General features: G+C 51.0%; 34 protein-coding genes (2 of these 34 running past the window's edge). 7 read left to right on the top strand and 27 right to left on the bottom strand.

Features of this window, described 5'->3' with window-relative positions; translation table 11 throughout:
- The 22 genes from VIS48_15785 to VIS48_15680 all read right to left on the bottom strand — a co-directional run.
- Window positions 1-1,086, bottom strand: partial view of a DHA2 family efflux MFS transporter permease subunit gene (locus VIS48_15785; protein ID HEY9167615.1) — the 5' portion only. Its footprint begins 546 nt before the window's first position; the window shows 1,086 of its 1,632 coding nt (coding positions 1-1,086); it begins with the start codon at window positions 1,084-1,086; the stop codon falls past the left edge of the window.
- Window positions 1,087-1,123: 37 nt separating this feature from the next.
- Complete coding sequence (locus VIS48_15780; protein ID HEY9167614.1) at window positions 1,124-2,740, bottom strand: DHA2 family efflux MFS transporter permease subunit; 1,617 nt, start codon at window positions 2,738-2,740, stop codon at window positions 1,124-1,126.
- A 4-nt stretch (window positions 2,741-2,744) separates the two neighbouring features.
- Window positions 2,745-3,752, bottom strand: coding sequence for an HlyD family secretion protein (locus VIS48_15775; GenBank protein ID HEY9167613.1), 1,008 nt, complete (start codon window positions 3,750-3,752; stop codon window positions 2,745-2,747).
- A gap of 14 nt (window positions 3,753-3,766) precedes the next feature.
- Window positions 3,767-4,378 (bottom strand): helix-turn-helix domain-containing protein, encoded by a 612-nt coding sequence (locus tag VIS48_15770; protein ID HEY9167612.1) that lies wholly within the window; start codon window positions 4,376-4,378, stop codon window positions 3,767-3,769.
- Window positions 4,379-4,705: 327 nt separating this feature from the next.
- Window positions 4,706-5,995 carry a T9SS type A sorting domain-containing protein gene (locus VIS48_15765; protein ID HEY9167611.1) on the bottom strand — a complete coding sequence of 430 codons (1,290 nt, stop codon included), beginning with the start codon at window positions 5,993-5,995 and terminating at the stop codon, window positions 4,706-4,708.
- 62 nt (window positions 5,996-6,057) lie between these two features.
- Window positions 6,058-7,089: a PorV/PorQ family protein gene (locus VIS48_15760; GenBank protein HEY9167610.1), complete on the bottom strand. Its 1,032-nt coding sequence runs from the start codon at window positions 7,087-7,089 to the stop codon at window positions 6,058-6,060.
- A gap of 12 nt (window positions 7,090-7,101) precedes the next feature.
- A complete protein-coding gene (locus VIS48_15755) occupies window positions 7,102-10,245 on the bottom strand; it encodes a hypothetical protein (protein HEY9167609.1) in 3,144 nt (1,047 codons plus the stop codon).
- A gap of 24 nt (window positions 10,246-10,269) precedes the next feature.
- Complete coding sequence (locus tag VIS48_15750) at window positions 10,270-13,041, bottom strand: TonB-dependent receptor (GenBank protein ID HEY9167608.1); 2,772 nt, start codon at window positions 13,039-13,041, stop codon at window positions 10,270-10,272.
- Between the two features lie 103 nt (window positions 13,042-13,144).
- Window positions 13,145-15,709: a T9SS type A sorting domain-containing protein gene (locus tag VIS48_15745; protein ID HEY9167607.1), complete on the bottom strand. Its 2,565-nt coding sequence runs from the start codon at window positions 15,707-15,709 to the stop codon at window positions 13,145-13,147.
- Between the two features lie 72 nt (window positions 15,710-15,781).
- A complete protein-coding gene (locus VIS48_15740; GenBank protein ID HEY9167606.1) occupies window positions 15,782-17,413 on the bottom strand; it encodes a sodium/solute symporter in 1,632 nt (543 codons plus the stop codon).
- Between the two features lie 254 nt (window positions 17,414-17,667).
- The gene (locus VIS48_15735) at window positions 17,668-20,763 is read right to left on the bottom strand and encodes a glycoside hydrolase family 3 C-terminal domain-containing protein (protein HEY9167605.1); all 3,096 of its coding nucleotides are present in this window, start codon (window positions 20,761-20,763) and stop codon (window positions 17,668-17,670) included.
- Between the two features lie 224 nt (window positions 20,764-20,987).
- Window positions 20,988-22,988, bottom strand: a complete 2,001-nt coding sequence (locus tag VIS48_15730; protein HEY9167604.1) for a cellulase family glycosylhydrolase — start codon at window positions 22,986-22,988, stop codon at window positions 20,988-20,990.
- A 109-nt stretch (window positions 22,989-23,097) separates the two neighbouring features.
- On the bottom strand, window positions 23,098-24,360 hold the full coding sequence (locus tag VIS48_15725; protein HEY9167603.1) for a WG repeat-containing protein: 1,263 nt from the start codon (window positions 24,358-24,360) through the stop codon (window positions 23,098-23,100).
- Complete coding sequence (locus VIS48_15720) at window positions 24,357-26,501, bottom strand: family 16 glycosylhydrolase (protein HEY9167602.1); 2,145 nt, start codon at window positions 26,499-26,501, stop codon at window positions 24,357-24,359. Before VIS48_15720 ends, VIS48_15725 begins: the two co-directional genes overlap by 4 nt.
- Window positions 26,502-26,581: 80 nt before the next feature.
- Window positions 26,582-28,738 (bottom strand): peptidylprolyl isomerase, encoded by a 2,157-nt coding sequence (locus VIS48_15715; protein HEY9167601.1) that lies wholly within the window; start codon window positions 28,736-28,738, stop codon window positions 26,582-26,584.
- Between the two features lie 27 nt (window positions 28,739-28,765).
- Entirely contained in the window at window positions 28,766-30,220 is a 1,455-nt protein-coding gene (locus tag VIS48_15710; protein HEY9167600.1) for a sigma-54 dependent transcriptional regulator, read from the bottom strand.
- Between the two features lie 13 nt (window positions 30,221-30,233).
- Entirely contained in the window at window positions 30,234-31,712 is a 1,479-nt protein-coding gene (locus VIS48_15705) for an ATP-binding protein (GenBank protein ID HEY9167599.1), read from the bottom strand.
- A 17-nt stretch (window positions 31,713-31,729) separates the two neighbouring features.
- Complete coding sequence (locus tag VIS48_15700; protein ID HEY9167598.1) at window positions 31,730-33,088, bottom strand: extracellular solute-binding protein; 1,359 nt, start codon at window positions 33,086-33,088, stop codon at window positions 31,730-31,732.
- 232 nt (window positions 33,089-33,320) lie between these two features.
- Window positions 33,321-34,580, bottom strand: a complete 1,260-nt coding sequence (locus tag VIS48_15695; GenBank protein ID HEY9167597.1) for a cellulase family glycosylhydrolase — start codon at window positions 34,578-34,580, stop codon at window positions 33,321-33,323.
- Entirely contained in the window at window positions 34,577-35,419 is an 843-nt protein-coding gene (locus VIS48_15690; GenBank protein ID HEY9167596.1) for a glycoside hydrolase family 16 protein, read from the bottom strand. Before VIS48_15690 ends, VIS48_15695 begins: the two co-directional genes overlap by 4 nt.
- On the bottom strand, window positions 35,416-37,272 hold the full coding sequence (locus VIS48_15685; protein ID HEY9167595.1) for a glycoside hydrolase family 3 N-terminal domain-containing protein: 1,857 nt from the start codon (window positions 37,270-37,272) through the stop codon (window positions 35,416-35,418). The genes VIS48_15690 and VIS48_15685 overlap by 4 nt, the downstream gene beginning before the upstream one ends.
- Complete coding sequence (locus VIS48_15680; protein HEY9167594.1) at window positions 37,269-38,573, bottom strand: sugar MFS transporter; 1,305 nt, start codon at window positions 38,571-38,573, stop codon at window positions 37,269-37,271. Before VIS48_15680 ends, VIS48_15685 begins: the two co-directional genes overlap by 4 nt.
- Window positions 38,574-39,351: 778 nt before the next feature.
- On the opposite strand from VIS48_15680, the gene VIS48_15675 reads away from it, so the two are divergent.
- The 5 genes from VIS48_15675 (at window position 39,352) to VIS48_15655 (ending at window position 43,229) form a co-directional block, all read left to right on the top strand.
- A complete protein-coding gene (locus VIS48_15675; protein ID HEY9167593.1) occupies window positions 39,352-40,323 on the top strand; it encodes a cysteine synthase family protein in 972 nt (323 codons plus the stop codon).
- Between the two features lie 12 nt (window positions 40,324-40,335).
- On the top strand, window positions 40,336-40,797 hold the full coding sequence (locus tag VIS48_15670; protein HEY9167592.1) for a M67 family metallopeptidase: 462 nt from the start codon (window positions 40,336-40,338) through the stop codon (window positions 40,795-40,797).
- 75 nt (window positions 40,798-40,872) lie between these two features.
- On the top strand, window positions 40,873-42,324 hold the full coding sequence (gene moeB, locus VIS48_15665) for a molybdopterin-synthase adenylyltransferase MoeB (protein ID HEY9167591.1): 1,452 nt from the start codon (window positions 40,873-40,875) through the stop codon (window positions 42,322-42,324).
- A gap of 81 nt (window positions 42,325-42,405) precedes the next feature.
- Window positions 42,406-42,642, top strand: coding sequence for a sulfurtransferase TusA family protein (locus VIS48_15660; protein HEY9167590.1), 237 nt, complete (start codon window positions 42,406-42,408; stop codon window positions 42,640-42,642).
- 101 nt (window positions 42,643-42,743) lie between these two features.
- Window positions 42,744-43,229, top strand: coding sequence for a DsrE/DsrF/DrsH-like family protein (locus VIS48_15655; protein ID HEY9167589.1), 486 nt, complete (start codon window positions 42,744-42,746; stop codon window positions 43,227-43,229).
- 188 nt (window positions 43,230-43,417) lie between these two features.
- Here the strand turns inward: VIS48_15655 and VIS48_15650 are convergent, their stop codons facing one another.
- Window positions 43,418-44,536 (bottom strand): SGNH/GDSL hydrolase family protein, encoded by a 1,119-nt coding sequence (locus tag VIS48_15650; GenBank protein HEY9167588.1) that lies wholly within the window; start codon window positions 44,534-44,536, stop codon window positions 43,418-43,420.
- A gap of 253 nt (window positions 44,537-44,789) precedes the next feature.
- Between VIS48_15650 and VIS48_15645 the strand changes: the two genes are divergently transcribed.
- Window positions 44,790-46,814 carry a hypothetical protein gene (locus VIS48_15645; protein HEY9167587.1) on the top strand — a complete coding sequence of 675 codons (2,025 nt, stop codon included), beginning with the start codon at window positions 44,790-44,792 and terminating at the stop codon, window positions 46,812-46,814.
- Between the two features lie 64 nt (window positions 46,815-46,878).
- Here the strand turns inward: VIS48_15645 and VIS48_15640 are convergent, their stop codons facing one another.
- Entirely contained in the window at window positions 46,879-47,991 is a 1,113-nt protein-coding gene (locus tag VIS48_15640) for a carbohydrate-binding family 9-like protein (GenBank protein ID HEY9167586.1), read from the bottom strand.
- Window positions 47,992-48,102: 111 nt separating this feature from the next.
- The gene (locus VIS48_15635; GenBank protein ID HEY9167585.1) at window positions 48,103-51,063 is read right to left on the bottom strand and encodes a GH92 family glycosyl hydrolase; all 2,961 of its coding nucleotides are present in this window, start codon (window positions 51,061-51,063) and stop codon (window positions 48,103-48,105) included.
- A gap of 241 nt (window positions 51,064-51,304) precedes the next feature.
- On the opposite strand from VIS48_15635, the gene VIS48_15630 reads away from it, so the two are divergent.
- Entirely contained in the window at window positions 51,305-54,679 is a 3,375-nt protein-coding gene (locus tag VIS48_15630) for a glycoside hydrolase family 38 C-terminal domain-containing protein (protein ID HEY9167584.1), read from the top strand.
- 31 nt (window positions 54,680-54,710) lie between these two features.
- On the opposite strand, the gene VIS48_15625 is transcribed toward VIS48_15630, so the two are convergent.
- Both VIS48_15625 and VIS48_15620 read right to left on the bottom strand, forming a co-directional pair.
- Window positions 54,711-56,528, bottom strand: a complete 1,818-nt coding sequence (locus VIS48_15625; GenBank protein ID HEY9167583.1) for a glycoside hydrolase family 35 protein — start codon at window positions 56,526-56,528, stop codon at window positions 54,711-54,713.
- Window positions 56,525-57,671, bottom strand: partial view of an alpha-L-fucosidase gene (locus VIS48_15620; protein HEY9167582.1) — the 3' portion only. 299 nt of this gene lie beyond the right edge of the window; the window shows 1,147 of its 1,446 coding nt (coding positions 300-1,446); the start codon falls outside the window, past its right edge; it ends in the stop codon at window positions 56,525-56,527. Before VIS48_15620 ends, VIS48_15625 begins: the two co-directional genes overlap by 4 nt.

The raw sequence follows: 57,671 nt of genomic DNA, 5'->3' as shown, positions 1-57,671 counted from the left end.
TATTCCAAATAATGCGAGTATCTTGGGATTAGTCTTGTCGGAAAGTCTGCCGGCAACCGGTCCTGCGACCGCCATAATTATGCCTACCGGGAGAAATAATGAACCCGCTTGAAAAGCCGTGTAGCCGAGACCGTTCTGCAGGTAAAGCGGCAGCAAAAAGGTGCTGCCGAACATTCCCATTCCGAAAATAAATAGAACGAGATTTGCCATTCCGAAATTAAAATTTTTCAGGAGTGAAAGATCGATGAGCGGATGACGAACGTTCAGCTCGACGGCCAGGAAGACGACAAGTGCTATGAGCGAGATCGCAAAGCATGTAAGAATAAACGGAGATGTCCAGCCGCCGGTATTCCACTCTGCATTTCCGTCAGACAAAGCTATCAAAAGAGAAGTAAGAAAAGTCGAGACGGATAAAAAACCTATGATGTCGAATGACCGAGTTGTCGATGTCTTGTACTCGCGTTGAATGACAAGAGTAGCAAAGATGCCAATGAGGCCGACGGGGACGTTGATATCGAAAATGGAATGCCAGGCAAAATTATCTATCAGGTAGCCGCCGAGCGTAGGACCGAGTGACACCGAGGCAGCGGCCGCAATTCCCCAAAACCCTAAAGCGAGTCCGCGCTTTTCAGGTGGAAATTCTCTCGTGACAATTGCCATCCCGACCGGCATAAGGAATCCTCCGCCTGCCCCCTGAACTACTCGAAAAAGGATCAAGGCCGTTTCATTCCACGAGATGGAGCAGAGAAGTGAACCTAGAGTAAAAAGGGCAAGTCCCATTGTGTAAGTTCGTTTGTATCCGAAATGGTCTGCAATCCATCCGGAAGTCGGAAGGATAACCGCAAACACGAGAAGATATGCGGTTGCAACCCATTTCACCGTATCGATTCCAATGCCGAATGTTGCCATAATTTTGGCAAGTGAGACGTCGACGATCGTGGAATCGAGGACGACCATGAATGTCCCCATCATCACGTTTACGAGAACCCACCATTTATATGATGGATGCTCGTGATGAGGAATACCAAGTCCGGCTGAAAGGGACGAGGGGTTCTTATCTGGAATAATACTTTTATTTTTGATCATAGAGGCATCTCATGTTGGTTCTTAGGTTCATCAATGTTCAATCCACCGCTATTGTTTTCTCTCCGCTGTGGTTCGAGTACTTTTTCCGGCGAAGAAAAAATATCGGCACGAGGCAAGCTATCGTAATTCCGCCGGCAACGAGAAAATCGTCGTTTACGGCAGATACAAACGCCTGCTGCATTACATGGTTGATAATTAAAGCCTTACCGCGAACATCGCATTGATACATCGAACCCCCAACGACATGCTGCGAGAAATGTTCAAGATTATACATGGCATTCTTGAAAGCCGGAGAATATTCGTCCACAGCATTGCCGTACGTTGTGCTATGGAAACTGACCCTGCGCGTAAGCAAAGTTCCGAAGAGCGCGACACCGAAACTTCCGCCAACCTGCCGAATAACATTAAACAATCCCGACGCTTGTGCCATCTTGTGTCTCGGAACATTTGTAAGAGCGAGGGTACTCAACGGAGTGAACATCATCCCCATCGCGAATCCTCTCAGGTAAAGAGGGAGCATAATTTGTGCATGCATGGAAAAGAGCGAGAGGAAATAATTCAAATACAGGCTTATGCCGAGAAGAACGATCCCGACTGCCGCGGGAATTCTCGCGTCCACTTTGTCGGAAGCATAACCTGCGATGGGAGCCATTATACCTTGAAGTATCCCCACTGGCAAAAAAACCAACCCTGCCTGAAATGGAGTATAGTTCAGTGAGTTCTGAAGATACAACGGCATAAGGAATGTGCTTCCGAACATCCCGAGTCCGAAGATAAAAAGAATTATGTTTGTAATTCCGAAATTGAAATCCCTCAGGAGCTTCAGCTCTATCAACGGATGCTTCACACTGAATTCCACAAGCAAAAACGTTATCAGTCCAATTCCTGAAAGGATAAAGCATGTCGTGATGAATGTAGAAGTCCAGCCTCCCGTGTTCCACGCAGCATTCCCATCAGCCAATGCGAGAAGCAGAAAAGTCAGGAAAACCGAAACGGATACAAACCCTATAAAGTCAAATTTGCGCGAATGCTCTGTTCTGTATTCACGCTGGATGACCATTGTCGCGAAGATTCCGACCAACCCCACCGGGACATTAACATAAAACATTTCATGCCACGAAAAATTGTCGATGAGATATCCGCCGATCAAAGGGCCGAAGGAAACCGATGCTGCCGCGGCAACCGACCAGAAGCCGAGTGCGATCCCGCGCCTCTCAGGAGGAAACTCGCGGGTCACGATTGCCATGCCGACCGGCATCAGACAGCCTGCGCCCGCACCCTGGATGACACGGAATGCGATAAGGACATTCTCGTTCCATGCTATTCCACACAGTAATGACCCGGTCGTAAAAAGTGATAGCGCAAGAAGATATGTACGCTTGTACCCGAAATGATCTGCTATCCAACCGGAGGTCGGAAGCATGACGGCGAGCGCAAGCATGTAGGCAGTCGCAACCCATTCGATTTTGTCGATGGTGACTCCGAAAGCAGCCATAAGCGTCGGCAGGCCGACATTGACTATAGATGCGTCGAGAACAGCCATGAAAGTCCCGATCATCACGTTCCCCAACACGAGCCACTTGTAAAATTCGTGCGTGTGGTGGAGAACCGATGTTTGACCGCTTGGCGATGCCGCGTTTAATGCGAGTGTCATTTTCTCACTTGATCTTTACCGATACCTCAACCGACATTCCCGGTCTTAATACCGGCTTCGATCCGTCGCTCGCCGGAGGATCTACCATGGAGATCTTAACCGGAACCCGCTGAGTAACTTTCGTGAAATTACCGGATGCGTTGTTCGGGGGAATGAGAGAAAATTCCGACGCAGTATAGTTCCCGATTTCGAAAACCTTACCGTTGAACTTAACACCCGGATAAGTATCGACGTCGATCTCAACCGGATCGTTCAAATGGATATGACTCAATTTTGTTTCCTCAAGATTCGCCGTGACCCAGATATTTTTCAAATCATAAATTGTGAAAACTGGCTGGCCGGGTTGAATGACATCTCCGGTAAGGACCCATCTTTTCGCAACCACGCCGCTCATGGGCGCAGCTATGATCGCGTTCTGGAGCTGCGATTCAATGACCCCGATTTGAGCTTTTGCAGAAGAAATTTTTGATAAGTCGATGTTGTACTGTGCCTGGGCCGCTTCGAGAGCTTTCTGCGCGTGATCATATTGTTCCTTGGTTACTATTCCACCCTTGTACTGGACCTCGGAGCGGTTAAAGTCGTCTTGTGCGCGGTTGATGTTGACCTGGTCCAGCGGGAGACTTTGTTGTGCGAGTTCAAGGCCTGCTTTTGCAGAAGCCTCCTGAGCACGTAGATCGTTGTCGTCCAACCTCACGAGAACTTGACCGGCGTTCACCGTATCGCCCTCGTCCGTGCCCAAGAACACGATTCGACCGAGCATCTTCGTGCTTATGGAGACGCTGTTCGCATCCACGTAAGCATCATCGGTAGAAACGTAATCCTGCATGTTCATGTATAAATACAGTCCGCCGACCGCGACTATCGTCAGGACAGCAAGGATTGGAATTATAACCCGCTTCCGTTTGAACAGCGGCACTTCATCTATGTCTTCGTCTCCGCCATTCTCAGCAGCCTTATAATTCCTTAAAGCTTCCTGATTGATGTCCTTGTTATCTTTTCCTTTTGCGTCCATTTACGTGGTTCCTTTTATTTGCTCTTTCTGATTCCGTTAAGAATAATCTCAACGATTTCTTTCGTCGCCTGTTCAAGCAGACTAAAGGTCTCGTCGTCGAGGTTACGTTGAAGTTTGTGAAGATACCAGCTTCTTGGTCCGTAGAGCATCTGCATAATTGCTCCAGCGGATTGCTGAAGATTTGAGATTGCGAATTCTCCGTTTTTCTTCCCGAGTTGGAGTATCCGCTGAAGTGATTTCACTTCCTGTTGCTGAAATTCCTTGTACATTTCAAGAGTCGATGCTCTCATCTCGCCCTGTTGTTGGAAACCTAGTGCCCGCAGGTTGGCGAGGCTCCTGAAATGCTCAATGCGTCTCGCCGCATATCTCCTCAGCATGTCGGCCGCGGATGTTTCTTCTCCCGTCATAGTTTCGACGTCGGCGAAGAACTGGGTCTTCTCCTGTTTCACCACTTCCTCAAAAAGAATTTCTTTCGTGGGAAAGTAGTAATACAAAGACGCTTTCCCCATGCCTACGTCGGCGGCAATTTCGTCCATCGTGACTTTGGAAAACCCGTAGTAAGCGAACCTTTTCCGGGCCGCGTCAAGAATAACCGCCTGCTTCTCTGTTGAAAGTTGTTCTGCCATTTTCGTCGTCTTTCAATCCTTTCGACCGTTTCAGTAAACCAGTCGAAATATACAACACGAATGTTAGTCTTACAAGTTCCCGGCGGAGACTTGTCGTGTCACGGTGCTCAACGTGTTTGATTTCGCGTTGAAAACAGCGATTCGGAGCATTTGGGAATCGGGTTCGGGATTGAGGCAAAACAAAGAACCCGTCCCGGCTTCAGGCTACCGGGACGGGCCAAGTCATTAGGGAGCTGTTTCCCTAATGGATGGTTCTGCATCTATTTCATCGAAGGAGCAAAGATGTCGGAGCTGTGTTATTGAATGTTCCGGAAAAAGAGGAGGTCGTCATTTCATTAAGACCATCTTCTTCGATGAAGTATAATCTCCAATTCTGATTTGGTAAACGTAAACGCCGCTTGAAAGATGTGAGGCGTCGAACATCACCTCGTGCGTCCCGGGAGGCTTTATTCCATCGACCAGGGTGGCGACAACCTTCCCTAGCATGTCGAACACTCTCAGCGTCACACGAGCTGGCGCGGCGAGTTGATAAACGATCTTCGTCGCCGGATTGAAAGGGTTCGGGTAATTCTGATAGAGCTTGAAAGAGTTCGCTACATCGCCTTTCCACCTGTCGTTGACGGCGGTGATGATCTCAGCAAGCGGCCTGGACCATACCTCGCCGTTCAGCGACCCGGCGAATATTTTCGAGCCGTTCACGGCAAAACAATAAATGTAGCCGTCAGTCAGGCCTGTATCGACCTTCATCCAGGATTCGCCGTTATTGGCAGAAACGAAAACGCCATCCCCCGAGGTGCCTAGAATCAGATTGGGATGAATCACCACGAATGTATTGATGTACGAAGTAGTCAGGCCGGAATCCTTCAGTGTCCAGCTGAATCCTCCATCGCCGCTTTTATACACTCCTTCCGTATTTCCCATATAGACTGAAGGGCCGTCCGTGACAATTGAATTAACAAAGAGATTATTTATTCCGAGATTGCTCTGCGTCCAGGATTGCCCATGATCGTCGGAGAAGAAGACTCCGTCTCCCCATGTGCCCGCGAAGAGCCGAATTCCGCCGACTGCCAGTGTACGGACAAATGGATTGTCAAGTCCTCTCACTATCTGCGACCATGTAGCACCCTGGTCGGAGGAGATATACGCGCCCCCTCCCCACGTGCCCGCGACGATTTCGGAATCGATGAGGGTCATCGCGAAGATGTTCGTGTCCGCGAGCGTCGCCCCCGCTCTTCTCCAGTGTGTGCCGTTGTCTGATGTGAAATATATACCGCTTCCGTGTCCATAGCCGCCGTAAGAAATGTTGGCCAGATTGCCGTAAGCACCGACATAAACTGAACCGCTCACGGTGACTATCGCTGTGATGTCCGAGTTCGTCATTCCCGAATCGACAAGGACCCATGTCCCTCCGTTGTCAACGGAATAATAGAGGTTCCCCCCGAGAGTACCGGCATAGATGCTCGAACCATCCGCGGCAAGCGCGTTCACTCTGCCGGGCAGTGCGCCATGACCGTAAGGGGGCGCCGGGAGTACGGTCTTCGTCCATTGGGCTACAGCTGCAGACGAGAGAAGGACGATTACGCCCGATAAGATTCCAAGATGTAAATTCTTTTTCATATTCGTGATCCGTGTTTCTTTAATAAACGTTACACTTTTAGGACAAGTCCGGATCATCCTTCTTAGAATTTGATCCCGACTGTAAATTTCTGGATGTATGTCAATCGGCCGAAATCCTCATACGCGTAATCGAGTGCGATCGCGACATTTCCGAACATCACCTGTTTTAATCCGAATCCAAGTGTGTACGACTCTTCCGAGTTGCTCAAGAACATCGACTTGTAGCCTCCCCTGATGGAGACAATGTCGTCGAAGACATATTCTCCTCCGACGTCAACGCTCTCATAGTTGTCGCTGGGATGAAGTGCATCGATGTCGATAGTAAACTTATGCAGGTTGGTAGAGATCGGGCTGTAAGCCACGCCGACCCGAAATGTCAGCGGCAACGACCACGAGTCGGTCCCTAGATATGCAGGTATCTTCCCGTTGTTGCCGATGGTCGACAGGTCCGGATCGTATGTCACGAGGAGCGACCCTCCCTGCATTTGCATCTTCGTGCCGAAATTCGATATCGACATTCCCAGTATGATCCCTTCGAAAGGAGTCCTGTACAAGACTCCGAGATCCATCGCTAATCCTGTCGCGCTCGCTTCCCAGATCGACTGGTAGACGACTTTCGGATTGAATCCTATCGCAAAATCGTTCGTGAGATTGATTCCGTATCCCAGACTGAACGCGATGTCGGTGGCTGTAAAAATCTGTCCGGTTCCTTCGGGGTTATCGACCGTCGTGACTTTCATGTCTCCGTACGAAGAGGAAGTGAAGCTGACTCCCACCGTTCCGATACTCCCGAGGTTATAAGAGGCGGCGAGAAAATTATATCCGACTTGCGCGAGCCAGTTCGTATGATCGAACATGATGCCGACCCCGTCGATTCTCGCCAACCCGGCAGGGTTCCAATAGAAGGCGCTCTCGTCGTTTGCGATCGCGACGAACGCGCTTCCCATGGACGTCGCCCTTGCTCCCTGGCTGATTTCAAGAAACGGGGCGGCGGTAGTACCTCTCTTCGAGACGTTCGAGATGAAGCCCTGGCAAAACGCCGCGGAAGAGATCAAGACCAAAGCCGACAGACAATATATGATTCTTAATTTCATCTCTTATCTCCACTATTTGATTACGGCGAACTTGCCAATGAAATTGCCTATACCGGGTGCATCCACGTGAAAAATGTATACGCCATACGCTATGTCCATGCCGTCGTCCGAAACCAGGTCCCACGTTATCGCGCCTCCGCTGTTAAGATTCGACTCGTTCTTGTACAGAGTCTTCACCAGCGCGCCAGACATCGTATAAATCCTGATAGTACATTTTGCCGGAAGATTAATGAAGTCTATCTCACGTGCGCCCCGGCCGGTGGGATAAAGCGACCTCGGCTCCCACGAAGCCGTTGAGATATACGGGTTCGGGACAACTGAAATCTTCGACAGATCGTGACTTGCCACGGTATTGCTCACCGACATCGCTTTAGTTGAGAAAGCGAAATAGTCTCCGTTCGCGAAGGGACGATCGGTATGAATTATGAACTTGTCGCCCGACTTCGGATATACAGGGGGGATCGCTGGATTCGGCGGACCCTGGTAATGAATCTCCCACAACTTTGAGTCCGGCTTGCCGGCCACGAGACTTTTAGTCATGATGATATCATCGCCGAGCGTGAGCGAACTTGAAAGGTCGTTGTCGACAACTACAGATTTCATCTTCTCGCCGCTGTTAAGATCGGTGATGATGTAGTTGACGGGCATCGTACCGGTCGAGGAAAGTACGGTATCGACAGGCTGATCGAAGAATGCCATCTCAAAATCAGACGGCCATGCGATGCCGCTCGGATATCGGATGACTGAAAGATTCAGGTTGCTCCTGCTGCCGTACCAGCCTGTCAGCGAATCGTCCACTGAAACAGTTGTGTCGTTACGGAAAGAAAAGACCATCCCGTCGAAAGGCGCACTAAAGATGCTGCCCCCGAAAACGGTAGCGTCGACGTTGCTCTCGAGCGTGTCGACTGAACCGTTATTGATCCTGCAGACAGAGTATGATGTCGTACGGTAAGTTGGGAGCGTGCCCTGCGCGGAGAAAATTATCTTATATTGGGCGCCCTGTATTATCGCAGACGGATCCAGGACCTGTGAACTGATCGACCCTGTTCCGATTCCGCTGGCGACTTTATTGGTGTTTCCCACGATTTGAGGAGGTATATATCCCGCGACGCTGGCATTTGGGACGACTACGGCGCAATTCTGGTCGACGAACGTGATCGTGCCGGAATAATCCTGAGTGATGATCTTCGAGCATTCTGTCGGCTGCAGCCCGGTCACGACACCCGCTACGGTGGTGTACGCCGAATCGCCTTCGGAATAAGAGCAGACAGCGTAATAATATGTTTTGCCGTTCTCGACTGTGGTGTCGACGTACGAATGTTGGAGCCCGGTATTGCTCCCTCGCCAGAAGCGTGCGCCGTTGATGCCTATCGGGTCGGGTCCCATTATCGTATCGACGATGTCGAATTGCGCAATTGGCTTCCAGTAAACAGGCTCGCCCTGCGAATCCGTGATAAGTTTATCGTCTTCGAATTGCGCGTCTTCGCTCCTGTATACAGTGTAGCCCTCGAAAGTTTTCTTATATCCCTGGCGCGGGTCATCGCTCTGGAATCCCAGGAAGGAATCACGAAACTGTTCCGCCCTGTTGTCCCAGTACAGGAAAACCTTTCTGTCACCTGCGACTGCGTGGACAATAGGTTTGTATGGAGGCTTCGAGAAATTATAATTAGCATTGTAAATCTGCTGCACCGTTCCTTTGTGCTGCAGGACCTGATTGAGATCGTTGCCCATGATCAGAGCCATCGAGAATCTTTCCCTCAATCCTTTTCCCAGAATGAACGGTCCTGACGCAAAGACCATCTGAATGTTTGTATTCGCAACGGATGTGTCGACGAAACCGTTGTTCATCGATTTCCACATCACGTTATCGTTTTTAGGCCACATTCCGGTCGGACCTTTGTCTGCAAGCGTGCCTAGCGTAACCGCGGTCAGACCGATCTGGTCGGACTCATCCTTGTCGGTTGCGTCGAAGTGCGGCTCACCGTGCGTGGGGAGCCCGTCGCCCTCTCCGATGTCAGGGCCGGTGTAATCGAGATCCCACGGTCCCAATCCGTCGGCACCCACATCGTCATTCAACGGCTCGTTCAGATCCCACTTGCCGTTGCCGTTGAGGTCGGTGTACGGCACCCAGTTGTGGTTGTTGTCGATGTTGTCGTCTCTTCTCTCGTCGATCATGCCGTCACGATCATTGTCGACGCCGTCAAAAGGATTGCCGGGGCTTTCCAGGTAAGCGAATCCGAGGTAACCGGTTTTCCAGTTGCCGGGATTTCCCAATCCTGACGGCGCCCAGGTATACGCGACGTTTAGCGAAGTATTGTAGTACGCGCTATTTGCCGGCTCCGTGGAGCTGGCGCCACCGACTCCAGGGTCCGCGTAGAATCCGAACGCGGTGCTGTCATAGGTGTGGTCCGATATATTCACGATGTCGTAATGCCAGAAGATGACATCCTCGGCGAGCACATGCGACCACTGGAACCCGCGCACTTCAACTCGCAACCCGAGTCCGCCTCTGCTTGAATCGCTCGCAAGCGGGTAATAGTTGAATGGTGGTAGCGTAAACTTCTTATCGCCCGCATCGTCCATCACGAAGAAAGTTTCGAAGTCGGCGTTCGACACGCCCTTTCCGAAATAGCCGTACCATTTCCCATTCCAGGAGGGATCGAGACCGAGCGCCGGCGGCCAGACGGGTGGAAGTGAGTTGTTGTAATTTCCGTTCGCATCGACCGCAGGACTGGTACCGCTCGGATTAGCATAGCCAGGCACCGGTTCAAGTCCCCACGGGACTCCTGTCACAGGATCGGAACTATACTGCTCCCTGTAAGCAGATACAAGAGGAGTGATCCGAAGACCGGACGGAGTCGTGACTCGGGCGCCTATAAGTACCGCTGTCCCGTCGAGATAATTGTGGCCTGACCCGGCAGGCCACTCGATTGACGGAAAGAACTGCCAGAATCCAATCTCGCCATAATTATAATAAAGAGTGTTTATCCTGTTGCCGACCATTGTCCCCTGTCTCCTGTACCTGTAATTGCCGAGAGAGTCGGCTCGGTAAAGTGGAACTCGCGGATCCTCCTGGCCTATGTCGATCTGGGCCTGAGCAAAATCGGAGAGGGATCCGATCAGCAGAAGAAATGTGACGAGTAATCTGCCTTTCATTCTATAAGCTCCTGATTCAGTATTCTAGAAATCGAGACTGCAGCCGATACGGACCGAACGCGGCGCAGAGTAACTTGATGGATCGTTTATATATTGCTGCAAAGTATTCAAACCTATTATCGTCCCGGCGCTGGTGATATCCTGCTGCAGATAATCGTTCGCGCGGCCGGTCGCGGCATTCACGTTGTATTCGTTCTTGATGTCGAGGACATTATACACGAGCGCGAACAAGTTAGCGTTGAGGCCACCGGCTATCCTGAATGACTTCTGTGCGCGAAGGTCGACGTTGTATGTCGGTGGCTTCACGCCGTTGTTATCGAAGAGAAGCCCCTGCGAAATCCGAACGTCTTCGGTGTACGGGAATCCCGAGCCGTAATTGAAGATCAAGCCGATCGACCAGTCGTCTGCCTTTCCTAAGTCCGCCTCTATATTCAAAGTATTACGCTGGTCCCAATCGAGCGGAACGAAGATCTTGTTTGTCTCGATCGGTGGAGAGGTTTGATTATTATAAAACACTGACATGGGATCAGACGCATCGCCTTCTGCAATCTGGAATGTGTAATCCACTTTCAGGCTGAAAAGCTCGGAGAATCTTTTATCAAGCGTGACGATAAACCCTTTGACGTTTGCGTAATCTCTGTTGATGTACCGCCCGTAGTTGACACCCTGGTACGTGTTGATGATCTCCATGCCGAGCCAGTTTCGGATATCCCTGTCATATACGGTGAAATCAAGAGACAGGTCGGAAGAAAGCGCCTGCTGCAGTCCGATCTCGTACATCACGGTCTTCTGTGCATTAAGGTCCGGATTCCCCATCACGCTCGCGAGTCCGCCGGTTTCGAGGACAAGCTCTCCAGGGTTGTCATACAGGTTTGAGAAACTTGGTATCTGGAAGAAGTGACCGTAGGAGAAGTGTATGATCCCGTTGTCGGTGATAGGAAAGGAGATGCCGAGCCTCGGACTGAGCTGGGTTTTCGCCGTTGCCTCAACCATCTTGCCGGCATTGGGGAAGTTCGGATCGCGGAGTGGGTTTTTTAGGTCGTAAAGGTATTGTGTGTTCGGCTTAAAATAGTCGAAGCGTAGACCGATATTGACGATCATGATATCGTATTCCGCCTTGTCCTGGACATAAGCGGCGAACTGTGTCGGGTATTTAGTGTAAGCCTGGTTGCCTGCTACATCCTGGTTGCTTATCGCTCCAAGCTGCAGATATATAGGGGTGTAGACACTATCGATTCCTGTTCCAGACGTGGGACTCACCAGATTGTATTCGTGATCGTAAAGTTTGTACCAGTCGAGTTCGAGTCCAGCACCCAGCTGGTGGTGATTTGAGACTTGATCGCTGAATTGCCACTGCAGTATGCTTTCGATCGTTTCACGTTCGTATCTTCCCGATTGTTGTCCGCCGGATTGAAATGTGTAATTCGACAGTGGCCCTCCCTGGTTGGGATCGACATATCGGGGGTCATATGGGTTCTCGTAGACGTAGCCTTTGTAATCGTACCGGTTAACAGCAAACTTGAGCGACTGGAAAACTTCTTGTGAGGGAACGTTTGTGATTTGGATATTGTGAATCCAATTGGTCATGTAATTATTCATCAGACCGTCAGGTGTCCATGCCCATGCGCGACTATAATACTTGTTCCAGGTATCGTTGTAGAATATTCCATAGGACAGTTTCAGTCCGGGGAATGAATATGAGAGCTTTCCGTCAACGGAAAGCAATCGCGACGGGTTCATGGGTACGTAAGCAGAATCCCCCGAATGGGGCATGATGTAAATCGGATTATTGTTCTGATCGAGTATCGCATTCCCGCTCGGGTCGGTAAGCTCGAAGGGTGTGATGTCCGTTGTCCTGTAAATCCTCGTGCCGTAAAGGTAGCCCGGATCGGAAAAGTATCTGCCGGCAGTGAAGAAAGTCAGGTTATCAGAAATTATCGATGGACCACCGAGTGTGAATTCGTAGTCCCTCGTCCTGAATGTCGTGAGTCTTCCGACGTTCGGGAAGAGAGACGTATGTGTAGTGACGTAGTCGCCTGTGTATGCAGATGCCGAGCCGTGGAAACTCTCGCCGCCGTCCTTGGTGACTATGTTGACGATGCCGGACATCGCCTGCCCGTATTCGGCGTTGAATGTTCCGCTTATAACCTCCATTTCCCTGATGGAAGAATTCTCCATCTGGAGGGGAAGCGAACCGTTGAACGGATCCGTTACCGGCAATCCGTCGACGAGGTACGCGACTTCGTCCGATCGTCCGCCCCTGAAATGTCCACCGACGACTCCCGCCTGCAAGCCGATGATTTGCACAACATTCTCTACTGGCATCTTGCTTATATCGCTTGCCGAGACGGTGACTGCGGTCGAAGTCAGATCTTTCTGGACAAGCGGACGCTCAGCGGTAATGACGACTTCCTGCGTGTTGACTGCCTTCTGTTCCAGCTTCCGATCCAGCGTAAATGTCAGATCGATTTTGATGGGAACCTGGTTGACGGTGACTTTCTGGTAACCGACAGCGCTGATGACGACCGTGTATTCACCGGGCGGGATATAGTCGACGTAGTAATAGCCGTTCAGGTCAGTTGCGGCACCGAGCGACGTCCCCTGTATCATTATGCTCGCGCCGACCACCGCATCCCCCGTCTGGGAATCTGTAATCCTGCCGGCAAGCTTGCCTGTCGTTCCGGCAAGCGAGATGCTCGAAAGCCCTGCGCAGATCAGCGGGACAATCAGAAGGCGCCGGACACAAAATGTAAAATTTTTCAGGCGGATCACATTCGCTATGTAACGATCACTCATGGTCATTTTCCCCGAATGGTAAAATGTACGATCATCGAATGTACTCGACTAAAATGAGAAGGGCCCACCCCTCACTCGAGAGGCGGGCCGCTGCTCAAAAGAATTACTTAATCATCATCATTTTCTTTACACTCCGGAAGGAGCCGGCTTTGACCTCATAGAAATAAATGCCGCTGGCATATTTCGATGCGTCAAACGTGACCGTGTAGCTCCCTGCGGTCTGGAAGCGATCGACAAGAGTCGTGACCTTCTCGCCCAATACATTGAACACCGTCAAGGTGACCTGGCCGGACCTCATCAGCGAATACTTGATGGTAGTGGTCGGATTGAACGGGTTCGGATAATTCTGCGAGAGCTCATAGGTGTTCGGAGTTGCGTTTGGTTTCACTCCGACAACCATCTGGTCCCCGACCCAGGTAAACGACCACAAGCTTACATTTGCGTATGAATTACCCTGCGCAATCGGCGAATAGTCAAGCTGTCCATCTCTTTGAGTCGCGCCTGAACTCACGCTGCTCAGCTCGATATCGAACGGAATTCTCTGTCCGACAAGCGGTAGAAACACGCTGTCCGTTCCGGTGTAACCACCATGTCTCTTGTGCGCAATATCGGCCCATGACACCTTCACTTCGAAGTTGTACCCATCGAGCGGATCAGGAACCAGCCTTTGTGCCCAGTAGTAGTTGGTGCCCGGAAGAACGAGCGAATCGGTTCCGTTATTGTCTACGATCACCCGATCCTCTGCAAATCTGAAGTGGTAATCGGGCTGCGGTCCACCCTGAAGACCGCTGTGAGGTGCTCCATGATAGTCATAAAGACCGAGGAACAGATCGGTCGAAGTGTTAAACCAGGAAGATTGACTCGCGGTGAACACAATGTTATTGGTGTTGATGTGGCCGGCCACGTACAGGTAGGTCTTGTCCATTGCCACATAGATATCGCCGGAGCTCACATCATCGCCCGATATCTTACTGTTGGATACCGGCGTGCCGCTGCCGTCGCTGACATAGAGTCTGAACGGTGTAATCCCCGCACTCTTCCATTCGGCGAGATTACCGTCCGCCACGAAGTTGAAGGGCGAACTGAGTTTCCATAAAGGAGCAATTGTGGGTACGCCCTTCGCGGTATTCGAATAGGATGTGCTCGAAGCCGCGACATTGCCGAGAAGTCCATCACTGCTCTTGCACACGACTGCATAGTAATACTGCACCGTCTGATTGGTCTTAGGCGACATGAGAAGGTGGGTGTACGAATCCGTCCCATGTGCAATCCCTGTCGCCGCGACATCAACGATCGACGTGTCGACCGTCGTTATCGGGGTTGTGGAATAGTAGACGTTATATGTCTCGTTAGTCTGATTCGGGACGTCGTTCCAGCTTATGATATTCGTGTAATTCGAATTCGTCACGACTGCGAGACCGGTTACCGCAACCGGTGGTACAGGATGGGGTGGATTGCCGGTCCAGATGTCGGACATCCACACGTTCTTTCCCGCCTTTCCATCCTGCGCGGACATGATCTGCCATACCGCGACGTTTGCCGGATTGAAGTCTCCGGGATTTGTATCCTGGCGCCAAGTAATATCGCGGAGCGCGATTACGTACTGGTGCCAGTTACCATCCTGGATCACATTGAAGTCGGCTCTGACCTTAGCACTCCCGTCCTCAAACTGGACGCTCATCGAGTCGACGCCGGTATCGGCTTTCATATAGAACTTCAGACTGTCGACAGGCCAGCCGCCCGAGAGGTTGAACGCCGGGGCAACATTATACCCCCAACCGTTCCAGCCGTTGCTCCATTGATCTCCCATGACCCAATGGAGTGAATTTGTGTTCGGGAATGGACCGTTCTTCGTTTCAGTAGCGACGCTGGCATTCCCCCAGGTGAATATAGAAAGGTTGGCAGGAGTTGCTATTCCGTTGAAGACCACGAACGGAACGGGCTTGTTGCCTGTCCTGTCGAAGCCGGCGAACTTGACTTCAAGCGAATCCAGGGGAACATTCGAATAGCCCGCAGGCGGATTCGGGTTAAGGACGGTCGTGGTGGTTACCATGACAATGTTCCACCCGATGATGTTTGCAAGATCCAGTTTGTGGTTGTTCCATGTAAATCCGCCCCAGCCGTAAGGAGCTTCAACGAATCCGCTGTCGGCAGGTACGACCGTACCACCTTGCGAATTGATTTCATGCAGCGGGACCTTAAGCTGGACCCAGCTGCCGGTGTTGTCGAGCAGCAGATCATTCTGGTAGATATAAGTTTCGGACGGATCGGAGGCCTGATCCTGGTCGACGATTTGAATTCTAAAAGACATGTACTCGGGGTGGAGCGGAGCCTTCACGACTTTCACCCACAGCCTCAGCGTATCGCTGGAGCTCAAGTCCATGTACTGCCCTGACGGCAGCCTGTAGATAAGCTGCGCAAAGCTCCCCCATGCGTGAAGCGAGTCGATCTTTGTCTTAATATCGAGCGAGGAAATGAAACCGGCTGGTTTGTCCGCCGCATCCTGAGCCCAGACAAATGTGCTCGCGCCTCCTTCAACGTTCGCGACCCACACGAAATTCGGATCGGAAGCGATGCCGCTCAAACTGTCTATCATGGCCTCCTGCGCGTAAACTGCAGTAGACCAGGCGACGACAGCAAAGAGAACGGGTAACACGATCCTTTTCACAACATCATCTCCATTTTTTGTTAGTTGTTTATTCACGGCCCGAGTCTGCAATCACGACAGAGACCGCTTTGCTTAGAACCAGATACTCCATAGACCTGCCACCAGCATCAGGATGAAAAGCGAGAACAGCCAATTGGCCCTGACCGAACCGACGGCACCGTCGTTGTTGGAAACAACATTGAATTCCGAATACGACAAATCCATTTTCAGCCTTGCCTCGGACTCTCTGTCGGCTGTGCGGCTCCTGACGAGAAGACTTATCGACACAAAGACCACGGCACTGAACAAGAACAGGAATATCGAAAAGTGGAGGAAGTTCATTTCCACGAACGGCTGCAGCAACCGGCTCCCGGACATGCCCGACTTAACGAGCATCTCGCTCACCATGCGGAACGCACCGACACTCTCTCCGATTATGAGAGTCCAGATGGCTGCCGCCGCACTCCCTTTCTTTTTCATCACGAACGCGAAAAGGAAAACAGCCGCGATAGGCGGGCTCACATATCCCTGGATGCTTTGGAGAAAAAGATATACCTGTGAGTTGATCAGTTTAATCAGCGGTATGCTTAGAATCGCGACTACCACCGTAATCGTAGTGGCCAGCCGACCGACCAGGACAAGCTCTCGATCACCGGATTCCGGGTGCCGGACGCGATAGAAATCGTTTGTCACAAGGACTGCGGTGGTATTGAACGTGCTCGCCAGCGAAGACATGACAGCAGCGAGAAGACCTGAAACGACTACGCCTTTCACCCCGCTCGGGAGGAGGCTGCTCGCGAGCAGCGTCGGGTAAGTCTGGTCCCCGCTCAATCCGGGGAATATCGCCGCCGCAAGAAGCCCGGGGAGAACGAGCACAAAAAGCGGAAGCACCTTTAACGATGCTGCCAGGAGCGAACCTCTTCTGGCATCGTTGATGCTCCGCGCCGACAATACTTTCTGAATGAAATATTGATCCGTCAACCAGTACCAGAATGCGATTATCGGCGCGCCGAACAGGACGCCGGTCCACGGATAATCCGGATCGCTCGCGGACTTGAACATGTGGAAGAAATCAGGCGGAAGCTTCTGCTGAAGCCCCGAAAAACCACCGACATAACTCAATCCGAATGCCGTGAGAAGTACCGCACCCGCAATCAGTACTATTCCCTGGAAAACATTCGTCCGTATGACGGCATTCGCCCCACCGACGATCGAATACAGCCCGGTGAAAAGCACGACGAGAACGGCAGAAGTGTAAATGTTCATGCCGAACAACTTGTAGAATAGTATCCCTCCCGCAAACAGGGTCACGGTAATCTTTGTGAATATGTATATCACGATGGAAATGCCCGCGAAGAGTTTTCGGAGCGACGTATCGAATTTCTTCCCGAGGAATTCCGGTGTCGTCGAAACGTCGGCCTTCATGTAGATCGGGGCGATTACCCATCCGAGGAGAATGAGCACAAAGATCGCCATCAGCTCGAACTGCCCGACTGCAAGACCTCTCGTGGCACCGGCGCCGGCTAATCCAATGAAATGCTCACTCGAAATGTTCGTTGCGAATATGGACATGCCCACGGCGAACCATCCGACATTCTTGCCCGCGAAAAAATAGTCTTTGAAATTCTGATCCCTCTTTCCCGAGTAGTAAAAGCCCATCGCGATCACTACCAGGAGATACGACAGCATGACGATACTGTCTAACAGAGTAAAATTAACGGACAAGGATCGCTCGCATTTGTGTTCACATATATTCACAAACGATGCCGCACTATGCCGTCCATATTGGTGTTAAAGAACAAGTTTTAAGTCGCTGCGAGTCGAGTCCGAAAAACCTTTTATCGGTATGATAAGAAAAGGTTTATTACAATAATAAAACGACAAATACCGGATCTCTCGCCTGATCGACCGATTCGCACAGGGTGAAAATGCTGTTAGTGGTGACGCCCAAACGGAACACGTTACCGTTTCCGTAAACGCTATTTCAGAAGTAGCATCTTCTTGACCGACATGAATTTTCCCGCCCTCAGCTGGTAGAAATAGATTCCACTTGCCAGTCGGCTCGCGTCAAATCTCAGCGTGTAATATCCGGCGTTCTCCACCCTATCGACGAGTGAAGCGACCTCTCGACCCAAAACGTCAAACACTTTCAGGGTCACATAACTTCTGGCTTTGAGCCAATAGCTAATATCCGTTTCCGGATTAAACGGGTTTGGAAAATTATCATCCAGAAAATAATCATGCGGCACCGCATGTACCGGTTCTATTCCCGTTGTCGTGTCCGCGGTGTAAATCCCAAATTCGTAAATGGAATAGCCCCACTCCGTCGCTCTCTGTATGCCATACATCTCGACGAACCTTGCGCGGGTCGACAGAGTCAAGACATCCAGTCCGCCTGTCCCGTCCGTAACATGTTGTGCAACCTGCCAACTTGTCCCATCTGTAGAAACGAGGATCTCGAACTCTTTCGCATAGGCCGCTTCCCACATTATCGAAACCTGGTCGATGTCGTAGACTACTCCAAGATCGACTTTGAGCCACTGCGGATCAGAGAATTGCGAAGACCAGCGCGTTCCTGAATTTCCATCGACTGCATATGACGGCGGATACGACGATGATTCGACGGATGAGGCTGTTGCGGTTTTGTTTAACGCCACGTTCACCGGCGGTTTTGAAATAACGGTGAACGTGTCCGAGCTCTCGTCGTTATCGCTAATGAGTTCCTGGAGGGAATTATCAGGATTCACAATGGCGCTAACTGAATGAGTGCCGACTTCGGTTGCGATCCACGAATTGCCCGCGACGCCAGTATCCGCGCAGAGCAACGCCATCCCACCCGCAGGTATCGATCTATTAAAATGCATGGACTGGCTCACTTTGTTGCCGTCGACATAGAAATCGACCTTCACCTCCTTATCAACCTGGCTTGCCCCGGTCCCTTGATTTTTGACGGCCGCAAGGAACACAATCTTGTCGCCAGCAATCGGGAATCGCGGGAACCACTTCACGTTTGTCACGACAAAATCAGGTTCTGGAGTCGTACCGCTGATCGTGAAACCGCCGAGAAGCGGCAAATTATCCGACGAGCCTCCGACTCTCACGACGTACGAACCCGGCTCTACTTTGTAGGCCGCCGAAGTCGTGTCATAGTAATAGAGATCGTCGTTCGTAAGTGTAAATGTTATCGTTTTAGTCTCACCGGGATTGAGCGAGATGTGCTTGAACCCGCGCAATTGCTTTGTCGGCATCCACAGTCCCGTCGAAGACGTGTGTGAAAGATAGAGTTCGGCTATCTCATCGCCGGCGCGCGAACCTGAATTGGACACATCAACGCTGACATTGATGCTTTGTCCGGCGGGAACGGATGTCGGAGAGACAACGATATTGTTGTAACTGAAATCGGTGTAGCTCAAGCCGAATCCGAAAGCGAACTCCGGCGTGTACCCCATCTCGTCATACCACCTGTACCCGGCACCGTACTCATCGTCATAGCTCAGAGTGTAAGGTGGGAGCTGCGAATCAGATTTTGGCATTGTGACGGGAAGTTTGCCGCACGGGTTGAAGTCGCCGAAGATTACATCGGCAATCGCGTTCCCACCTTCCTGTCCTGGATAGAATCCGTATATCAATCCTTTCATGCTGGAGACACAGGCGTCTACGCCGCACACGCCTCCACTTTCGATCACGCATATCAGATTTTTGTTGACGGCACCTAGTCGGTTTATCAGGTTCTGCTGCTCGCCTGGGAGATCTATGGATCCTCCCACGCGATCAAATCCTTCACCCTCCTGAGTTCCGTCGAGTCCGCCCACGAAGATCACGTACCCAGCGCCCTGAGCGGCTGCGATTGCCGCGGCAAAGCCGGTTGTGTCGCTGCTGTTGATGTCGCAACCTTTCGAGTACACGACATTCGATGTCCCGACCTTGTTTTGTATTCCCTGCAAAGGAGAGACGGAATAGTACGGGGTCACCCAGCTGCTCCCCGAAGCGTCTGTCTGACATACCGCAGCACTCGGGCCAATTATCGCGATCGTCGCGGCAGAATTCTTGTCGAGCGGAAGGATGTTGTCCTGATTCTTCAGCAGGACGAGGCTCCCTCTTCCCGCCTGAAGGCACAGCTGTTGATGCGCCGTGCTATTCACATCGTTGACATCGCCAGGGAGGTAATAGTCCAGCATCCCTGCGAGAATCTTTGTCCTGAGTTCGTCCCTCACCGCTTCGTCTATCGTCGACGTGCTGACCGCGCCCGATGTCACCGCATTCAGGAGATTATCCTGGTACTGCGTATCGCCCATGTCGATTGTGCACCCGGCATTCATCGCTCCCGCGGTATTCCAGATGGAGCCCCAGTCCGAAACGACGTAATAAGGGAAGCCCCACTGTTCCCTCAGGATATTCGTCAGCAGGTTGTAATTCTCGGCACATTTCTGACCATTGATCAGGTTGTATGCGTTCATCACGCACATTGCCCCGCCTTCCTGGACAGCATTTCTAAAGTTCAGACCGTACTCTTCCATCAACAATCTCTGACTGATGGAAATGTTGTTGTTTGTACGGTTATTCTCTTTGCCGTTTACGTTGTAATGTTTCGCAGTCGCGATACAACCAGTACTCTGCACGCCCTTGATGAGCGACGTGGTTATCATGGCACAGAGGTACGAGTCCTCGCCGCCGCTCTCCGGACTCCTGCCGTATCGCGGGTCACGGCAAATATCCATCGACGGTCCTAGCATTTGATGAAATCCCTTCCCGCGGAATTCCTGGCCGATCGCGGTGCCGACCTGCCGGATGATATCCACGTCCCACGTCGCGGCCATCCCAATGCTGACGGGAAAACTTGTTGCATTACCGTACCTGACGCCGTGCGGCCCATCGTACATCTGAAACCCCGGTATGCCAAGCCTCAAATTGTCGGCGGTGTTGAATCCACCTTGAGCGTGCAACTGGAGAATCTTTTCGTCGAGAGTCATCTTTGACAGCAGCGTGTCGATCCGTTGATCAAGAGTCTGAGCTCCCGCGACGCCGCAAAAGACCGCAATCAGAAAATTCAGCACGGACAGATTCCTGCGAGTCATCTTCTTGTTCCTGTCATTTGGATAAAGATGAAAAAGTCATAAATGATGCCGACAAACCACACGAAGCACCATGGAGTATAATCACTCTTCCCTATGATTTGTCGTACGAGAACATCTCTCTTAATAGTGAAATCAGCATTTTTATTCTGTGAATGCAAAATAGACCGGGTGAAAAGTGATTTCCTTCTCGCACGAGTCGATCCAGGACATTCTGCGGCGATTTCTCATTTCAAGAGAAGCATGCTTTTCGTCATGACGGAACGATCCGCAGCCAGCCGGTAAAAGTATACTCCGCTCGGTAAATTGGCTGAGTTGAAAGTTATTGAGTGATTCCCGGGATTCTCCCGCCCTGCAACGAGAGTTTTGACTTCTCTACCAATCGCGTCAAAGACTTTCAGAGTAACATAGCTGACCGCCGACAGCTGATAGTTGATGGCTGTCGATGGATTGAACGGATTGGGATAGTTCTGTTCCAGTTTGAACGTGAACACGTCGTCATTCCGGGATTTGACCGGAGTTGACACGAAGTTGAATGTAAAATTGTTCAGGTTGAATCCGCCGGCAAAGAACTGAATCTTGAAGATATGTAATCCCGAATAGAGGGTGATCCCGGGGACCGTCAGCGTTTGCCACGTCTGCCAGCCGCCGGTGACGGGAACATTGACCACGGAAGTCGTCACCACGTTACCATCGAGTCTCAGTATGAATTGTCCGCCGGACTGATTAGAAGCATACCTCACGTCGATGTTGTATATACCTTGTCTCTTCACGTCGATTGTGTAAAGCATCCATTCGCCGTTCTGGATCCAACCGACATCGTAACCATTCGAAGCCGGGTCGGCACACGGCTCAATGTCGACTCCATCGTTACGATAGCTTCCTCCCTGGTTCCAAGTCGTGCTGGATCCGCCGTTGTTCTGGTAATCAGCATCATTATACGCGTAGCCAATTCTCCCAAGATCGTAATTGTCCGCATAAATCGTCCCCGGGATGGTGTCGAGTGCAAAAGGAGACGTTCCGTTGTCGGTCGGCTGGCGCATCAGCGCATCGGTGACGTCTTTCAGATAAATGCAGTTCTCGAATTTCAGTTTGTCTGCCATCTTCAGGAGTGCGGCAGTGGCAAACGCAACGGAAGGCTTCGACGCGCTCCCCTGCCAGTAATTGAGAAGCTGCTGGTAGTCGGATGTTGTCGGTGTGTTCAACGGACTGGTTGTTGTATTGAACTTTTTCAACGTCCACCAGGACCACCCAATGTCATACTGGTTCATCAGCGCAATGCAGTCTGTGTACCATGAATTTGAATTCTCCCCGGATTCGCCGAGCCACAACGGGACATTGTAAGTGCTTCTGATATTCAGATATCCCTGTATCGATGGGGCGTCGTTAGTGTTCCAGTATTTGTGAAAACTGTAGACCATCTTATTATCCCACGGGGGCGTCAGCCCGGAGAAATCCGTCGCGTAAGTGTTCCCTTCAATGTATACGATGTGGTTTGTATCGACGGCGCGTACTGCAGACGTAATTCGCACGTAGAGATTCCTGAGGGGAGCATTGTTTGAGCCCGCGCCGAAATCCCAGTGCGGCTCGTTCAGGAGGTCGTAACCGGCAACTGCAGTTTCGTTCCTGTACCTTTCCGCGATTGTTTTCCAGATGTCTACCGTTCTGCTCTGTTTAGAAGTATCCTGCCACAGGGACGGCACCGATGAGTTATAGTCGCCGATGTTGTCGCTGTTCTGCGAGCCGGGCGCACAATGCATGTCGAGTATGACGTACATGCCGTACTTCCCGCACCATGATATGACGCTGTCTAAAAGCGCGAAGCCTCCGGGTATGTAAACCCCCGGGGAATCCACCGGCGAAAGAATGTTGTAATGAAAAGGCAACCTCACAAGGTTGAACCCCCAATCGTGTAGCGCACTGATGTCCGACTCCGTAACGAAATCGGAATGGAAAATGTTGTAAAACTCATTCGTGGAATCGACGCCGATGAGGTTCTGAATCGCGTTATGAATTTCTGTCGGAGAATTTGCGAAACCCGACATCAGGAACATGTAGCCTTCCGGCTCCAGCCATCCTCCGATTCCCATTCCGCGAAAATGAATTTCGTTTCCGGATTGATCGACTATTTTCTGTCCGCTGACATTCAGGAATCCCTGTGAACACACTTGCGTGAGAGGGGCAAACACTAATACCGAGATCAAAGAGAATTTGTAAAAAGAATTCATAACGACTCCGTAATTACGACCCGTAAACCGGGACAAATCATTTCAATTATCTTGAAGAGCGATTTACCAATTGTATTCGATCGGGGAATATCCTCGAGTTCTGCCATGTTCATCTCACGCTTTCATCGGAACTACCGTTCCAATATTCCTGACCGTTTTTGCCGATGTAACCGAATTGGCCGTTATATTTCACAAGAGCAATACCCTCCTCGAACTTTGTCGCGCTGTCGTACCTGAATGGGATGACGACCTTTCCGTTCCTGTCGACGTATCCCCAGTGGCCGCCCTTCATGACCGCGGCGAGTCCTTCGTGAAAGTCGTCCGCGCCGTCATAGATCAGAGGGACTACTTCGATCCCCGTTGTGCCGATGAATCCGAACTTGACGCCCGATCCGACCCTCGCTCTCCCGTCACTGAACGAATTTGCCCAGTTGTATTTGATTTCGGTTATCAATTTGGCGCGGCGATTTATATATCCGCGACGCGTTCCACTTCCGACGCAGGCGAACCCTTCATGGAACTCGAAGACATTGTCATAAACAGGATTGACCACCACTTTTCCGTCCCGGTCAATGAAGCCGCACTTGTGACCCTCAATAAAACCCGCCATCCCCTCGCTGAATGCAAATACGAAATTGAAAATGTTTGGGATGACCAGCTTGCCTTTTAGATCGACGAACCCCCAGTATCCGTTCAGTTCAACTGCCGAAAGACCATCGGAGAACATGTCGTCATACCTGAGAGGGATATCATCGTATTTGATTTCGACCGCTTCCTTTCCATCTTCGGTTATGAACCCCGCCTTGTTTTCTTTCAAGACGCCCGCGAGACCGGATTTGAAACTGAAGACTTTCGAATAAATAATCGGGATAACAACTTTTCCAGCTGTATCAATGAATCCCCAGTTGTCTCCTTTTTTTACAGCCGCAAGATTTTCGCAGAAGGAGTTCACCTCATCAAACTCGGGTGGCACAATTATTCTGCCGGAAGGGTCCGAGAATCCCCACCTGCCGTTTTGTTCCACGGCGACGCGATTGTCGGAGACGTCGTATACGTCATCGTAGTCAGTTTTGATCACCAGCTCGCCTTTTTCGTTCACGAGGCCGTACCGGTTTGATGATCGAACACGCGCATAGCCGTTGAAGAACTTGTCGACATATTGATACTTTGGACGGACAACTATACTCTTATCAGCGTCACAAAATCCCCACGCGTCACCCGCGCGGTACGGGACAAGTTTCGTCTGTGACCAAGAAATCATGGGTACGATCGAGACATAACACGTCAGCAGGATCTTCAGTAAGCCCCTCCCCGTGAAGATCTGCAGGCTATGCGATAGAATAGATGCTCTTCTCTTCTCGATGCCGATCATTTCACCAGGACCATTTTTCTCAATCGAGTGATTCCACCGGCCTCGAGCCGGCAGAAATAAACTCCGCTCGGGAGACTTCCTGCATCGAAGACGACGTCATGCTCCCCGGAGACCTGGGGACCCTCGACAAGAGTTCTTATCTCGCGTCCCAGGAGATCGAAGACTTTTAATTTTACGAAACTGCTCTCGGCCAGTCGATAGTTGATGCCTGTCGTCGGGTTAAATGGATTCGGGTAGTTCTGTCCAAGAGAAAAGCCTGTCGGATTGCCGGTTTCCCGCCTGACAGAAGTAGCGGTCCCGATCGAGAACACGGAATCCGATGTGTCCATTACAGAGGTTGCGTTCTGATCCATCACGAGAATCTTGCAGCTTGACGACGGACCCGCGGGGACTTTCCAGCGGTAGACCCCGAAGCCCGCATCGACGCCGCTCTGCACGAGAGAGTAGAACCCGCCCCCGCTTGTCGACAGTCCTATTCGTACCTGGTCGACGAACTGGCTTTGCCACGAAATCTCGACGACGCTGTCGGGCGAAAACTCTTCTCCGCCGTTCGGGTAAAGGAGATTTAAAGAAGGCGACGCACCGGGAGGATAGATGTAAAATCTATTAACGTTAAACTGGCCTGAATTCACGAAGAACTTCAGGTAGTGGATGCCAGACGCGAGTGTAACGGTGCTTGATTGAACGGTTGCCCAGATTTGCCAACCCCCTGTATTCGGAACGTTCATTATGCCGGTGACGTCGACCCCGTCGATCTCGAAATGCATTGAGCCGGAGGCGGAGGTGGACGCGACGCGCGCCGCGATTTGACATGAGCCACTGTCGCTCACGTCCACGGTGTAGAGAATCCACTCGCTAGGCTGAGTCCAGCCGACGTCAAAACCGTCTCCCGAATCGGTACACGATTCGATGTCTACTCCGTCGTCCGGGCGATAGAGTCCGCCCGTGTTCTGAGGATCGGTATCATGGTACGCGCTTCCCTCTCCGCCGAGATCGTAGTTCTCCGCTTCGATCGTTCCCGGAATGCGGGCGGGTGTGCCACCATATGGTGAAGTCGCCGCACCACTTCCAACGATCGCGCGGACCGTATCCGATACGCCGGATGCACCTCCGCTTGCGTAGGCAACGGCGCTCAGCCTGTAATTTCCCGGGAATACGTTCTTCCATCTCATCTCGAACGGGCTCACGTACGTCTCTCCGATCTTCATCGCGTCCTGGAAGAAATCGACTCTACTTATCGTTCCGCCCTGGATCGAGGCATTTGCCGATATTGATATGTCGGAATATGCCGTCAAACTAGAATTGTTCGCCGGAGAAGCGATCGAGACTGAAGGCAACTGGGTCGTGTCTTCATAAACCCTGACATAGTCCACCTGCATCGTTTGAGGAAATGAAGTTGTGCTGTCGGGGTTGCCCGGCCAATTTCCGCCGACTGCGAGATTCAGGATAATGAAGAATTTGTTTCTGAACGCGCTCATAGCCGTCGGCGAAATGTCCACCTGGTAATAAATCGCACCGTCAACGTAAAACTGGATGAGCCGGGACGTCCAGACGACTCCGATCAGATGGAAATCGTCGCCGAACTTTCCGGAGCTCAGTGAGTATTTGCCTCCAGCCGAGGCAGAGCCGTTCTGGTTCCAGTGTAGTGTACCGTAAACGGTTGCATCGCTGAGCGGACTTCCCGTACTGCCGGTTCCACTCCCGCCGATCATCTCCATGATATCGTTTTCACCGCACGACGGCCATCCGACAGAAGAAATGTCATCGCCGAGCATCCAGAAAGCAGGCCACATTCCTTTTCCTGAGGGAAGTTTGATCCTTGCCTCTATCTTTCCATACTCGAAGGAGAACTTGCCCTCGGTCTTTATCCTGGCAGATGTGTAATTGTAGCCGCCGTAACTTTCCTGCTGAGCCGCTATCGTCAGGTATCCGCCTCCCACACTGCAGTTCTGACTCCGGCTCGTGTAATCCTCCAATTCGCTGTTACCCCAGCCGCCGTTGTTGCCGGTCTCGTAGGACCATTTTGTCTGGTCGAGTGAAGTGCTGTCAAACTCGTCGGACCATACAAGTCTGTAGCCCTGCGCGTTTACCAGGACAACATTCATGAACAACAAGACGAATAAACCTGCGACAGTTTTCATAGCCATTCTCCAAGGGAACCGGGCGGCACAGATGATTTCCGATCGAAAATCGAAAATCCGCACGAGATCAGGAACTCTCATCATGGAACCGGACCGGATTTCCGGTCAAAATATTTGACCCAATCGTACCATGGTCCCAGATAAGGAAGTGCCGTAATTCTACCGCCGAATCCGATGTATTTGTAAGTGAACATTGGAATGTCGATCACCTTGATCTCGTTCAGATTCTCCATATTTATGGAGTACCCGTATTTCTTCGCGAGCCCGGCAACATATTTGAAAAATGTTTCGTCGAATTTCTTCTCGAGGACTTCGCTCTTCAGCTCGGTCGCCTCAGCCTCAAAGTCCCGGTCGGTCTTGGTAGTATCGTATCTCCTGCCAATCAGTTTGATTACGGAGTAACCGCTATCCGTAGTCACCGGGCCGTACACCTCACCCGGCTTCATTCTTGATGCGATCCTCCCGATGTCACCGAACGAATAAACCGAAAAATACCCAAACCTCCCGCTGTCGGACCTGGTCCACGACCTTTCCGTATATTTTTTCGCAAGACTCGCGAACTCCTGACCGGCGCTCAACTGCCGGAAGACCGCTTCCACAGTATCGAGACTGTGCGTGAGTATCTCGCGTATGTCGACCTGTTCGCGCTTTCTATCCTCAAGTCTCCTTCCGACGAGTTTGATGATAGAACAGCCGCTATCTGTTTTCACCGGTCCATATACTTCGTTCAATTTCATGCCGACGGCAATCTGCCCGAGCGCGCCTATCGAGTCGACGGAACGGTAGCCGAGGTCTCCGCCGCTCGCTTTCGCCGATGAATTTTCCGTGTACTCCGTCGCGAGCTCACGGAAGTCCGCGCCGTTCTCGATCTTCTTCATGACCCCAGTCAGGGTGTCGAGATTACGACTGAAAATCTCCAGGATATCCACCTTCTCTCGTTCGTTGTTTCCCATGTAGTAATCCCTGACTTCCCAGTCGGTGACATTTACGGAATCACGAAATGAATTCTTGAGCATCTTGGCGAGATAATTGTCAGCCCAGATCTTCACATCCTCTTTCACGTCCTGCAGGTTCTGAAGTCCCTCAACCTCTCCTTCCCTTGAAAGAAATTTATACTGGATATATTTATTGAGATTCGCCATAAGGTGCCGGGCGGTCGACATCAGCGACGGATCTTTCGCGAGATAAGGATAAACGAGTAGACTGTATAAATACTCCTTCAGCGAAACCGGATCATCCTGAGCGTGTACGATTTCTTTTCCGAGGTCGGCAACTCCGAAGTCGGACATTATCCGCATCAGATTTCCTTCGCTCAAGTAAAGATTCCCTTCCTCGCCGAAATCGTTGTCACGCTCTTTCTCCGAGAGGATCGCGGATATCTTCTCGGCGAGGCTCCAAAACATCAAGCTGTCTACGACGGCATGTTTATCGCTGTAAAATTTGTTCAGGTACCCGAGTCCGATCTCTCTCGATTTTCTCATCCTGATTACTTCGATTATCGATTTGTTGTAATCAGGGTCATCGGCGTTCGGTGGAACTCGGTAATCGATCCCCACAACGACGAAGATGAACCAGCCGTCTTGTGTCCGGACAGGCAAGGAATATTGGCCGGGTTTAAGGCGGTACAGGATGTCTTCTACGCGATCGTCTGACATCTGACCATAAGTGATTTTCACCGGAGGCCTGCCGGCGCCGTACTCGACGGGATCCGAATATTTCTCTATTGAATCCGGAGAAGTGCCGTTCTTCAGCTCGTCGTAGTAACCGTAGATGGTCCCCGAGTCAGCGGCGGAAATTATCCTGACGCTCAAGGTCCGTGAGAATCTGGCCAACGCTTCCTGTATATCCTTTTTGTCGATCTTCACTTTGCTCGAGATTACTTTCCTGTAAAGCGCGTCTCTCACGTAAAGGTCTGCGATGATTTCGATAGACTTTTCGTAGTAATCCGTGGAAGCATAACCGAGAGACGCGGCTTCTTTCGCGAGAAGTTTCTCGGCGATAATCGAATAAAGGAGATACTTTTTCGACGAGTCCGCATCTCCCTGGTGAGGAGAGAGATGCGGTACAAGCTCGTACCTGATCTTAAATTCCCGCGCAGATATTTTTTCATCGCCGACGGTTGCGACACTCGTGGCAGTGTTCTGAGAGATCGCAGGAGAACACAAAAGAAAAACGATAGCTGCGGCCAATCCGGAGCACTCAAGCATTACCGTCTTCATATCCGGCCTCTGTCTCATTATGTAATCGCAAACCTTCATATCGTTTCACTTGAGGCCGAGCTGTTTTGCCATCCTGTAATAGTTCGACGGGGCGAGTCCGAGTTTTCTTGCTGCATCCGTATCGGACGAGGAATTCTTTCTCACGTATTGGAAATATTTCTCCCGCATCATCTTTTCCATGTTCGAAAGCGGGAGCGGATGGTTCTTGAAAATCTGTTCCAGATCGTCCGGCGAGCGGGACTGGTCGCCCTCGTAAACGGCTCCCAACGCGTGTTTAGCCTGTGCCGCGCTTACAGTCGACTGGTCGGCAAACAGGATTCTCTGTACCACGTTCTTAAGTTCACGCACGTTTCCAGGCCAGGAATAGTTGGAGAACACGTCGAGAGCATCACGGTCGATGGCGGGTTTGTCCTTTCCCATCCGCGAGCTGTACTGCGCGAGGAAATGCTCTATCAGAACGGGGATGTCGCTCTTACGCTGTGTCAGGTCGGGGACGTGTATATAAATGACGTTCAGCCTGTAGTACAGGTCCTCGCGAAATCTTTTCGCCCTCACTTCCTCTTCGATATTGCGGTTTGTTGCGGCAATCACCCGGACATCGACTTTTATTTTTTCGGTGCGGCCGATCTTCTCCAGCTCTCCTTCCTGCATCACGCGGAGGAGCTTGACCTGCGCCGAAAGCGGGAGCTCGGTGATTTCATCAAGGAAAACCGTTCCGTTGTTTGCGATTTCGAAGAGACCGGGCTTCTTCTTTTCCGCGCCCGTAAATGCGCCTTTCTCGTATCCGAAAAGCTCGCTCTCGACAAGTTCGGAAGGGAGGCCGCCGCAATTGATGGCCACGAAGTTCTCGAATCTCCTGCTGCTGTTGTAATGAATGTTATAAGCCACCAGCTCTTTGCCGGTCCCCGACGAACCGCTGATAAGTATGTTCACGTCGCTCTTTGCGTATTTGGAGATATCGCTCTTCAGCGAGGCGATCGGCTCGGACTCGCCGATTATCCTCTTCTCTTCCAGTATGTCTTCTATGTTCTTCACGAGTCTCTGGTGCGACTTGAGCCATGCCTTCTCGATCCTCGATTTCTCGCTCGCATTTATTATGCTCAGTATGAAGTCGTTCGGTTGGTAGATGTAGTCTATGTCTCCCGGATACTTGGTGCCGTACCAGTATGCGCCGGCCTTTATGAGGCGGTTGGCGAGATTATAGTCGGTCACATTTATCGTCATCTTCGTGATGACTATGATTTGCGTGGAGGGGGCGCACTCCTTGATTTTCTCGATGAGTTTTTCTCCCATCAAGCCGCCGGAAAGGTTGAGGTCCATGATGACCACGTCGTACGACTTCCCCTTCACCCTGATAAGGTCGAGCGCATCGTTGCCGTCGGATACTATATCGGTCAGCACGATCTTTTCGGCGAACGGTTTTATTGTGTTCTCTATTCTGACGACGTCGTACTCTTCGTCTTCGATGAGGAGTACGCTGATTATGTCTTCGCTTGGCATTGTTCGCCCTGTATTAGTTCTTGGCAGTGATGATGAATTCGCAGCCGCCTTCGGGGAGATTCGACGCGTCTATCGTCCAGCCGCAGCGCTTTGCCATTTCGTAGGCTATGTAACAGCCGTAACCGACGTTCTGGAGCGACGATTCCTTGGTCGATACACTTTCCAGAAATAGCTTCTTTATTCCTTTGTCGTTGACCTGGAGTAATTCGGGCAAAATCCCCTTTCCGTTGTCGCGGATGGAAATATATGACGTGCCAGACTCCTTGTCGTTCCTCGTGGAGATGGTGATCCTCAAATCCGACCTCTTTCCGTGGTCGATGCTGTTTTGCACCAGCGGGTCGACAATTTCCCAGATGACAAATTCGTTTATGGAAACAGGAGGAATTTCTTTCCCTTCGACGAACATTATCTCGAACGTCCCGCTCTTTCTCGAGCTTTTTAGGAAAATCTGATTTACAAGAAATCTTATCACTTCGTTTAAATCCGTGCAGAAGATCGGGCTCCTGATGGTTTGCACAGGAGGGTCGTACCATTTCATGTCGTAAATGATCCTGGAAATGAAATTGGCATACTTGCTTACACGGTATTTGACCTGATCGATGTTGGCCGGAGTAAGCGTCGCAAGATCGCCGCGGATGAACCCAACGATCTTCTCCGCCTTATGATGCGTGTGGTATATCCTTTTCGTGAATGTCATCTCTTTCTCGTGTTTCACCTGCTCCTTGATGCTGTTCTCATGTTCCACAAGGAGAAGTTTCTGCGCCTCGTCGCGTCCCTTCACGGAGTATGTGGAGATGAAGTACATCGATAGGAGCCCTAGGGAAATCAGCGACAGGTAGATCAGCGACGTCTGGTCGTAATTCGAGACGATCTCATTCGTAACAAGAGAGAAGTCCGGCGTGTCTTTGACGTATACCGCCCCGACGCATTCGCCGCGGAGTATCAATGGGACGAACGTGTTAAAAGTGTGCCTGTTCGTCACAACGCTCACTATTTGCTGGCTTGCCATAAGCTGACCTCCGAGCTGACCGAACAGTCTTATGGCGTTTGAATGCCCGGAGTTCTTTGTGCCGAAGTCCTTCGGGTCGAGGAATAAAAGTGAGTAGAGCGCTTTCCCGTCGTCAACCGCGTATACTTCGTTTTGTCTCTTCAGCAAGATACACATCTCTTCGGTATTACGCTGAAGTTCCTGCTGGGAGAACAGTATATCGAACGCCTTGACAAGCTTGGTGGACTGGTCAGGGGTCAGGTCGTGTCTGGCGCTGATGCTTTCAAGGAGAAGCTCGAATGAAGTAGTCGTGAGATTTGCAGTCTTCTCAGCCGAATCTTTCTGGTACCATTCCTGCGCGCCGCCGAAGACGGACCTCATCGAGGACTTGTTGACAAGCGATACGATAAGCTGGAATGCAAACAGCGTAACGAATATCACCGTCAGGTGTTTCGCCTGGAGGTGGTGTTCCTTCCACTTCTCCATTATTTTCGTCTTGCTCATGGCACACCTTTTCGATATTACTTGATCAGAATGTTACCACTGTTTATCGCCTCGGTCGCCATCTTCAGCGCCTCGTGGGGCGACATCTGCTTCCTGATGGCGAGATTCAGGTAATGTGAAAGGACGTCCGAGATCCCGGTATATTTCTCGGAGAACGGACGGTATACTCCGTACTTAAAGAGCCCCTCGTAAAAAGCGAGAGCCGGATTTTTTTTCACGAACGACGAATCGGCATACACCGAAGTGCTGGTGGGAAGGCACCCGCCCACCGCATACATAATCTCCTGAGACTGTTTGCCCAGTAGGAAGCGGACGAATTCCACCGACTCCGGAATTTTTGTCGAGAACTTCGATATCATCAGGTTCCAGCCTCCGAAGACATAAGCGGGCTGAGAGCCGACAAGATGAGGAAGCGGAGCGGGCACACACTGAGAATACTGCTCCGGATATTCGCCCTTCAGTCTGTCGTCACGCGCGAAGCCCGGCCACCCGCGGATGAACATCCCGTCGTTCTTCAGGAAGAAATCATAGCTTACGTCCTCCTTGAAGCGCGAAACCTGCTCGGGAGATATACGGTACTTACCAACAAGGTCTACGAGAAACTGGAGTGCCTTTTCGGCCTCCGGGGTTTCCAGCTGCAGTACGCCGTTCTCCAGGATTTGCCTGTGCATGTTCGCGAGGAGTTCTGTGTAAATGCAGACAAGCCCTTCGTAGTCATCCGCCTGGTAAATGAAAAACGGTCCCGGGAGATTTCCGGTCTTGGAGTGAAGCTTGAACAGCTCGTCCCAGGTGACAGAGTTCTCCAGCCGGTGCGTCCAGTACTCTCCGTCGGGAAGACTCCGGATTAAATCCTTTCGATAGAACATTACCGCAATATCGAGGTATAGCGGTGCAGCGATCAGTGAACCGTTTAGATAACATGATCGCGCCGCGTAGTAGTTGAGCGGAGCGACTTTCTCGTCTGGCAGGTAATCGTCGAGCGGGACGCACCAGCCGGCGAACCGCGGCACCCAGATCTGGTCCACTGAAAACACGTCTATCCTGTCGCTCTTGCTCCTGAAATACCTCGCGAGCAGTTCCTTGCGGTCATCGGTGCTGAATTTCGTGAACGGAAGATTTACAGGAATTACCTTTATTCTTCCCTCATGCTCCTTGTTGAAGAGGTCGATTACTTCCTGATATGCTCTGGAGATGTTGTCTGCGAAAGTGATTTCAACAGGTCTGTTCGGACTTGTGTTCGGACCGTCTCCCGGGAATGCATAGAACAGAAGGACGAATGCAACTACCAGGATTGAAGTTATGATCGCGTAAAGGCGCTGGTTTGAATTCAGCTTGAACCGGCCGTCCTGGTGGTGTGGATCGCCTTGTTTCAGCATCTCCTGCCTCGCATTCTATTGCGACAATTCATTCTAGCATTGGAAATATCCGGCAGCCCCGCCATTTCCAAATTGGCTCTGGAGAACAATTATAAGAATCTCCTGATTGAATATCCATCCCACGGCTGGATTGTGTCGTGGAACTCTTAAAGGACTCTTCAAGATTACCCTTTTAATCGCCTGCTCAGCTTAAACGTCGACCAGATATAATTATTCAGGCAAATCGGTGATGTCATCGGGTGTTTATGCCAAGAGCATCCAGATAAAGAGAATTAATTTCACAGTTGGCAAGCGCAATGTTCTTCAGGTAATCATTGAGAGCTTTATGGACGACTCCCGTTTCGGGACGGTTCTTCCTTATTTTTTCGAAGTTCGACCTGTCGCTCTCTGCGAATCTCATCAGCGACTCGTACTCTTTCGTCATCTTGATCGAGGCAATGCAACTTTTCGAATCCAGTTTCTTGTATGGCCAGAAACACCATCCTATGTCGTTCCCTTCAAGGAGCTCCCGAAATGATTTTATCCATGCAAATTTATTCTCGCCCGATTCCCCCAGCCAAATAGGCACGTCAAATTTGTTCCTGAAGTCGATGTACTCCTGGATCACTTCGCGTGTCGTATCGCTCCAGTACTTGTGGAATGTGTACACCAGTAAACTGTCGAACGGTTTACCGAAGATCTTGAAGTTCGAATCCCATTGCGCTCCGCCTAGTATGACGATGTGATTCCTGTCCACTTCCCTGATCGCAGCGGTAATTTTCTTATAAAGCGGCTCGAGGAAAGGATTCAGCTTGTCGACATCGAAGTAGGGGGCGATCGGTTCGTTCAGGAGATCGTACCCGAGCACGGCAGGATTCGCCGAGTATCTCTCAGCGATTTTTTTCCACAACTTCACCGTTAGGTTCCGGCTTTTTTCGCTCTCGATAAGGAACGGATAACCGTAACTGTCGTCGATGTTGTCCCCAGTCTGACCTCCGGGCGCACAGTGCATATCGAGCACTGCCCATAGCCCGGTCTCTCCGCACCATGTCACCGCGCTGTCGAGCAGGCGAAACCCGACGGAATCGAATTCTACCGGATCTTCTTCACGTACGAACAGTCTGTAATCGAATGGAATGCGAACCGAATTGAATCCCGCTTCCCTTATGAATTCCAGATCACCTCTTGTTATGTAGCTAGCGCGGTAGGCATTCCAGAACTCACTCGATTCGTCGGGACCTATAAGTTCGTCAAACATTTCATAAATGAGACGGGGAGAGTTTGCCTTCTCAAATTTGAACATGTAACCTTCCGGCTCAAGCCAGTTGCCTAGATTTATTCCCTTTAGAAGAATCGGCTTGCCGTTGGGCGCGACAATTTCTTTTCCATTCGTGGTGACAAATCCATTTTGAGAGAATGAATCTACCGGAAGAAAGACTGCGACCAACAGGACCGGGATGATGAATACGGCTCCCGGTACTTGGTCGATCGGAATTTTCATATTCAGATTCAATTCTTCCTCCTGTACACCCTCACGTAATCGACGAGCATCTTTTGCGGAAAGACTGTCGTGTAATCGGGCGATCCCGGCCAGTTGCCGCCGACGGCCACATTCAGGATCAGGAAGAATCTTTTGTCAAACGGCTTTGTGATGTAAGTCTTGTAGTACATTGACGAGTCCACGAACCAGCTTATGGAGCTTGAATCCCACTCGACGGCGAACGTGTGAAAGTCGCCGCAGAAGTAACCCTGTGCCAGAACGTAAGAGCCTTGCCGCGACTGCTCCGGCTGTCCGAAGTGAATCGTCCCATAGATCTTGTTGGCCTGCTGTCCAAGCATCTCCATGATATCTATCTCGCCGCTGAGCGGCCATCCGCCGTAATAAGAATCCGTGGGCATCATCCATATCGCGGGCCAGAGACCTTGTCCGAATGGAAGGAAGGCGCGAGCCTCAATTCGTCCGTACGTCCAGTCACCTTTCCCTTCCGTCGTCATTCTTGCGGAAGTGTAACTCTTGCCGAGGTAATTCTGCTTCAGCGCTTGTATGACGAGACAACCGCTGTCGACGTAAGCGTTCTCAGGATTTGCGGTATAATACTCGAGTTCGTTGTTGCCGCCTCCGTCTCCGTTGACCTCGAAATTCCATTTTGTCCTGTCGATGCCGGTTGAATCGAATTCATCGTGCCAGACGAGCTCCCAGCCGGGTAGGGTCGGGACCGAGGTCGAATCGGAGGGCGGAGCTACAACCGAGTCATTCTTCTTGCCGCACCCGAGAAGCGACATTATAATGATTAGTGCCGCGAATGCAGGGACTGTTTTCTCCGCAAATCTCAGAAACATATTTAGTTTCAATAAGTCAGTCCATAGCCATAAGGGAACAACGGATCGTAGTTCGGGCTGCCGTAGTTCAGCGGAATCTGGTCCATGCTTTTAGGCCATGACTGGGACAGTTTGCCTGTCGGCTTGAAATCACCGAACAGGACATCGGCGACTCCCTCGCCCTCTGTTCCAGGAAGCCAGGCGGCGACGAAAGCGCGACAACTTGCGAGCGCCGAATTGACGATCATCGGTCTCCCCGATACCAGAACTACAATGACGGGGATTCCATCTTTGCAGGCATTTTCTATGGCAGTCAAGTCCTCATCCGAGAGAGAAAGATCGGTTCTGTCGCCAGCTCCCTCCGTGTACGGAGTCTCGCCGACCACCACAATTGCGACGTCCGCTCCATGCGTTTCACTACCATCCGGAGAGTAGGTGACAAGCGTGTTCGGACCGACAGCATTCTTGATGCCCTGGAGGATAGTAGTCCCCGTCGTGATATTGCCGCTCGAACCCTGCCATGAAATCGTCCATCCACCGCACTGGTTTCCGAGGTCGTCCGCGTTTTTTCCCGCAACCACGATATGCTTGAGATTCTTGCTCAGCGGGAGAATTCCATTCCCATTTTTCAGAAGAACGAGAGACTCTCTCACGCATTGCCGGGCGATCTCCCTGTGAGCGGCCGAACCGACCTGCGATGTCAGATCGCGGTCAGTATACGGATGCTCGAAAATCCCTTTCATGATTTTTTCCCGAAGAATTCTCCTCACCGCGTCGTCAATACGGCTCAACGGGATTTTTCCGTCATTCACAAGTGAGGTAACCGTGGAGATGAACCTGGCGTAATCTTCAGGTACCATCATCATATCCATGCCCGAATTTATAGCGGTCTCTATTTGCGTGCTGTAATCTCCCTGGAGCTGATCTGAGGCAGCCCAGTCGGAGATCAAGAGCCCTTTGAAAGACAATTCCCCTTTCAAAATATCCGTTAACAGGTATTTATTCCCGGTCATCTTGACGCCGTTCCAGCTGCTGTAGGAGACCATGATCGAGCCGACTCCGTCCTTGATGGCTTCAATGTACCCGGGGAGATGGATTTTTCTTAGGGTGGGTTCATCGCAGGCTGTAATGCCCTGGTCTTTTCCGCCCTCCGTCCCGCCGTCTCCCACAAAATGTTTTGCGCATGCGAGCACGGTGGTGGAATCAGAAGGATCCGGTCCTTGAAGTCCTTCGACTCCTGCACGCGCCATGGAGACCTGTAAGTCGGTTGATTCGCCGAAACTCTCGTATGTTCTTCCCCACCTGATGTCTCTTGCTACCGCGATGCATGGAGCGAAGGCCCAGTTGACGCCTGTTCCCGCCGCTTCCTCCGCGGTCACTCTGGCTGCTTTTTCCACGAGGTCCGGATCCCTTGTGCAGCCCATCCCTATGTTGTGCGGAAAGATCACGGCACCCTTCACATTATTATTCCCGTGGACAGCGTCGATACCGTAGAGAAGCGGTATCTTCAACCTTGTTTGAAGGGCATAAGACTGAAACCTGTCGCACATATCCGCCCAGCTTGACGCGGTATTGACGGCCGGACTAGAACCACCACCGCTCAAGATCGAGCCGAGAAAGTAAGTCTTAATGTCGCTGTCGGCCTTAAGGTATCTTCTGTCAATTTGAGTCATCTGACCGATCTTCTCGGCGAGAGTCATTTGTGACAGGAGTCGTTCAACTTCATCATTTACCTTTGCGGTGTCAGGCTTTGAATTAGTTCCAAGGGTTGCTTCGGAAGCCAGCAGGAGAAACGCAATCGCGACCGACAGGAATGTGCCGGAACGGGTTATGCCGCGATACAGTGGAGAGGAAATTTTTTTCATTGCAAGAATGGCAGATCTCATGTTTGTTCCAGGTTTCTATTCTTGAGAAGTCGTGTTTGGTCAGGCTTGCAGCCGACCAGTCCGTAGTAAAATATGAACATATAACAAAACAGTGGGAGTATGAACGCGTGATGTATCCCGATCGCATCAGCAATCGCGCCCTGTATCACAGGGATAATTGCGCCACCGACGATCGCCATACAGAGAATTCCGGATCCCTGGCCGGTATGTTTCCCGAGGCCGTTTATTGCGAGCGTGAAAATCGTTGGGAACATAATCGAATTAAAGAGACCGACTGAGAGGATTGAAATCATCGCGAGATATCCAAACGAGAGCATCGATGTGACGACGAGAAGGATTGCGCAGACCGCATTGAAGGCAAGGACGGTGCCTGGTCTGACTTTCCTTTGGATCCCCGATCCGATGAATCTGCCGACCATCGCTCCACCCCAATAGAATGAGACGAACTTCCCTGCCCGGGCGGCAGCGATGCCGAGGACATCTGCTTGACCGATGTAGTTTACTAGAAAACTTCCGATCGATACTTCGGCGCCGACATATACAAAAATCCCGGCGGCGCCAAGGATGAGGTGCCTGTACCCCCATGCACTCCCGTGAAACTTATCGACTCTTTCCCTGTTTCCTGAGCGTGAAGCTACTTCGGCGGCTTCTACTTGCGGAAGTTTCAGGAATGTGAACACAGCTGCGATCACAAGAAGTGCCGCGGCCAGCCAGAGATACGGCACCTGCACTGCGCTTGCCTGGGCTAACTTGTAAGCGGATAGCTGCGATGGGTCCATCCTGCTGATCTCTTCAGTACTCTTCACCGCGACCGAAAGAATAACGAGCGCTCCGAAATACGGCGCGATCGTCGTGCCGAGCGAGTTGAATGCTTGCGTAAGATTGAGTCTGCTCGATGCCGTTTCCGGTTTACCTAATATCGCGACATACGGGTTCGCCGCAACCTGAAGGAGAGTGATCCCCGACGCCAATATGAAAAGCGCCAGAAGGAAAAGAGGATATGACTGCATTCCCGCCGCAGGGTAGAAAATCAGGCAGCCGGCTCCCGCGGTCACAAGACCGACCACGATTCCTTTTTTATATCCGATCTTCTCGACAATCACTCCCGAAGGAAGGGACACAACGAAATATGCAGCGAAGAACGCGAGTTGAATCAACATTGCTTCGGCGTAATCCAAGAGAAAGATCGCCTTGAGGTGTGGAATAAGAATATCGTTCAGGCAGGTAAGAAATCCCCACATGAAGAAAAGAGAAGTCAGGATAGTCAGTTCAGGCAAGTAACCAGTTCTTGACCTGGACATTATATCATCATCAATAACAGCCGGAACAGATTCAGGCATCGGAAGATCCTCTTCGAACAAATCGACTTCAGCTTTGGATAAACTCAATATCGAGCCTCACCGTCCCTGACCGGACGCAGTCGTCTGGAAAGGACAATCAATTCCGGTCAAATATTATGCCTCTTGATTCGGGGTGACAGTGCGGGATTTTGTACAATTGAGGTGGTGCCGGTGCGATGACAAGCCGGGTTGCGTTAGCTTCTTATTAGATTGATAAAAAAAGTTATTGAAATGTGAATTCTTTTTGATTCGTGTCGAGTCTGGACCGATGAACACATACGGGTGGCTTCGATCCACATCGTCTCAGGTGCAAAAGAAAGAGAGAGCGGGTCTCACCACCCGTGCACCACTTCAGCTACAAGTGTCAAACTTAGGCGACTTCCAGCGACCGGGACGTCTCAATCCGCAGTCAAGGGAATCAACCTCCTCGCAAAGCGCATCTTTATGCGCCTCATGGTTGAGCCAATTATTGAACTTTTTACTTGACAAAATAGTTAAGTATTTATAATTTGAATCGAAGATGAAAACAGGAAAGAAATCTCATACTCTCGCTTCCGCATGCGCTTGTTGTTGCGCCTGTACCTGTTGGATCGCACCATTTTTTGAAGGGCGAGGATCCGTGATTTAAAAAATCCAAAATAGATTCTGATTCAAAGCCCTTCATGGAAAACCCAATGAAGGGCTTTTCGTTTTTTGAGACGTTTATGATTCATGGTCTGCGAAAAATCAAAGACAACCAGTGAGGAAGAATATGAGCTCGCTTGCAATAACGGAGATAGCGAAAGACCACCGCCGGAGGAATCCGGATGAGCGCAATACTATTCTCGGCAACATAGGCAACACGCCGCTTGTACAGATAGAGAAAATTGCGCCGCATGACAGCCAGGTGAGAATCTTCGCGAAAGCTGAATGGTTCAACCCGGGCGGATCTGTGAAGGACCGTGCCGCTCTCAAGATGATCCTCGACGCGGAAGAGTCCGGCAGACTCACGAGGGGGAAAACAATCATAGACGCAACAAGCGGGAACACCGGGATTGCTTACGCGATGATCGGAAGTGTGCTCGGTTATAAAGTGGCATTGACCCTTCCGGAAAATGCAAGCAGAGAACGGAAGAACGCCCTCTTAGCTTACGGTGCCGAAATCATTTACACCGATCCCCTGGAAGGAACCGACGGCGCACAACAGAGAGTCAGAGAGATCGTCTCCGCGGAACCGGAGAAGTACTTCTATCCCGATCAGTACAATAATCCTGCAAACTGGAAAGCTCACTACACAACAACCGCACCGGAGATCTGGGAGCAGACAGGCCACCGGATAACACACTTCGTCGCAGGACTCGGGACCACTGGGACGTTCACTGGTACAAGCAGACGCCTCAAGGAATTGAACCCGTCAATTTCATGCATATCATTTCAGCCAGACCTTCCGCTTCACGCAATCGAGGGATTGAAACATCTTGAGTCTTCCATAGTTCCAGGGATCTACGATCCATCACTCGCCGACGATCAGCTGACCGTTTCCACCGATGAAGCTTACGAGATGACCCGAAAGCTTGCCCGAGAGGAAGGGCTATTCGTGGGAATCTCGAGCGGTGCGGCAATGGCAGCGGCTCTCAAGGTCGCTTCCGGGTTGGAGGACGGACTTGTCGTGACGATCTTCCCCGACAGCGGCGCCAGGTACGGTACCGGCCATTTCACAAATGAACCGTAAGAGGAGCATGAAATGATCAGGCTAAAGAAGGACCAGGTGAGACAAATATACCGTCACGTCGAACGGACTTACCCCGAGGAAGGCTGCGGATTCATGCTCGGCGAAAACTCGGGTGAATCTCAGACGGTTCGAAGAGTATTCGAAATAAACAACAGCCAGGACGAAAACAGGAAAAGGAGGTTCCTAATCACACCGGAACAATATATGCAAGCAGAGCGCATTGCCGCTGAACACAGAATGGACCTGCTGGGGTTTTACCATTCGCATCCCGACCATCCGGCGATTCCTTCAGCGTTCGACACTGAGCACGCATTACCTCTGTTCGCCTATCTAATCGTGTCCCTCGCTGAAGGAAAATCGAAAACGATGAGCGGGTGGAGGCTGTCCGAATCGCGGGAGAGATTCATCGAAAGCAACCTAATCGTAGAAAATTTAGCCGACGAAGAGATTACCACTGTTGCCCATAGCAGGTGATGGACTCAAAAGCAAATCAAGAATGCGACAATTACAAGATAGATTATCAATAGTACCAATAGTTAAGGACAAGAAATGTCAACAAAGATATTCATTCCAACTCCACTTCGGCCTTATACAGAGAGACACGATGTAGTAGAAGTAGATGCCGCCACCGTCGACGAGGCTCTGAGAAGCCTGACCACAAGATATAGTGAGCTGCGTCAGCACATTTATTCGGAGAACGGGAGTCTTCGAAGCTATGTTAATATTTACCTTAATGACGAGGATATCAGGTACCTCGACAAGGGGCAGACGGTCATAAGGGACACAGATACTATCAGCATCGTACCGTCAATAGCCGGCGGAGTCGATGTCAATGCAGACACAGAAATAGAAAACGTCACTCTCTCCAACGAGGAGATTTTACGATACAGCAGGCATCTGATCATACCGGAGGTTGGATTACCGGGCCAGAAGAAATTGAAGTCAGCAAAAGTTCTGATGATCGGAGCCGGCGGACTTGGCTCGCCTGTCGGCATGTACCTGGCGGCTGCCGGGATTGGCACGATAGGTATCGTCGACTTCGATGTGGTTGACACGACGAACCTTCAGAGGCAAATCATGCACTCATCGTCAGACATCGGGAGATTGAAATTAGACTCGGCGAAGGAGCGTCTCAGCGGGATCAATCCGAATATTGATGTCAAGACTTATAACGAACGTCTTACATCCGAAAACGCGCTCGATCTTTTTGTGGGTTATGATGTTATAGTGGACGGTACGGATAATTTTCCAACGAGGTATCTGGTTAACGATGCTTGTGTTCTATTGGGGAAACCGAACGTATACGGTTCTATTCTTCGGTTCGAGGGGCAGGTCAGCGTCTTTGACGCAAAACGGGGACCGTGCTACCGTTGTCTCTACCCTGCACCGCCTCCGCCCGGTCTTGTTCCGAGCTGCGCTGAAGGTGGAGTCCTCGGAGTCCTTCCCGGAATAATCGGCACGCTGCAGGCGCTCGAGATCATCAAACTCATACTCGGTGAAGGCGAGCCGCTTATTGGCAGACTCATCCTGTTCGATGCACTGAAGTTCAAGTTCCGCGAATTGAAACTTCGGAAGAATCCGGACTGCCCCGTGTGCGGAGAGAATTCCACCATTCACGCACTTATCGACTACGAGGAATTCTGTGGAATCGGAAAGACAAGGAGGATCGAGGAAGGAACAGACGAGAAGACTGAGATTACGGTTGAGCAGCTGAAGTTTCGCCTCGATAAAGGTGACCGTCTGTTCCTCCTCGACGTAAGAGAGCCTCAGGAATACGCGCTCGTGAATCTCGACGCCAGGCTGATCCCGCTGTCGGAGCTGCCTCGAAGATACACGGAAATCGATCGCACTGAGGAAATAATTGTCCACTGCAAGTCGGGCGGCAGGAGCGCAAGAGCGGCAGATTTCCTGAGGCGTCATGGGTTTTCCGACGTGAAGAATCTCGTAGGAGGATTGGATGCCTGGACAGAAAAGATCGATCCAAGTCTGCCGAGGTATTGAGTTCGTCATTCCGACCGGCCGTTGGACCCTTGAACATAGGCGGAGAGTGAGTACGGGCGTCCCATCGCTCAGGAGAAACAAATGGATATAAAAGTTGACGCGACACTCGACTGCACGGGACTGGCTTGCCCGATTCCCGTGATCAAAACAAAGAAAGCCCTTGATGAATTGGAACGAGGTAAGATCCTGAAGATGATCGCCACGGACCCGGGCTCCGTGAAGGACATTTCAGCGTGGGCCAGGAAGACGGGGCAGCAACTTGTCGGTCAGGAAGAGTCTGACCGTCGATACATTTTTTACATTTTGAAAATAAAATGAGGAACAGAGAAACAGCTCTCCGGGATCATGGCGTGTCCCTGAAGCTTCTTGATCCGCCAGATCGTCCAACAAATTGAAGTTGAAAGAAGAATACAACTAAGATGGCACAGGCAAAGAGACTTGCAATAATTTCGATTCACGGTACGCTAGACATGGCGTATCCCCCGTTCATTCTCAGCACGGCTGCCGTGGCAATGGATATGGAAGCTGCGATCTTCTTTACGTTTTACGGATTAGAAATCCTCAAGAAGGGACGTGCAGACAAGCTCCAGGTCGCGCCGATCGCCAATCCAGCGATGCCCAAACCACTCCTGGGAATTTCAGTCCCTAACATCCTCGGCGTACTTCCGGGAATGACAGCTGTGGCAACGGGGATGATGAACAGCTGGATGAAGGGCGCAAATGTTGCCAGGCTAAGCGAGCTCATCAATATTGCGATTGAGTCAGGCGTGAGACTGATCGGCTGCCAGATGACAATGGATGTAATGGGGGTGAAGAAAGAAGATCTGATCGATGGGGTTGAAATAGGCGGCGCCGCAACCTTCCTGGAATTCGCCAGCCAGGATGCAATCTCGTTGACATTCTGATCGAGGGAATCCGTACTGAGCAATGTTGAATCGTCGAACGAACTTGAATTGAAAGATTCGATCAAACCCGGGCAAGTTATTACCCGACCGATTCCGATTTCATCGTGCTTTTGTTCTTGAGTTGAAAGAACTGATCCACAAATAATATTCCGCAAAACGAATCCTGCCTTCGACGCCGGTCGCGCAATTCACCAGTTCATTCTCAGTCTGATCAAGGGGACTATGATATTCGCCATCTTTTCCGCGCCGAAAATATTCGGGTGCATTGCGCATCCCCAGTCGCCCGGATCCATAATACTGTGCGGGATGTCTATCAGGAAGACATCTTTGTCTCTTCCCTCGCTTTGCTGCTGCTTCCGTACCACCTCACTCACGTAGTCTGTGCATGGTTCCATGATCATCGGACCTGTCACGCAGAACATCGTCACACCAGGATACAGAGCCCTAACCCGGTTGATAAGCCTGTCGTAGGCCGCCTCAAAGACGTCCCTGTCCGGATGCGGCTCCGTTGAGAAATCGTTCGTACCAAGATTGATGACCACTGACTGCGGGATCCATTTCGTGAAGTCCCATTTTACGGTCGAGTCAAAGTTGCACGTACGGTCATAAAGAGCCGGCATCGGATCGACAGAAATCTTGTTCTTGTCACCGTAATTCCTCACTACTCCTCTGCCGGAGTATGAGATCATGTGGTAGTCAGCGCCCAATGCTCGCGATGCGATGGCAGCAAACGACATCGCTGCATCTTCTGTCTGAGGAGTAAAATTGCAGTTTGAAGAGTCGCCCATCACGCCGAATCCGCTTGTAATTGAATTCCCGATGTACTCTATTCGCCTGCCGGGTCTCTTCTCCGGTGCCAGTAGCCTGGCGCCCCTGTCAAGAATAAATCCCATGAAAGCCCCTCTTCCGACAAGCGGCTCAGTCCGCTTTTGAAGTATGATTGTGTGGGGTACTGAATCGGTGAGACCCGAAGCAACACGGTATACGTCGGAAGAATCCATGGAAAGAATTCTCGGCGCATGATCGTCGATCGTAACGGCATATTCGTCCGTGGAATCATGAATCCTGACGGAACAACTCGTTCCGGAAAACCTCGCACAGATGTAAACCCCCGCCCAGTCGAACAGCACTCTCTTGGGGTTCGAGAAATTGAACCTGCCGATATACTGTATGTTCGGATTGTCGGCATCGACGATGCCGCTTGTGTCGCTCTCCGGTATGGTTGTAATGAAAGAACATGAACTCATCTGAAAGACGAGACTCAGGTAAGCGAAAAGGATCATCGAAAAGTGTAAACAAGGCTTCATGTTTGTTTTCCCTTCGGTCTTCGGAAATGAATCTAACGGCAAACGGGTCAAAGTGAAAGCCGCTTCGTGTACGCGATAAAACGATTCGAAGAAATGGTCGTGACGCATCCGATTTAAGACAGGAGGAGCCTTTTCGCGCATACCTCTCGCATGTTTCTTGTCTCTCAGCATTGCTCGGCACTAACGGCGGGGGATTTTCCGATTACGAGTTGTATATTTTGCGAGCCAGCTAAATTAGCGACTCGGAAAAGCATTGCAGAAACGTACGAAATATTATCCGGAACTGACGCCTGGAAAGCGGAGAATCTTTCTCGCAATAACTTTCTCCACCCCAATTCTTGTACTGGTCATGCTGGAACTCGGACTCCGTGTGTTCGGGTACGGCCCGAACCTATCTCTATTCAGGCAAGAGAATATCTGGGGAAGACCTTATCTCCAGATGAATCCAGACATAAAATTCCGCTACTTCGGCACAACCGATTTCCAGCCATCCACTGATCCGGAGTTTTTCCAGCTGCCAAAACCTCAGGGTGAGTATCGCATCTTCACGCTAGGCGAATCCACAACGGCCGGATATCCATACTGGTACAACGGCGCTTTTCCCGCTTATCTTCGAACAAGGCTGAACGCAGTTTTCCCGGGGAGAAGGATAGAGGTGATCAACCTCGGGATGACCGCGACTAACAGTTACACCGCGCTTGATATTGTGACGGAGCTCGGAAAATACCAACCGGACCTCATCATTTATTATGGCGGGCACAACGAATTTTACGGCGCACTCGGTGTCGCATCGAATCTTTCCGTGGGCTCATATAGGTTCGTTACCGAGATTTATCTTAAGCTCGTCCACCTGCGTACCTTCCAGCTGCTTCGGAATACGATTCAATGGGTTGGAAACCTGTTCGGCAAAAGTGCGGGACCGATCTCACGCGGCACCGAGATGGAGAAAGTTGCGCGTGGTCATCTTGTGCCTTACGATAGCCCCCTGTACCAATCGGCATATTCGATCTTCAGGGAAAACCTCAAAGGCATAAGAAAATATTGCCGGGCAAGAGGCATTCCACTGATAATGGGGACACAGGTGTCAGATATGCGAGACCAACCGCCATTTGTCTCGAGAAACCCAGCAGGCATAACCGGGGACGCGAAAACCGAATTTCACAAACTGTTCGAAGAGGGAGAAAGATCCCAGGCGGACGGAAAGTGGGATTCTGCGGAAGCTGATTACCGTTCGGCAATTAAACTGGATTCACTATACGCTGATGCCCACTATCGACTCGCCCAGTGTCTTGATACTGCCGGACATAAAAGCGAGGCGCTGCAGCAGTACACCATGGCGCGCAACTATGACCAGCTGAGATTTCGGACCGACAGCAATTTCAATAATCTCATCAGATCCATGGACGACGGGAAGACGTGCTTCGTCGCCGATGTGGAGAAGACTTTCGAATCTCTTTCACCGGACTCTCTTATCGGTCACAATCTCATACTGGAACATCTTCACCCGAATTCGAATGGTGCTTTTGCCATCGCAAAATGTTACGCCGCGGTGATGCATGATAATGGACTGTTCGAATCCCGGGCGGGATGGGACAGGGCAGACACGATCGGCGACCGCGAGCTCTGGAATAAACGGCTCGTGACAGATATCGACGAGCACATGGCAAATCTTTCTGTAGACTGGTTGATTTCAGGCTGGCCTTTTAGAAATCAGGCGCCTGCTTTGAAGGCGGTATCTCGCTTAGACACTCTCGATTGGATCGCCGAAGAAGCGGTTGCCGGCAAAGTATCATGGTCGGCTGCGCATATACTTGCCGCAGATTTTTATAAGAACCGCGGCAACTGGGACGAAGTAGCCGCCATCTACAGATCACTCCTGTCCGAGGCGCAGCTGGACATCTCGCTCCGGACCGACGTTGAGGAGGCGTATCAGCGTGCGAACCAACTCCGAGAGGCCGCGAAAGTGCTTCTTCCTTCCATTGAAATATATCCAACTCTGCAGACATACAGATCGCTCGGAGACATAATGATGCGGCTGGCAAACCCAGATAGCGCCGTCAAGTTTTACGAGAAGATGGATGACTTCGCTCAAACTCGCGAAGAGAGATTGCGTAACGGCATGGTGATCAGCTACGCTTATGCCAAGGCCGGACAATACGAAAACGCGAAGAGACGGCTCCTTGCAATGCTTGCAGCGGCGCCCGATTATCAGGCGGCAAAGAAACTTCTGGACGACGTCAGAGCGCTCGAATCCAGCAGTTCAACAAGCACGAAATAGATTCATCCAAGTCCAATTTCTGAACTTCGGGGACTCACTCACACTTGATTGACCGGGAGCCAGTTCACTTCTCTTTTGTCGTCCATGTTTCGCCATCCTGCCGGATGTGAAGAAGCATTGGGCCGGTGCCTAACACAACGGTTGCCTCAAAAAGATCGGGGGTGACATAGATCCGCGGCGGCCAAGAAAAATCCTTCGTGTTGATTTCCTGAAGGTTTAGTTTAGAAACATCGTCCGTGTATGTGGCATGAGCGAAATAGTAATTTCGTTCCGCATAATAAATTTTCCTCAATGCCCACTTTGCATCCTCCACCGGGTTCCACTTAAGCGTGTCGATCCCCTGGCCGACTTTCATCCCGGAGAATTGGAGGAACCCCCACATTTCCGGATAATGCATATTAATGAGTCCTTGCGGGGACCACACCCAGTTTTCTTCAGGAAGAGTCCTTCCCGTCGCGGAATCGATGTCTTTCACATAAGATCCATCTTTCACACGAAGATGCCATTCGACACGTGAGAAATTAATTCTCCATTGATCACCCGGTTGAGGAGGCGCCCCGTTTAATGCACACTGCCCCAGAACGGACCAGGGAAATGCCAGCTCCACTGTCCAGCCGCTATCGACATCTGCAGGATTATCAAGAGTGCCATGCAATCCGATTCCGACTTTCAACCCTTTGATGTCCCACGCATCGACCGCGACTTTCTCGCCGTCCCGATACGGCAGGCGGAGGAGTAGGTCCCACACTGTTCCGAGAGCATTCACCTCGGTTTCATAGTAAGGCTGCGTGGAACCATTTGGATCGATGAAAACTTCGAAATCATTATCGCGGAAGATTACTGTGTCCCTCTGCCTGAGCGTTGCCCACAGGTTCGGTTCCTCAATTTCAGCCCCGACGTATAGATATTTGTCATCCCAGAGCATCTTCACTCTCGTTTTGTATGCCGGCGCCGGTTTCTGGTCGCCCTGAATGTCCACGAAATAATCGCTCCAGTCAGTCTTCGTCCATGAAGCCTCGTCCAGCTTTCCGTCGACGACGATAGAATCCGATGCTTGATAGCAAATGTAATGTTTCGGTCCAAAAGAAATCTGCGGAACCGGAAACGAGGTTTGCGCCGGCGAGTTACTAATCGTAAAAAGAGCTGTCAGGCAGGAAACAACAAAAGAGATTTTCATCTTGACTCCGAGGATTGTTGGAGAAGGAGATTCATGGCTGACCTATCGGTCCGTTGCGTGGTTTTGCACGCACCACTGGCAATGAAGGTCGCTCAAGCAGACTGATGTTTTCTATTTTATTGTCACTTCGTCCACGAACAACCACGCTTTGCCTCCCGCGCCCTTGTGCCAGGGAGGACAAACCCCGATGTTCTTCGCGAGAACGCGAACGTATTTTGCCTCGGTGCCGTTGAACTTGGCGTCAAAATGTTTTACGAGGCTTCCCTCTTTCTGCGAATCGACGTCATTCCTCACTTCGGATACTTTTGTAAAATTGATACCGTCACTAGAGACGAAGTAATCGACGTATTCAGGAAGAAATATCCATACGTCCGTATCCTGAAGGAAGCCAGTCGATAGCTCGTCAATCTTTTTCTCCTTAGTAAGATCTATGGTGACATCGAGATCGGTTCCTTCGAATCCCTGCCACTCGCCGGTCTGATAATTCGTTGTGCCGACCCGCCCGTCTGTTAATCCCATAAGCCCTCCGCCGGGATATTTGTCGGCGAACGAGTTAACATATTTAGCGGGAGGATAGAGAGATTTGGTGAATGTGGAGACTGCGGTCATGCTCCTCTTGCCTCCGCCTGTAAAAGCGGCCGCTTTGACCGTGCGCGACGTCCTGATGACAAGCGGATCCCGGTAGAGATTCGATTTCTCTCCGGGCTCCGAACCATCCAGCGTATACCGCACGACCGCACTTGAATCTGAAGTCAGGAGCGTTACGGTGGTGGAATCATAAAAAATATTTCCGCCGGAGATAACCGAGGGCATTTCGACGACTGCATGGTCCGGTGCCATCACGAATAGCCCGGGGCTGTCAATCCCCCACGATTTGTTCGGAGTTGAGACCATCGAGAGCTCAAGCTCGCCGCCGTCCACTATGTCCGAATGAGTCAGATACGCCTTTTCGTATGGCTTTCCATTCAGAGTTGCCGACGCGATATACTTAGCATCGTCCGACGCTCCATTGGCTTTCATTATGAAATTCTTTCCATTCGGAAGTTTGATATCTATCCTGCTAAAAAGGGGTGATCCGACCGCATAAGTGTTTTGTCCTGGAGTCACCGGATAAAATCCAATCGCGCTGAACACATACCACGCGGACATTTGCCCGCAGTCGTCGTTCCCGCAAAGACCGTCGACTTTGTCGGTATAAAATCTCGACATGATCTCGCGGACAATATTTTGAGTCTTCCAGGGTTTTCCGGCGTAGTCATAGAGATAAGCGACGTGATGGCTCGGTTCATTTCCCTGCGCGTCCTGCCCGATCATCCCGCTTATGTCCGGCTGGTATCTTCCTTCGAGTTGACTCCTCTCGCTGAACAGCGAATCGAGTTTATCCGCAAAATTCTCTTTGCCGCCGTAAAGTTTGATCAGGCCGCCGATGTCCTGCGGCACGAAGAAAGTATACTGCCACGCGTTGGCTTCCGTATAGTGTCCTGAAACCGAGAAAGGATCGAACGGTGTTGCCCATTTACCGTCAGAATACTTCGCCCGCATGAACCCTGTTGTACTGTCAAAGAGATTTGAGTAAAAAAGCGACCGCTGATTGAATTCTCTGTAGACGTCCATCTTACCAAGGCGCTTCGCCATTTGCGCTATGCACCAGTCGTCATAAGAGTACTCGAGAGTTTTGGAAACCGATTCGTTTTCCTTGTCCCCCGGAATGAATCCGCGTTCCTTGTAATACTTAAGTCCGAGCCAATCGAGTTCCGCGCTGTGTTCCATTGCCGCGAGCGCGGTATCCGCGTCCCACCCGCCTATGTGTTTCATGTACGCGTCAAACAAAACGGGAATTGACGGATAACCTATCATCGTGTAAGTTTCATTTCCCCAAAGCTCCCAAACGGGCAGGAGCCCGCACTCTTTATATTTCTGTATCAGCGTCTTCACAAAATCGCCGTCCCGTCCCGGGTCGATGATTGTCATGAGTGGATGGAGAGCGCGGAACGTGTCCCACAGTGAGAAGACGTTGTAGTTCTTGAACCCCTTCGCCTTGTGTATCTTGTGATCCATCCCGTAGTATCTGCCGTCGACATCCTGGAACAGGCTCGGATGAATCATTGAATGGTACAGGGCGGTATAGAACGTCACTCTTTCCGAGGCTGTTCCGCCTTCGACGCTGATGACGCCAAGGACCTTATTCCAGGCCGCACGCGCCGCATCTCTGTACTTATCGAAATTGAAATCCGGCATCTCGGTGGAAAGGTTCTTTCGTGCGCCATCAAGATCGACCCCCGATATGCCAACTTTAACAAGAATTTGTTCACCCGCAGTTGTACGGAAAGTGACAAATGCTTTTACGCTCTTTCCGTTTTCGCTGCGGCTTCCGGAAGTGATGGCACTATCTTCAGCGGTTCCGAATTTTGAGAACGGCTTCGAGAACTCGGCGACGAAATAGACATACCGGTCGCTCGCCCAGCCGTGCGAGCGTCTCATTCCCTCCACACGGCGGTCGCCCACGATCCTGGTCCATTCGACTGCGGTGCTTCCAATCCCATGCTCGAGATCGAAAATGATGTTCGATGAATCTGATTCCGGAAAAGTGTATCTCTGCATCCCGCACCTGTCTGTCGCGGCGAGTTCCGCTCTCACTCCATAATCGTCAAGAGTAACCGCATAATAACCCGGCGACGCGACTTCATTATCATGACTGAATCTTGATCGGTATCCCACATCCGGGTTGTCGTCCGTGCCGGGTTCGACTTTCACTTGACCCACGGTCGGCATCAAAAGAATATCTCCATAATCCGCGCCTCCGGTCCCGCTGAGATGGGTTTCACTGAATCCCATGATCGTCTTCGATGAATAGTTATACCCGGAGCACCAGTCCCACCCGTTAGTCTCCTCGTCCGGACTTAACTGAACCATGCCGAATGGCATGACGGGTCCGGGAAAGGTATGCCCATGTGCCGCGGTCCCAATCATTGGGTTAACGAATTTGCAGTAGTCCACACCCTGGCATTTCACATGACTGATAGGAACAATCGTGAGAATCCAGGCGACGAAGATTAAGTTGCGACGTTTCATTTATGATTCCTTGTGCGCTAAATGTGAAGTCACCGGTTGAGGCGGAGAAAGATTTGCCTGTCAGATCCTTTACGCTTGTGAATGTTAAAGACTCGTTGATATATTTTCAATGAGAATATTCTGTTGTTTGGAGATTGTTCTGAGTTGAATTCAAATCAATCATAGATTATCCAACCGAAAAAGAGAATGAACTGTTGTTCCGAATCTTCAATGCGCGTAAATACCTACCGGAGTTGATAAAATGAAAAGACTTCTCATCATTATCTTCCTGACTATTCCAGCACACGCGATCTGCCAGAATGAGAACCCCACCTGGCCCGGCACTTTCGTGAGCGGATACGAGGAAACCGTTCACGGTGGAGGCTTCGGTTATCACTCGTCTCAACCCGATGTAACCTCCGCGATGCTGATCAGGTCTCTTATCTCGACCGACTATATCGAGTGGAAGACCGCGAAGCTGCCCGCAGAATTCTCCGGAGAATTTGCGTACTTCGTCTGGCTGTTCGGTATCGACGCGAACAACGGAGTTCATCACTTCCAACTGTCGGTCAACGGGTCACGACTCCTCACCTTCAGCAATCCGCCTTCGCCAACAAGAACGGAATGGAGAGTGGATGGCGCGGATAGTTCCTCGCTCACATTTATTCCGACCTTGAAAGACAGATACAATGATGTAATGGGGTACGCGATCCTGAAACTTCGGCGTGATCTGATTGCATCCGACAGTCGACAAACGATAAGAATCTCCGGGGAGAATGCCGGAAGCACGTCATGGTACATGACATTCGAGGCGCAGGTGGAAGAGAACATCGAAGTAAAACAAATAGAGGCACTCCTGAAGAAGAACGATAAAATCCTTGAACCCGTTGAATTTGATTTCGTCCACCTCGGGAAGGCCGCCGCCGCGACGGTCACGCTGCCAGGAGGTATCATCCAGAATTTCACAATCGAACCCGGATACAATTCATTTCAAATCGATTACCCTCAAGTTGACACCGCGACACAGGTTTCGGCTAAAATTGCAATGGACGGAAAGGCCATCAGCAAGAAAATCACCTTGAACCCGATCAGGAAGTGGACCGTATATCTTGTTGAGCATACCCACACGGATGTCGGCTACACCAGACCGCAGAACGAAATAATGGCAGCTCATCTTAGATACATCGATGAGGCGCTCGACTTTTGTGATGAGACGGACAAGTATCAGAACGCCGCAAAATTCCACTGGACGTGTGAGACCGCCTGGGCTGTGAGAGAATATCTGCGCACTCGTCCCGAAAAACAAATCGAACGCCTGCTTGCCCGAATCAAAGAAGGTCGTATCGAAGTAACAGGTCTCTTCCTTAACATGTCGGATTTACTCGACGAACCGACTGTCGCCAACATGATGGAGACGATAAAGGAATTCGAGTCGCACGGGATCCCGGTGAGGACAGCGATGCAGGACGATGTGAATGGCGCGGCGTGGTGTCTTCCCGATTATCTGGCAAGCGCCGGAGTAAAATATTTCACAATGGGACAGAACACCGACCGGGCGCTGGAGCCATTCAATAGACCGACGGCATTCTGGTGGGAATCGCCTTCGGGAAGCAAGGTGCTCGCGTACCGCGGCGAGCACTACATGTACGCCGACAATCTCGGGATACTGAACGGCGACATGGGCTCGTTCTCCGAAAATCTTTTCAGATATTTGAAATCGCTGGAAGGAAAGGGATATCCGTATGACAGGACGATGCTGCAATTTCTCGGATACTACACCGATAACGCGCCACCGTCAATCAAGGCATGCGACCTCGTCCGGGAATGGAATGAGAAATATGAATGGCCAAAACTCGAGCTCACCACAATCGGGGAATACTTCGACTACATCGCTAAGGACCACTCTGCCGATCTGCCGACATACAGACTTGCATGGCCCGACTGGTGGATAGATGGATTCGGTTCAGCCGAGAATGAGACGGCGCATGTGAGGGACGAGCAGGCAGAGTTCATAGCGGACCAGGGACTCGTGGCTATGGCACAACTCCTTGGAGCAAAGCCAAAACCCGCGTTGTCGGACAATCTCAGGACGATCAACGAATCTAATGTCTTCTATGACGAGCACACATTCGGAGCGGCCGAGAGCATTTCCGATCCGCTGTCCTACAATTCCACCGTTCAATGGAACGAGAAACGTGCATTTGCCTGGAATTCATACAGGCTCGACGGTATTCTGGAGAACGAAGCAATCGCACTTTTACGTCCATATCTTCCGGCCTCTACGACACCGACGGCGACAGTCTTCAACACCATGAGTTTCAAGAGATCGGGCGTGACCGACGCGTTCATTTTCAACGGCATGCTCCCCGCCGGCAATGCTTTCAAAATAGTTGACCAGGATGGGAATGACGTTCCCGCACAGCTCCTTGCGCGCCGCGCAGAAGGAAATTATTGGGCGCTCAATGTTACAGACGTTCCCGCGTTCGGGTATAAATCGTTCAAGATCGAAGCGAGCACCTCTCCAGCTCCTACCTATCCTGAACAGGAGTTTCACGGAAAACTCGAGAACAAGTTTTACACCATCGAGTTCGACACAACTGCCGGAGCAATCCGCAGCGTCATCGACAAATCGAACAACCTGCAAATAGTCGACACCGGCGCTCCATGGAAGCTCGGCGAATTTATTTACGAAACACTCCCCGACAGGGAAGGAATTTCGAGACACTTAGTCGACCATTACACCAGGACATCGATGAACAAGATCGAATTCGGAAAAATCATCGACGGCCCGGTGTGGACAAGCGTCGACATAACCGGTCAACTCCCACAGTGTGCCGACAGCAGCGGGATCACGTGTGAGGTAAGACTTTACAAGCAAGAGAAGCAAATCGAGCTGGTCTACTCGATGAAGAAGAAAGAAGTTTTATCGCCGGAGGGTGCGTACGTAGCGTTCCCGTTTTCGATGGCCGCCGGTCAAATCTCATTTGAAGCACAGGGTGGTACAGTCGTACCAGGACGTGACCAGCTTCCCGGGTCGGCGTCGGACTGGGATGGCGTACAGAATTTCGCAACGGTCCGTGGAGGCGCGGGTCAAATCGTCATAAGCAGTCCTGAAATTCCGATAATGGAATTCGGCGACATCAACGTCGGGAAATTCCAGGAAGTCTCGAGTTATGAGAAGCCCTACATCTACTCATGGGTGTTGAACAACTACTGGACAACGAACTTTGTCGCGAGCCAGGAAGGCGGAATGGAGTGGCGATACGAGATTACTTCCACTGCCGATACTTCGATCGGGTTTGCCGATGATTTCGGATGGAGTTCACGCATGCCTCTCGTGGCGACAACGAATGAAGGAAGCTCCAAAGGAAGTGAAATCGGTTCGAAATCATTTCTAGACTTCGGGAACCCGGACCTGATGCTTGTTTTGGCCCGGCCGGCATGGGATGGCAACGGCGACATCCTCTACATGAGGGAGAAAGAAGGCAAAGGTACAAAGCTTGATATTACACAGCTCCTCAAACCTCTTCCTGGAAAATCCGTCATCGAAGTCAACAGCCTTCAGGAGACGATCGGACATCCTTCTTCCGAAATTACATTTAGTCCGAACGAATTGAAGATTATCCGGATAAAGTGAAGAAGAGACCCGGCCGAGAGCCGGAAGCGGCCTAATTCGATTTCAACTCGTTGAGGATCGGAGAAGTGAGTGAACCGATCGAGTCCTGTCCGGTCTTGAGCTCTTCGAAGACTGCGATCGTGTTTCTCCCAATCTTGAGCCATGGCGCGGGAACGTAGAGCGTCTGCTGCGGTCCGATGTTCCAGTATCTTCCGAGGTTGTGACCGTTTACCCAGACAACTCCCTTTCCGAACTCCCGCATGTCGAGGAATGCGTCTCCGACTTTCTCGAGCACAAAGTCCCCTTCGAGTACGGCCGGGTAATCAGAGCGCTTCTCTCGTGAGATACCGACTTCCGGCTGGACTGTCATTGGGAAACCGTAAATTTTCCAACCGTCGATTTTTTTTCCGTCTATGGAAACGGAATCAGTAATCCCTTTGCAATTATCATTTATATACTTGCCGTAGTTTATTCGTCCCAGGTTCTCGACGAATATGTCGATCTTGTTTTCACCCTTTGCCAGCTCAATTTCGCAGCTATCCTGACCCAGGCGTCTATCCAGGACCGCGACGCGTTTCCCGTCGACAAATACAATTCCAAAATCCCTCAGGTGAACTATGTGAAGTGCCCCTTTCAGCGGGCCAATAAGACTGCTCGAATACAGGACATAACCGTACGGCTGGTGAAGTTCCTCAAATGTCAGGGGGACTCTCGAGCGGGCGGGTTTTGGAAGGAAGTGCACGATATCCGAGGAGTACCGTAGTTTGAACCCGCGAATATCGATAATGTTCTCCACTGCCGGGACAGGCGGAATCTTCGAGCTGTCAGAAAGAAATTTTCGGATCACTTTCCGCAGAGCAAAATATTTGGGTGTAGCATGCCCAGCTTCGTCTATGGGCGCGTCGTAATCGTAGCTGCTGATCTGAGGTGAATAAGGATTGTCATCCGAATAGTTCGCCCCGTTCATGAACGCACGGGTTGTACCACCATGCGCCATATACATATTTACCGACAGACCATGTGCAATGATCGTGTCAAGCTGTTCTGCGCATACTTTCGCGGACACGGTGTTGAACGGCTTTCCCCAGTCGTCAAACCAGCCGGGATACCACTCTCCGATGAAAAACGGACCCGACCCGTTGTGATAGGTCCGGACCGTATCTTCGATTTGTTCGACGTCGGTCGACCCGTCGACAGCAGGAAGCGCCCCTTCGACAGATCCCATGGAGACCCTGTCGATCCCGTCGAGAGTATAAAACGGAACATCAAATCCTGCATCGCGCATCAGTTGCTCATTCATCATCAAATATTTCTTATCATTTCCGTAAGAGCCATATTCATTCTCAATCTGGACCATCAGAATCGGTCCGCCATTCGTCACCTGCAGCGGGGCGAGCTCCTTGCCGAGTCGTTCATAGTAATTTTTCATCAGCTTCATGAAATCCGGATTACGGCTTCGTACCTTCATTCCCTTTTCGTTAAGGAGCCAGTAAGGATACCCGCCGAATTCCCATTCGGCGCACGCGTAGGCGCTTGGCCGTACCAGTACCCAGAGTCCTTCCTCCTGGGCAATTCGTACGAATGCGGCAACATCAGCGCCTCTTTTAAAATTGAATTTTCCCTTTTCGGGTTCCTCGACGTTCCAGAAAACATAAGTGCAGACCGTGTTCAATCCCATGGCTTTCGCCATCCGTAGACGCGACCGCCAGTACTCTCTCGGTATTCTGGAGAAATGCATCTCGCCGCTGATGATCTGAAATGGTTTACCGTCGAGCAGAAAATTGTTTCCTGAAATCGCGAACGAATGCCGTGTCTCACGGGCGGAGACAACAGCAGCAAGAAAACTGAGGACGAGAAATATTCTTTTCATTTATGCTGGCCGGAAATCTTCAGTACCCACGCGTACTTGCACGGAGGATGCTGTTGATATGACGAGGGCACCTCCACTTCGAATCCATTCCCCACCTTCTCCCAAATGAGTTCGCTGTTTGAGCCGAGAAGTGTGACCTTTGCCCCGCTCTCAGGACAAAATTCAGACATCCATATTTTCGGAGGGGGATTAGTCTCATCTTTATCCGCAAGATATATTGCGTAGGTTGTTCCGTCATCGAGCTGAGTCAAGCAGACTTTTCCATCTTTATATGGCGCGACGGGATGAGTCTTGTATATCGCCTCGCCGTTGATCTTCATCCATTCGCCGATTCCTTTAAGTCTCTCGTAAGCGACCGGATCGAATTCACCATCAGGTCCCGGGCCGATATTAACGAGAAAATTTCCGCCTTTCGAAACAATATCGACCAACAGATGTATCAATTCGCCGACTGATTTATACTTGTCATGTGGGACGTACGACCAGCTTGTCGCCATCGGCATGCATGTTTCCCACGGATACGGAAGCGGGTGATCCGGGACGGTATTCTCCGGCGTAAGATAGTCCTGATCCGGACCCGGCACAGCACGGTCGACGACAATCAGTCCGGGTTGTTTTTCCCTGGCATCTCTGACAATGAGCGGCATGTCGATGTCCTGACTCTGCGGAAACACCGGATAATCCGCGCTCAATTTCTCTTCAGTAATTTCCGCATCGGTTTTCTGCCGCACCCATCCGCCGTCCAGCCAGAGAATATCGATGCGGCCATAATCGGACATGAGCTCGTTAATTTGAGCCTGCGTGTACTCGACAAACTTCTGCCACCTGTCGGGATGACGTCTGATGCTGTAATTAGGATTTCTGTCAGGCGTAGCGAAGTTCGGCCACCAGTAGTATGGAGAATGCCAGTCAGGTTTCGAGAAATAGGCGCCAATCATGAATCCGTCTTTTCTGAACGCGTCAAAAATTTCCTTTGCGATATTTGCGCGGGGATCGGTGTGAAACGGACAATCGGGCCCAGTGATTTTGTAATCGGTCGTTTTCGTATCAAACATGCAAAACCCGTCGTGATGCTTTGTCGTGAACACGACGTATTTCATTCCTGCGTCTTCAGCAGCTTCAGCCCATTTTGCAGGATTAAAC

The sequence above is a fragment of the Candidatus Kryptoniota bacterium genome, assembly GCA_036567965.1.
Classification (GTDB): Bacteria; Bacteroidota; Ignavibacteria; order Kryptoniales; family JAKASW01; genus JAKASW01.
The sequence above is the reverse complement of the archived record's forward strand: the minus strand, read 5'-3'. Positions and strand labels throughout refer to the sequence as shown.

What these genes read in the sequence shown, in the direction of transcription:
- VIS48_15660 (HEY9167590.1), top strand. Translation starts at nt 42,406, where the DNA reads ATGGATATAAAAGTTGACGCGACACTCGACTGCACGGGACTGGCTTGC.
- VIS48_15710 (HEY9167600.1), bottom strand. Translation starts at nt 30,220, where the DNA reads ATGCCAAGCGAAGACATAATCAGCGTACTCCTCATCGAAGACGAAGAG.
- VIS48_15725 (HEY9167603.1), bottom strand. Translation starts at nt 24,360, where the DNA reads ATGATCGGCATCGAGAAGAGAAGAGCATCTATTCTATCGCATAGCCTG.
- VIS48_15780 (HEY9167614.1), bottom strand. Translation starts at nt 2,740, where the DNA reads ATGACACTCGCATTAAACGCGGCATCGCCAAGCGGTCAAACATCGGTT.
- VIS48_15760 (HEY9167610.1), bottom strand. Translation starts at nt 7,089, where the DNA reads ATGAAATTAAGAATCATATATTGTCTGTCGGCTTTGGTCTTGATCTCT.
- VIS48_15635 (HEY9167585.1), bottom strand. Translation starts at nt 51,063, where the DNA reads ATGAAACGTCGCAACTTAATCTTCGTCGCCTGGATTCTCACGATTGTT.
- VIS48_15685 (HEY9167595.1), bottom strand. Translation starts at nt 37,272, where the DNA reads ATGAGATCTGCCATTCTTGCAATGAAAAAAATTTCCTCTCCACTGTAT.
- VIS48_15655 (HEY9167589.1), top strand. Translation starts at nt 42,744, where the DNA reads ATGGCACAGGCAAAGAGACTTGCAATAATTTCGATTCACGGTACGCTA.
- VIS48_15630 (HEY9167584.1), top strand. Translation starts at nt 51,305, where the DNA reads ATGAAAAGACTTCTCATCATTATCTTCCTGACTATTCCAGCACACGCG.
- VIS48_15700 (HEY9167598.1), bottom strand. Translation starts at nt 33,088, where the DNA reads ATGCTGAAACAAGGCGATCCACACCACCAGGACGGCCGGTTCAAGCTG.
- moeB (HEY9167591.1), top strand. Translation starts at nt 40,873, where the DNA reads ATGTCAACAAAGATATTCATTCCAACTCCACTTCGGCCTTATACAGAG.
- VIS48_15625 (HEY9167583.1), bottom strand. Translation starts at nt 56,528, where the DNA reads ATGAAAAGAATATTTCTCGTCCTCAGTTTTCTTGCTGCTGTTGTCTCC.
- VIS48_15765 (HEY9167611.1), bottom strand. Translation starts at nt 5,995, where the DNA reads ATGAAAAAGAATTTACATCTTGGAATCTTATCGGGCGTAATCGTCCTT.
- VIS48_15720 (HEY9167602.1), bottom strand. Translation starts at nt 26,501, where the DNA reads ATGAAAACTGTCGCAGGTTTATTCGTCTTGTTGTTCATGAATGTTGTC.
- VIS48_15680 (HEY9167594.1), bottom strand. Translation starts at nt 38,573, where the DNA reads ATGTCCAGGTCAAGAACTGGTTACTTGCCTGAACTGACTATCCTGACT.
- VIS48_15750 (HEY9167608.1), bottom strand. Translation starts at nt 13,041, where the DNA reads ATGAGTGATCGTTACATAGCGAATGTGATCCGCCTGAAAAATTTTACA.
- VIS48_15775 (HEY9167613.1), bottom strand. Translation starts at nt 3,752, where the DNA reads ATGGACGCAAAAGGAAAAGATAACAAGGACATCAATCAGGAAGCTTTA.
- VIS48_15670 (HEY9167592.1), top strand. Translation starts at nt 40,336, where the DNA reads ATGATCAGGCTAAAGAAGGACCAGGTGAGACAAATATACCGTCACGTC.
- VIS48_15705 (HEY9167599.1), bottom strand. Translation starts at nt 31,712, where the DNA reads ATGAGCAAGACGAAAATAATGGAGAAGTGGAAGGAACACCACCTCCAG.
- VIS48_15715 (HEY9167601.1), bottom strand. Translation starts at nt 28,738, where the DNA reads ATGAGACAGAGGCCGGATATGAAGACGGTAATGCTTGAGTGCTCCGGA.
- VIS48_15650 (HEY9167588.1), bottom strand. Translation starts at nt 44,536, where the DNA reads ATGAAGCCTTGTTTACACTTTTCGATGATCCTTTTCGCTTACCTGAGT.
- VIS48_15755 (HEY9167609.1), bottom strand. Translation starts at nt 10,245, where the DNA reads ATGAAAGGCAGATTACTCGTCACATTTCTTCTGCTGATCGGATCCCTC.
- VIS48_15770 (HEY9167612.1), bottom strand. Translation starts at nt 4,378, where the DNA reads ATGGCAGAACAACTTTCAACAGAGAAGCAGGCGGTTATTCTTGACGCG.
- VIS48_15640 (HEY9167586.1), bottom strand. Translation starts at nt 47,991, where the DNA reads ATGAAAATCTCTTTTGTTGTTTCCTGCCTGACAGCTCTTTTTACGATT.
- VIS48_15730 (HEY9167604.1), bottom strand. Translation starts at nt 22,988, where the DNA reads ATGAATTCTTTTTACAAATTCTCTTTGATCTCGGTATTAGTGTTTGCC.
- VIS48_15735 (HEY9167605.1), bottom strand. Translation starts at nt 20,763, where the DNA reads ATGACTCGCAGGAATCTGTCCGTGCTGAATTTTCTGATTGCGGTCTTT.